The sequence below is a fragment of the Lacipirellula parvula genome (genome assembly GCF_009177095.1).
Classification (GTDB): domain Bacteria; phylum Planctomycetota; class Planctomycetia; order Pirellulales; family Lacipirellulaceae; genus Lacipirellula; species Lacipirellula parvula.
The window spans coordinates 6,624,264-6,681,934 of sequence record NZ_AP021861.1; the positions used below are offsets into that span (position 1 = coordinate 6,624,264).

Genomic DNA, 57,671 nt, shown 5'->3' on the forward strand with positions numbered 1-57,671 from the left:
AAACGCTTCGCGCTGCACGAACTCGCCCTTCGCCAAGAGGTCGGTGAAGTCGCGATTGATCTCCGCGAGCGTCTCCTCCGGCAGCTTGTGCTGCAAGCGGAACACTAGTTCCTTCCGCACGAACCGCATGCTGTGGAACACACGATAGAACTGCATAATCTCGCCGACAGTCTCCTCGACCGTGTCGAACACTTTGTACAAACGGAAGTCAACGTGCGAGATCATTCGCTCGCCCCACAGATGCTTGTCGACGAACGCGTGGAAGTCTTTCCAATAAGTGCCGCCCGGCTCGTCGAGCAAAATCACGGGCACCATGTCGCGTTTGCCTGTTTGCAACAGCGTGAGCACTTCGAGCCCTTCGTCGAGCGTGCCGAAGCCGCCCGGCAGGCAGACCACGGCGTCGCACTCTTTGACGAACATCAGCTTGCGCGTGAAGAAGTACTTCATGTTCACGAGCTTCGGATCGTCGCGAATGATTTCGTTCGACGACTGCTCGAAGGGCAACATAATGTTGAGCCCCATCGAGTTCTCGCGCCCCGCGCCGCGATGCCCCGCCTCCATGATGCCGCTGGCGGCGCCGGTGACGACCAACCACTGCCGGTCGGCCATCTCCTTGCCGAGCTCCATCGCCTGCACGTAGGCCGGCGCGTCGGCCGGCGTGCGGGCTGAGCCGAAGACGGTCACCTTCCGCTTCCCCCGATAGCCGGCGAAGACTTTGAACGCATACCGCAGTTCGCGGATCGTGCGGGCGAGGATCTTCAAGTCGCCGCGATCGATGCGATCGGCGTGCATCTTGTCGGTCGACTCGCGTAGCATCGCGATCAGATCGGAAATATCGTCAGGCTCCATCGGAAGCTGGGAATCAACGGTCGACATGCTCTTTCGCTCTCTCTAACAGTCAGCGCAACGCACAGGCCCTGGGACTGCGCTGGAACGCGGTTCGATTTTTTTGACAGGATAACAGGATGTCAGAGATCAACGGGATGAAATTCGTTCTTACCGAAATCCTGTCGATCCCCCTCATCCTGTAATCCTGTCCAGTCTTCAGTATTCTTAGCAACCAGACGCAACGAAAACAGCCCGGCGGGTGACGCCGGGCTGCTTCGAAGGTGTTCAAACTCGGTCGCGAGCGATCCCGCTCAGGCCGAGGGGCGACGGTAGTACTGGTAGGCCAGCAGCACTTCGTACAGGTCGGCCGAGAGGGTGATCTCGTCGTCCTCGAAGTCGCTCAGCCAAGTGCGACGGCTGTTCACGGCGTCGGCGAGCAGCGGCAACACCTCGCTCAGCGGGGCGGTGACGCAGGGCTTGCCGGCGGTCGACTTGGCCAGCGTCGGCGTGCTGACTTCTTCCGGACCGCGGTAAATTCTCAGGTAGCTAGCAGACATCTCGAGGGGTCCCTCCCATCGGTGACATGTCGTAACGCGATGACTCAGTTGCGTGCGACGCATCGGGCTCATCCATGAGCCGCTCACGCCATCAATGGCGCATGCGCCCCCTCACACGCATTGGGTGGTATCGTCTGGCGCGGTTTGGGACGTTGAGCCAATCGGAGGGGAAATCGGAAATGTGCCCAAAGCCGCTGCTAGCGGAGCTTGGCCTGCATATTCCGTCGACAGCAGGCGCAAACCCTCACTCGCGCGCGAAAATGCGCCGATAAAGTCGACATTGCCGCGACATTTCGCCGCCTGATCACGCCTCGGAGCCGCCGGCTGCTAGCATGCCGACCGCCTCTGCGGCCTCCGCTTCTGCCAAATCGCATGACGAGCCCAACCTCCACCAGCGTGCCCGGCGAACGCGCCGGACGCCGTTGGCGGGCTTGGTGGCGAGTCGTGCTACTGCTGCTGGCGCCCTGCCCGCTCGCCGCTCGCGCTGCGGAGCCGGTCGCGGAACTCGCCCCGCTGCCGCCGGTGCTCGAACAGCCGAGCGAGCTCGCCGCCGCGGAGTTCGAACACGCGACGCCCGTCTCGTTCGACGACGCCCTCCTGCAGTCAGCGCCGTCGCCAGCTCACCGCGTCTCGTTCTTCGCCGACCTGCTCATTTGGAACGTCCGCGAAGGCGCCGCCGACAACTGGGCTCAAGAGATTGCTCCCCCCAGCGGCCTCGCCAACAGCGGCACGGTCCAACTGATCGACGCCCCGTTCGACTGGAACGCCGGCCTCCGCGTCGGCATGGCGAAGCAACTAAACGATGGCTTCGACGTCGGCCTCGCTTACACGAACTTCTCCACCCAGGCGACCAACCAAGCCTCGGGCGCCGTCTACTCCGCCTTCCTCGGCAACTTCTACGTCGACAACACCGACGGCTCGTCGTTCGGCCCGCACTACGAGCAGGCCGCCGTCGATTGGGATTTTGACTTTCACGCGATCGACTTCGAAGTCGGCCGCACCTTCGTCGTCGACCATTCGCTCACGCTGCGCCCCTACGCCGGCTTGAAAGCGGCGATCATCGACCAAACGATTCACTCGCGTTGGCAGAACCCGATCAACGACGGTTCGCACGTTTATCTGTTCGATTCCGCGGTTGAGAACCTGCAGCAAGATTTTTGGGGCATCGGCCCCGCGATCGGCGTCACAGGGACCGCTCCGCTCCATACGTCGTCGAGCCGTTCGCTCCGCCTCGTTGCGTCGCCCTCGGCCGCGGTGATGTACGGCCACTGGAAGTTCAGCGACCGCTACCAAAACGACGGCCCCACGTCGACGACGATCGGGACGCCGACATCGATCGCGATCGATGCCAGCCCTATCGACGGCGCCGCGACGATGGCTCGCGGCTTCGTCGGCATTGAATGGACGCAACAGTTCGCCGGAACGACGGCGGCCATCAGCCTCGGCTACGAGGCACAGGTTTGGTTGAACCAGATGCAGTTTTACTCGTTCAACATGGGGCGATTGAATAACCTCACGTCGCTGCAGGGAGGGCTGATTGAGCTGAGCTTTGATTTTTGATGATTAATCCCCCTCCCTTGAAGGGAGGGGCTAGGGGAGGGATTAAAAAAGACCGCTGGCATCAAGCCAGCGGCTCGCCTGGAAGTTGGAGTTGATGCTTTAACTGATTCTGCATGCCGCGTCTTACGAACTACCTGCTGCTGCTCTTACTCGCCGCCGGCGCCTCGCGCGCCGTCGCCGCGGAACAGCTTGCGCCGTTCGCCGACGTGCTCGCCTGGCAAGCCTCCCAAGAGACCTCCTCCGTCTGGGCCAGCGTCATCAGTTCCGATCCCGCGACTTCCACCGACACATTCACCCCCGCGCAAGTCGACTTCGATTGGAACGCCGGCCTCCGCGCCGGGTTCGAGTTCACGCCCGACGAATCGCTCTGGAGCTCGCAGCTCTACTGGACCTACTTTCCTACCGAGCAAACCTCCTCGATCGCCGACGGCGCTCACCTCATCCTTCCCGAATCGTTCAGCGGTTTCACGAGCGGCCTCGACGCGTTCCTGTTCACCGCCGCGTCGATCAAGTGGCAACTCGATTACAACACAATCGATCTCGTCGCCGGCCGCGACATCCCGCTCACGGAAACGCTTTCCATCCGCCCCACGCTCGGGCTGAAGGCCGCGATCATCAACCAATCGATCCAAACCGATTGGCAAAACCCGCTCATCGGCCTCCACGCGACCGGCGACGTTCAGCACGACTACTGGGGTCTCGGCCCCGCGTTCGGCATCGACGGCCGTTGGGGCATGAAAGAGAGCGGCCTCAGTCTCGTCGGCTCGTTCTCCGGCGCCTTCATGAACGGCGTCTGGAACGTCACCGACCGCTTCCAACACGATCCGTTCCTCATCTACCCTGCGGAGAGCATCACCACTACCGTCAAAGACTCGGCCCTCGGCACGTTGATGCTCCGCTATTTCTTCGGCCTGCGGTGGAGCCGCCCCGGCCACGTGTCGACCGCGGTTCACCTCGGCTATGAACTCGAGTGGTGGGCCAACCAACAGCGACTGCCGACGTTCCAGCAACTACCCATGCATGGCGACCTCACATTACAGGGGGCGTCATGCGGCGTATCATTCTCCTTCTAACGCTCAGTTGGCAACTCCTCTGCCACAACGCGAGCGCGCATGCGCTCGAGTTCTTCGGCGACTTCCTCTACTGGAAGGCGACCGAGACCGTCGACTGGACGCTCGACCAGAACAGCAATCCCGCCAACCAGTTCGTCGCCTACCGCACCATCGAGTATGGCTTCGACCCCGGCTTCCGCGCGGGCGTCGCCCATGAAGGCGATCTCGACGCAAGGTTCTACTACACACGGTTCCACACGAGCACGTCCGACTCCGCGACCGGCCAACTGACCGGCGCCTTCATGGGCGCGAAGATGAACCAGCCGCCGGCGCCGACGAGCTACTTCGACGTCGGCCAGGTCGCCGCCGAGATCGACTACAACATGTTCGACTTCGATCTCGGCCGCCGCTTCCAGCCTAGCGAATCGCTGATGCTGCGGCCCGTCGTTGGCCTCCGCGCCGGTTGGATCAACCAGAACATCGACTCGCAGTTCGACGCCAACTACCTCGACAACGGCGCGCCGCTCCATCGCCAGGTGAACGAAGCGATGACCAACGACTTCTGGGGGATCGGCCCGAAGCTCGGCCTGGAAAATGCTCTGAACCTCCATCGCGGCGAAGCGTGCGAGTTCAACCTCGCAGCCAACTTCTACGCGGCGTACCTCATCGGCCACTGGGACGTCGACGACGTCACCCGCATCGCCAACACGCAGAACGGCAGCACGACGAACTCGAATTACGTCGTCGACGTCGACAGCCGCGACTTCGGCGCCCTCGCGTTCCAGGCGATCCTCGGCCTGAATATGAAATACGGCCGTTGGACCGGAACGGTCGGCTACGAACTAAACGACTGGCTCAACCAGGGCCAATTCTTCGACGACGCCACCGGCCCCCACGACAACGACCTGCTGCTCCAAGGCCTCACGGCGCGGCTCGGTTGTAGTTTTTGAGCGAGCGCCTAGGATAAATGCGGTAGCCGCTCCGCTACCCCCGGGCAGAGCCCGGGGCTAAATTCCCTCACGTTCCATCATCGCCCCTTCGCCCTTCCATGGACTTCCGCGAACGACTTCAACGCGCCACCCTCCGCGGCCAGCAGGCCCGCGACGCCGAGGCGCAGGCTCAAGCCGCCAAGGCCCTCAGCGAAGAGGAGTGCCGCCGGCTTCACGCGAGCTATCGAAACATCCTGAACGACCACATCGAAAGTTGTCTCAAGCAACTCGCCGAAAACTTCCCTGGCTTCAACTACGAACCGGTAATCAGCGACAAGGGTTGGGGCGGCGCCATCCGTCGCGACGACTTCGGCATGAGCCACGGCCGGCGAGAAAACTACTTCAGCCGTTTGGAGATTCTGGTCAGCCCCCACAACCAGTACCACGTCCTCGACGTGGTCGCGAAGGGCGCCGTCCGCAATAAGGAGAACTTCAGCCGGAATCACTACCACCTGCTGAAGGACGCCGATCTCGACGCGTTCAAGAATATGATCGAGCAGTGGACGTTAGACTACGCCGAACAATACGCGGCCAGCACGACGTAGCGTCCTAGCCCCTGGCTCCAAAAATAAACCCTGTGGTTCCCTCCCCTTGATGGGGAGGGTTAGGGAGGGGTGATTGAGGCGGGTACCAGGGTTCACTCCCCCCTCCCCAGCCCTCCCCTCAAGGGGGAGGGAGCCGCAACATTTCTCTTGGGGAACGTCCCCAACTGGGGCTAGAAGAAACAACACAATAAAAGAAGCCGCGGAGGTTTCGCTCCGCGGCTTTTCTGTTCCATCGCAACGTCAAACGTCACGCCGTCAGGCTAGAGGCCCGACCTACGCATCCATCGGTGCGAGCGTCAGCTGACGCAACGCATCGAGACACTCAATCACCGACTCCGGCGTCGTCTCGGCCCACTCCAAGCGACGCTGCGTGATGATCGCCAGCTTGAACTGCTCGAACGCATCGGCAATGTCGTCAGGCAGGTCGCCCACTTCGACGCTCAACCGGGTCCGCTCTTTCTTTTGGCTCTTCGGCGATTCGTCATCGTAGGACGACGAGCTCGACTCGCCACCTTCCGATTCCGCCTCTTCGTCCGACTCTTCTTTCGTCCGCTTGGCGGTCCCTTCGACCGACTTCACCTCGGCCGATTCGCCGGTGATCGCATCTTCGCGCGACGCCATTTCCGACTCGTCTTCGCCGAGCCATGGCGCCTCTTCATCGTCGCCCGCGGCTTCCTCGTCGTCAGCCGGCATCGTTTCGCCTGGCTTGCCGACTGTTTCCCAACGTTGGCCGCGCATCTGCGAGACCGACCAACCGTTGTGGATCGCCCCTTCGAGCCACATCTCGGCGTCTTCCCAATCAATCGCCGCTTGGAAGTGACTCCAGAACAAGCCTTGGTACTGATCGAACGCGTCGCCGAAGCGTTGGTAGACGCGACGCAACCGGCCGACGTGCTGGCTGGTGACGCGGCCGACGAGGTTCGACCACGCTTCATCGGAGTACTCGGTCACCGCGGCGCCGGAAGCGAGCAGCGCTTCGCGCCATTCGCAAATGATTCGCCCCTTTTCCCAGTTGGTCGTACTGACCAGGCGATTCCATTGTCCGACAAACCGTCCTGCAGCTTCGTCGGTCGACGACGCTCCTTCAGCAACAGCGGTGTCAGACTCGTTCTTTCCGGCGGCCATGCAGATCGCTCCTTGCAGCGTGAAATTCCCAGACGCCGACGAGACGCTCGCCTCGTCGGGGCCGCGGATTCTATCACGCTAGCGACGAGCAAAACCACAAGGCGCAAGGGGCGCTGGCGTGGAAAAGAGCGGAGTTCTCGCACGGCGCCACGGCAACACCGTTATTCGCCGCAATCTTCGCGAGTCCGGCGCCCCGCGCCGATCGCGCCAACCGCCAAACTTTCGCGCGCCGACGGGGGATAAGCTGTCGGCAGCCGCGGATCAACGATCCGCCGGAGCGACTTTCGAATGGGGAATGCCTCATTAATGGCGAATGCTGAATGGGGAATGTGGTAGCGCCGGCGCAGCGGCTGGGAGGCGCTGCTTCCCCCATTCCACATTCAGCATTCGACATTTGCGATCACCGCACCGGCCGGTCGTTGACCGGCGGCTACTCCAGCACGGGCACTTGTTCGTCGGAGACGAAGTCGCAGCCCTTGTGGGCGCCGTCGCAGAACGGCCGCTTCGCCGAGTGGCCGCAGCGGCAGAGCGCGTACGCCGGCTTCGCCGGATCAAGCTTGTACTCGCGCCCCTGGGAATCGAGCAACTTGAAAGGCCCTTCGACGAGGAAGGGGCCGTTGGGGCGCATGCGAATGGTCACGTCTGCCATGGGAAAACCCTGCGGTGCGGTGGCGTTGAGCCGGGCCAGCGGAGGCACGTCGACTGGAACTGAAGTGACACCAGTCTACCCGATTGCCGAGCGCGCTTGAAGCGAGCACGAGGTGCGCGATGATGCACGCGCGTTCCATCCCATCCCCAAAGAAAAACTAACCCGTGAGGTCCCCTCCCCTTGAGGGGGAGGGTTAGGGAGGGGTGACGGAAGCGGGTACCAGCGTTCCACCCCCTCCCCAGCCCTCCCCTCAAGGGGGAGGGAGCCACAACATTTGTTGTGGCAACAACACGCTTCAGCGGGCTTCGCCGCTCGTCGCTGGAGCAACCGTTGGAAGCGCCGCCGGAGCCGTCGGCGATGCCTCGATCAGCGGTGATTGCAAGACAAACAACACGCGCACCCGTGAATCCGCAGCGGCAGCTTCTTTCGGCGCCTCGCTGCTCGACACTGCCAAACCGCCCGTCAGCGGCGCCGCGTCCGCAGCCTGACCAACGCCGGCAACGCTCACTGTCGGCTTGCCTGTTTGCTGCGGCGCGACTGCATCGACCGCCGCAGCGCCGTCGACGCTCACCGCCGACACCATCGCTCCCGTCGCGCGACACGCAGCAAGCAGCTGCTCGATCTTCTGCGACGACGCTTCGACCCACACGACTTGTTGATCGCCGCCGTTCCGCGAGCGCAATTCCACACCCAGCGCCGGCGACGTTTGGCTGTAAAAGTAAAAACGATCGCCCGCCGCCCCGTTCTTTGCTTCGATCTTGCCATCAGCGAGTTCGGAACGATCAGCTTCATTGTCGAACGCTCCGCCAGTCGTGAGTTGGCGACTCGCGGCGTCTGCCTGCTCCGCTTTGTCGTGCGCGGCAATCGATCCCCCTCGGGCCTGCATGCCGCGCGCGAGCGGCCAGCCAAGCTCGTCCCCCTCGCCCTTCGACGGCGTCGACGCAGCGATGTCACTCTTTGCGAGCAACTCGCGGAACCACTCCGCGCCTTCCGGCTTGGCGAGTTCGAGCGTGACGGTCGTCGCTCCTTCCGCTTCGCTTGCTTTGAGCGTCTCTAGCGCCGCGCGCTGAGATTCGTCGGTCGCCACAGCGTCTTCGGCCTTCTTGCCGAGGCTCGGCACCCCTGCTCCGCCACCGCCTCCGCCAGCCATGCCAAACGCTTGCGGCGCCGCATCGCTCATTGGCTCCGCTGCCGCGAGCGCCGCATCAGCGGCCGGCGCCGCTTCTTTGAATTCCAGCGCCCTCGCGCCGCCCGTCCCGGACGACTCCATCGCCAAGGCATCGGCCGGCGCGCTCGCTGGTTCCGACATGGGAGCTGCTGGTGCGACAGTCGCCGGAGCAGCCGCCGCATCGACGGCGAGCGTCGTCGTCTCGCCCACGGGCGGAGACGGCGCCGCAGCGCTCATCTGCGCGCGAAACCCGGGCGGCACTTCATCAGCCTTCTGCTTTACAGCGGCGCGCGGCTCGTTCGACTGCTCCGCGAGCAAGCCGTCGTCCGCGCGACGCAGCTCAACGCCCCCTTCGCGTGCCAGCTGTTCGGCCTCCTCTTGCCGAGGCGCCGCCATCACGGGCGCCTTCTTCGCCTTCGCCACGTTCTCGCCCGCGTGCTTTTCTTCCGGCGGCTGGAAGATCGCGATCACGATCGTCGCAGCGATCGCCAATGCCGACCAAACCAGCCCGCGACGGATCCCCGCCCAGCGATCGATCGGCGGCTCAGGCAACGTCGCCGGGCCATGCGCGGCAAGATCGGCCCGAGCCTGATCAATCTCAGCCAACACGCTCGCACGCAAGTCGAGCCCCAGCGGCTCGCGCGGCAAGCGCTGAATCTCGTTCGACAGCGATCGCAGCTCATCGACAAGCGCCGCAGCCAGCGGATCGTTCCGCAGCCGCTCCTCAACGCGCGCACGCTCCGCCGCCGTCAGCTCCCCATCGACATAAGCGCTGAGGAGCTCGTCGTCGAATTCGTCGTTAGCGTTCTCGGCCGTCATGCTCTTAGTAAATACAAATACGATTCAACCACGAAAACGACGAAAGGTACGAAAACAAGGAAAGGCATTGGAACCGCAGATGAACGCCGATGGACGCAAATAGGAAAGCGGTCAACCGCTCGCTCAACTCTGTACTAGCAACTGACAACGGACCACTGACAACTGACTCTTGTTCAATCTGCGTTTATCCGCGGTTCCAAAACTCGAATTCCCATCTTTCGTTCTTTTCGTCAATTTCGTGGTTAAAAAATCCCCGCATTAAAAACCCTAACCCGCCTGCGGGGCTTCCTCGCCCCACATGCTCCGCAGCCGGTCGCGGAGTTGCAACCGGGCTCGGAACAACCGACTCCGTACGGTCCCGACCGGTAATTCTAGAATCTCCGCAATCGCCTCGTACGAACACCCTTCCATTTCCCGCAGCACCAGAATCTTCCGGTGCTGGTCACCCAGTTCCGCCAGGGCCGTGTGAACCTGCTCGGCCCGCTCGTCGACGAGCATCTGCTCGCCTGGCGCCGCTGTTTCATCCATCGGTTCCTCCCCGGCTCCCTCTTTGGCCGCGTCGATCGACGCCATCGGCCGCGCTCGCCGCCGGCGGGTTAGCGCCTGATTCATCGCAATGCGGTACAGCCACGTGAAAAACTGCGAGTCGCCCCGGAAGGCGTCGAGCTTCAGGTAAGCCTGCACAAACGCATCTTGCACGGCGTCCGCGGCGTCTTCGCGCGTGCCGGCAATCCGCAGCATCGTGTTGAAGAGCCGCTCCTGGTACCGCCCCACCAAATCGCCAAACGCAGCGCGATCGCCCGCGCGGGCGGCCTCGACTAGCTCGGCGTCGGTGGGGACCGTTGGATTCACGCTCTTCTCTGGAGAATGTAGATGCCTGGGCGGCGGAGAAAGTTCCCCGAAAAGGTTCCGGCGCGCATTCTTTCGCACCTGCCGCCCCCTGTCAAACCGCATGTTACGGGGCCGTTACAGGGGCCCGCTGTCACGCCAGCAGCCGCGGGTCAACGACCCGCCGGAGCGAAACAAGAACATGTATGATGTAGGATTTATGATTGCTGATCTGCCTGCCGGAGGCGCCCGTACCCTCCCCACATCAGAAATCATAAATCCTAAATCATAAATCCCTCTCTCCCCGCTCCGGCCGGTCGTTGACCGGCGGCTGCTTGCCTCGATTAGGCTCCATGGCTCCGCTTGATTGGATCGACGCTGAACTCGCAGGCCTACGCCAGCGTGATCTGCTGCGCGAACTGCCGGCGCCGTTCGACCTGCAAACCACGACGATCGAAGTCGCCGGTCGGCCGCTGATCAACTTCGCGTCGAACGACTATCTCGGCCTCGCCGCCGATCCCCGCCTTGCCGCCGCGGCGGCCGAGGCCTGCCATGCGACCGGCGTCGGTCGCGGCGCCAGCCCGCTCGTCTGCGGCCGTTCCACCATTCACGCCGAACTCGAACGCCGGCTCGCCGAGTTCGAGCACGCCGAGGCCGCCCTGCTCTTCCCCTCCGGCTTCGCGGCGAACGCCGGCATTGTCCCCGCCCTTGCCGACCGCGGCGATGCGATCTTTGCCGATGCGAAGAACCACGCCAGCCTCATCGACGGCTGCCGCCTCTCGCGGGCCGAGACGCACATCTACCGCCACAACGATGCCGCGCACCTCGCCGAGTTGCTTGCCACCCATGCACCGCAGGCCCGCCGTTCGCTGATCGCAACCGACACCCTGTTCAGCATGGATGGCGACGTGGCGCCGCTCGTCGAGATCGCCGCCCTCGCGCGCCGCTACGATGCGATGCTGCTGCTCGACGAAGCCCACGCCACCGGCGTCTTCGGCCCGCACGGCCGCGGGCTGGCCGAGGCCGCCAGCATCGAACCGGACGGCGCCATCCGCATCGGCACGATGAGCAAGGCCCTCGGCGTCGCGGGCGGGTTTGTCGTCGGGCCGCAGGCGCTCGTCGATTACCTCGCGAATCGGGCCCGCAGCTACGTTTTCTCGACCGCTCAGCCGGCGTCGACCGCCGCCGCAGCGATTGTCGCCCTCGACGTCGTCGTCGCCGAACCGCAGCGCCGAACGCAGCTACTCGCCACGGCCGCCGACCTTCGCGAACGTCTCCAAGCCGCCGGCTGGCGAACCGGCGACTCAGCCAGCCAGATCATCCCGATCGAGGTCGGCCCCGCAGCCGAAGCCGTCGCCCTCAGCCGCCGCCTCCGCGACGCCGGGTTCTGGGTCCCAGCGATCCGCCCCCCCTCGGTCCCCCCCGGCGAATCGCTGCTCCGCCTCAGCCTCACCGCCAATCACACCCCGGCGATGATCGGCGCCCTGCTCGCCGCCCTGGGAGCGAACCACCAAGACGCGAAGGCATGAAGAACGCACGAAGCACAAGCCCGCCTCTAGCCGGACCGCCACGCGGTCCGGGCGGCGCCACAAAACCGCTCGCCATTAAGCCACGGTGACTCCACCGCAGCCCGGAGGACAGTGGCCCTCCGGCTGGAAGCCATACTTCCCCTTCGTGACTTCCTTCGTGCCCTCCGAGCCTTCGTGGCTTGCCCGCAAAATCGCCCCGTTCCCCCCAAAACAATGGCCACCCGCCGTGACGCAAGTCGCAGCCCCGCAAAAACTTGACGCTGCCAACTAGGCCACTTAACATCAAAGCTGCACAATTTCCCCAATCCCCCAGGTCATCCATAGGGGGAGAGCGATCGACTTTCAGCTTTCAGCATTCAGCCAAACAAGCAGCCCGCCCGGGCGCCCTTTCCGGCTGACCGCTGACCGCTGACCGCCGACCGCTTCCAAAGCGGCCCGCAGCGCAGGAACAGATTCCCTTGGCCCTCATTCTGCAAATCGTCGTTCTCTTGGTGGTCCTGGTCGGTCTGATCACGATCATCATGAGCATCAAGAACTGGCACTGGGCCCAGATGCTCCTGCTGCTGAGCATCTTCTTTATGTCGCTCGCCACCTTCTACTTGGGGTTGGAAACTTTCCGCCTCAATCGCAACATTCGCAAGAACATCATCACCAAGGAAAAGCAGCTAGCCGACCTCCAAGCCGACGTGCGCGCGTTGCAGCGGGGAACGATCAGCAGCGATCCGGCCGTGATGCGCGTCTTCAACTCCGAAAAGTTTGCCGGCGAAGTGCCGTACGACGCCGAGGTCGAAGGCCGCATGCCGAGCCTCGCCGTCTGGACGACGCGGTTGCAAGATCTCGCCCGCGCTCGCGGCAAGGTCTGGCGCAACGCGACCCCCACCGCGATTCAGCAAACGGGCCAGGTGACCGTCACGATTGCTCCGGCGCAGCTGGCTCCGGCGGTCGATCCCGACATCGCTGACCCAAGCGCCGAGGCTCCTGCCGCCGCAGCTCCCGCGGCGCCGCAAGGTCACGGCCTCCCCGTCGGCGCCATCGTTTACGCCTTCGAGAACGGCGCCCCGAATCCTGCCGCTCCCGACCAAGGCGCCCAGTACATCGGCGAATTCAAAGTCGCCCAGGCCACCGAAAACGCGGTGGTGCTGGAACCAGTCCAAGCCATCACGCCGTTCATTGGCAATCGCATCCTCAAGTCGATCCAGACGAAGAAAACCTGGAGCCTGTACGAGCTGATGCCGGCAGACAACCACGCCCTCTTCGCCGGGCTCGATGAAGCCGCCCTCAAAGCGCTTCTGCCGGCGTCGACGGTCAACGAGTACATCCGCCAGGGAACGCCCGCGAAGCCCGACGACGACGAATACCACCGCGCCGCCTTCGACGCGGCCGCTCCCGAAGGGAATCAGATCGGTCCCGACGACGCGAAGGCAGACCCCTCGAAGGTCGTCGAATGGCGTTACGACCGCCCGCTGCGCGACTACAGCTACCTGTTCCCCGATATGATGCGCGAACGCTCCGTGATGGAAGCGGACATCGCGGAATTAAAGCAGCAGATTGCCGACCTCGACGCCGCGCAGGCCAGTGCGAAGAAGCTCGAAGCACTGCGTACGAAGGAGCGGACCGAGGTCAGCGCCGACCTGAAGAACATGGAACGCGACCTCGCGTTCATCAAGAACCTGCGGGCGAAAATCAACTCGCAGATCGCTAACGGCCGGGCGCAGATCGAAAACTTGCTCAAGCAAAACGCCGATGGCGCCCGCACGCTGATCGCAGAGAAACTGGCGGAACTGCAAGAAATCGACAGACAGTCCCCCGCCCCAGCGCCCAGATCCCTGCTCAATCTCCCTAACTAGCGAGCCGCGGGGTTCACCCCCGCGGTCTGCGTCCCCCCGCAGTTCTCTTTCTCGCCGCCAGCGACGACGATAAAATCGTCACATGCCCGTTCCGCGGAAAACAAAGCTCCCCGCCGCCGACGCCTGGATGCTGGCATTCATGGTCGTCGTTGAACTACTGGCGTGGGTCTCGCTCTAACCACGGGCGTCCGCCGTGCCATCGCCTGCCCCAAGCTCCCCGTAGGCCGCTGGCCTCCGGCTGCTTCGCGCGGAAAAGCCGCGACAGTCCCGCGAAGGTTCCGCCTTCCCCCCTCGTCTTTCTGCGGCTACCTTCCCCTCTGACGCCCTCGCCGGCCCCGCCGACGTACAATTCGGGGGCCCGCTCCGCATCCACTCCGCCGTTCGCGGCGAATTAGTAGTCAGCAGCCGCTATGGGACTTTACGACCGAGAATACGCCCGCGACGGCGAACCAGGCTTCCGCCTCAGCGCGCCGACTTCGGCGACGATGCAGTTGATCGTCATCACCGGCGTCGTGTACCTGGCGCAATTGTTCACCCCCGCAGTAGGCGACTATTTCTCGCTGAAGTGCGACTGGTTCTTGCGTCCCTGGACCTCCTACCAACTGGTCACGTACGGGTTCCTCCACTCGCAGCAAGACGTCGCGCATATTTTGATCAATATGCTCGTGCTGTTCATGTTCGGGCGCGAGGTGGAAGCCCGCTATGGAAAACGTGAGTTTATTCTCTTTTACTTGCTCGGCATCGTGGCGGCCGGCTTGGTTTGGTCGTTGAGCGAATATGCCGTCAACGTGAGCGACCCGGACTTCGCGGTGCTGCGGCAACTCGGGAAAGTGCCGACGGCCATCGGCGCCTCGGGCGCCCTCGCCGGCCTTGTGGTCCTCTTCGCCTTCAATTGGCCGCACCGGCAGGTACTGCTGTTCTTCCTGATTCCCGTCCCGATGTGGGTCGCCGCCGCACTTGGCATCCTCTTCGACGTTCGGGGGGCGATGGCGCGCAGCGGCGACATCGCGTTCACCTGCCATCTTGGCGGCGCCCTCTATGGTCTGGCGTACTACAAGCTCGGCTGGCAACTGAGCCGGTTTTGGCCGACGAACTTCACCATGCCCAAACTCCCTGGCAGCGGTCCTAAGCTCCGCGTTCACGATCCCGACGAAGACGATGCGGAAGACTCTCTCGCCCAGCAAGTCGACGTCATCCTCGAAAAGATCCAACGCAGCGGCAAAGACAGCCTCACGTGGAAAGAACGCCGCACGCTTGAACGGGCGAGCAAGGAGTACCAGGAGAAACGGCGTTAGGTAGGGTTCAGAAGTACGGGTCGATACGGGGAAACTTCGGAACGCTTTATGCAGGCACGTATCGCGTAACGGCGGCTTAATTGCCCACTGCCCACAAAACTCCAACCCCGCTCATCTCCATGTCATCGCTCGCCAATCAGCGCATTCTCATCACCGGCGCCAGCGGCCTCGTTGGGTCGCGACTCTCGGCTGAGCTCGCCAAACTCGGCGCCCAGCCAGTCGCCGCCGTCCGCCGGCCGGTGAGGGACGAAGCCCGTGAACTCTATTGGAATCCTGACCGCGGCGAGATCGATCGCGCGAAGCTCGAGGGGATCGACGCCGTCGTCCACCTCGCCGGCGAGAACATCGCCGAGGGTCGCTGGAGCGAGGAGTTCAAACGCAAGATTCTCGAAAGCCGCGTCAAAGGGACGCACCTCGTCGCCGACGCCCTCGCCCATTTGGAACGCAAGCCCCGCGTCTTCGTCTCCGCCTCGGCCATCGGTTACTATGGCAACCGCGGCGCCGACGTGATGACCGAGCAATCGTCGCCCGACGACGACTTCCTCGCCAAAGTCTGCCAACAGTGGGAAGCGGCCGCCCAGCCGGCCCGCGACGCCGGCATTCCGGTGACGAACATCCGCATTGGCGTCGTCCTCAGCGCCGACGGCGCCGCGCTGGCGAAGATGCTCACGCCGTTCAAGCTCGGCCTCGGCGGCAAGGTCGGCAGCGGCGAGCAGTTTATGAGTTGGATCACGATCGACGACCTCGTCGGCGCGATCATCTTCCTGCTCAGCCGCAGCGAGCCCGTCGTCGGCCCGGTGAACGTCGTCGCTCCCAATCCGTCGACGAACCTCAGCTTCACGAAAACCCTCGGCCGGGTCCTCGGCCGCCCGACGGTACTCCCCATGCCCGCGTTCGCAGTAAAGCTGCTGTTCGGCGAAATGGGCGACGCCCTGCTCCTCTCCAGCACCCGCGTCGCCCCCACGGCTCTGCAGTCGGCCGGCTACCAGTTCCAGTACCCCGAACTAGAACCCGCCCTCCGCCATCTTCTCAACAGATGACCAGCGAGCCGGAGGGTTCATCCCTCCGGTCCCCGCCCCGGTCCCCCGCCCCCAGATCCCGCCCCGCCAATCTGCGCAAAACCACCGCCCCCCTTCTGCGTAAAATAGGGAGTAGGAATTCGTTCCACGCACGGGGATACTGAATGCCCTGCCAACCGTTGGGCTTCCCGGCCAGCCCCGCCCAAAAACGTCCCGCCCCGCCGCTCCCCGCCCCGCATCATTAAGGTTCCGTCATCCCCGCCATCGCCCGTTCCCGCGGGTAACAGCCCGTTTCCCACCCCGGCGCCATGCCATTGTGAGAACCCCGCCCCCCGTTAAAATGATGGGTTCGCGAGGGTTAGATCAGCTAGGTTCAGTCGTCCATCGAGACGCGGCCGACGAGAGAAGGCCAACGAAAAGGAACTGAGGAGAGGTATGCATTCGCAAGTAGTCGTGCTCGGCGGTGGTCCCGGCGGTTATGCAGCAGCCTTCATGGCAGCCGACCTCGGGCTGGAAACTACGATCGTCGAAGCCGATCCTCGCCTGGGCGGCACCTGCCTCCTCCGCGGTTGCATCCCGTCGAAGGCCCTCCTCCACGTCGCCAAGGTCATCAGCGAAGCCCGCGAGATGGTCGAGTGGGGCGTCGAGTTTCCGCAGCCGAAATTCAGCATCGACAAAATTCGCGAACGCAAAGAGAAGGTGATCGCCACCCTCACCGGCGGTCTCGGCCAACTCGCCAAGCGTCGCAAGGTGAAGGTCGTCAACGCCCGCGGCATTTTCGTCGATTCGCAAACGCTGCAGCTTGAAGGGGGCGACCCCGCCACCTACGGCGGCGATGGACGCATTACCTTCGATCACTGCATCCTCGCCACCGGCTCGACTCCGGCGATGCCGAAGATGTTCCAGATCGGCTCAGACCGCGTGATGGATTCGACCGGCGCCCTCGCGCTCGCCGACATCCCCGAATCGCTGCTCGTCGTCGGCGGCGGTTACATCGGCCTCGAAATGGGTTCGGTCTACAGTGAACTCGGTTCGAAGGTCTCGGTCGTCGAACTTCTCGACGGTCTCCTCCCCGGCGCCGACCGCGATCTGGTGAAGCCGCTGGAGAAGCGCCTCCGCGAACACTTCCACTCGATCATGCTCAGCACGAAGGTGCTCGGCGTCACCGACGTCGGCGGCAAGGTCGAAGTCGAAATGGAAGGCCCCGACGGCGCGAAGTTCACGAACACTTACGACCGCGTGCTGATCTCGGTCGGCCGTCGTCCCAAGTCGGCCGGCTTCGGTATCGAGAACACGAAGGTCAAAGTCAACGAAAAGGGCTTCGTCGAAATCGACGACCAGCAACGCACCAGCGACCCGCACATCTTCGCCATCGGCGACGTGGCGGGCGAGCCGATGCTAGCCCACAAGGCCTCGCACGAAGGCAAAGTCGCGGCCGAAGTGATCGCCGGCGAACCGGCGGCCTTCGACAAGGCGGCCATCCCCGCCGTCGTCTTCACCGATCCCGAAATCGCCTGGGCCGGCCTCACCGCCGACCAAGCGCAGCGCGAAGGCCGCGAAGTTGAAGTCGCCCAGTACCCGTGGCAAGCCAGCGGTCGCGCGATCGCCAACGGTCGCACCGACGGCCTCACGAAGCTGATCGTCGACCCGGCCACCGAGCGCGTCCTCGGTTGCGGCATCGTCGGCGCCGGCGCCGGCGAGCTGATCGCCGAAGCCGTCCTCGCGATCGAAATGGGCTGCACGGCCCGCGACCTCGCCGAGTCGGTCCACCCCCACCCCACCCTCAGCGAAACGGTCGGCTTCAGCGCCGAAGCCCAACTCGGCTACGCCACCGAAATCTACCGCCCCAAGCGGAAGCAAACGCAAGAGAACTAACTCACCACAAAGACACAACGAGCACGACGAAGACTGGCTGACTGATTCGCTTCTTCCGTCGTGCCGTCGTGGTTCAATTCAGAAGATAAAAGAAGGACGATTGCCGGTATGGCAACAGGAAAAGCAACCGAAGTCCGCTCGCCGATTCCGAACGACGTCGATCCGGTCGAAACGAACGAGTGGCTCGAATCGCTCGACTACGTGCTGGAGCACAAAGGCTCCGAGCGCGCGCAAGAACTGCTGACCGCCCTCGACGAAGCCGCCCACCGCAACGGCGTCGAGCTGCCGTTCACGGCGACCACTCCGTACGTCAACACGATCCCCGCCGACAAGCAGGCGCCCTTCCCCGGCAATCGGGAACTGGAGCGCCGCATCAAAAGCTTCGTCCGCTGGAACGCGATGGCGATGGTCACCCGCGCCAACCGCGATAAGGCGAAGCCAGGCGGCCACATCAGCACGTTCGCTTCATCGGCAACGCTGTACGAAGTGGCGTGGAACCACTTCATCCGCGGCCGCGGCGAGAACGGCTACGACGGCGACCAAGTCTACTACCAAGGCCACGCGGCGCCCGGCATGTACGCTCGCGCGTTCCTTGAAGGTCGACTCACCGAGCAGAACCTCGTCAACTTCCGCCGCGAACTGGGCGAAGGGGGCGGCCTGTCTTCCTACCCGCATCCCTGGCTGATGCCCGACTTCTGGGAATTCCCCACGGTCTCGATGGGCCTCGGCCCGATCATGGCAATCTACCAAGCTCGCTTCAATCGCTACCTGACCGATCGCAAGATCAAGGACTTGTCGAAGAAGCACGTCTGGGCCTTCCTCGGCGACGGCGAATGCGACGAGCCCGAAACGCTCGGCGCCATCACGCTCGCTTCGCGTGAACAGCTCGACAATCTCACCTTCGTCATCAACTGCAACCTGCAGCGGCTCGACGGCCCGGTCCGCGGCAACGGCAAGATCATCCAAGAACTTGAAGGCGCCTTCCGCGGCGCCGGCTGGAACGTCATCAAGGTCGTCTGGGGCTCCGATTGGGACCCGCTGCTCGACGCCGACGATTCGGGCCTGCTCGCTCAGCGGATGATGGAAGTCATCGACGGTCAGTACCAGAAGTACGTCGTCTCCGGCGGCGATTACATTCGCGAGCATTTCTTCGGCAAGTACCCCGAGCTGCTCAAGCTCGTGAAGAAGTATTCGGACGAAAAACTCCGCACGCTGAAACGCGGCGGCCACGACCCCGAGAAAGTCTACGCCGCCTATCACGCCGCCCTCGAAACCAAGGGCCGCCCGACGGTCATCCTCGCCAAGACGATCAAAGGCTACGGCGTCGGCGAAGCGGGCGAAGGCCGCAACATCACGCACAACAACAAGGAACTGAACGAAGCCGAACTCACTGAGTTCCGCACTCGCTTCGGCATTCCGATTTCGGACGAGCGCGTCGCCGAGGCGCCCTTCTACCGTCCGCCGGAAAACAGCCCCGAAATGAAGTACATGCGCGAGCACCGCAAGGCGCTCGGCGGTTCGGTGCCCGCCCGCAACAACGCCCCCGTGACGCTGGAAGTCCCGCGGCTGGCCGACTACGCGAAGTCGCTGGAAAAGCTCGTCAGCAAAGGCCCCGGCAAGGAAATGTCGACGACGATGGGCTTCGTCCGTCTGCTCGGCGACTTGCTCCGCGACAAGAAGATCGGCAAGGCGATCGTCCCGATCGTCCCTGACGAATCGCGCACGTTCGGCATGGAAGGTCTCTTCCGCCAAGTTGGCATCTACGCCCACAGCGGCCAGCTCTACGAGCCGGTCGATAGCGATCAGCTTGCCTACTACAAGGAAGCCAAAGACGGCCAGCTGCTCGAAGAAGGCATTACCGAGTGCGGTTCGATGTCGTCGTTCATCGCCGCCGGCACGAGCTACTCGTCGCACGGCGTCGCGATGATCCCGATGTTCATCTACTACTCGATGTTCGGCTTCCAGCGGATCGGCGACTCGATCTGGGCCGCCGCCGACGCCCGCGCGAAGGGCTTCATGCTCGGCGGCACCGCCGGTCGCACGACGCTCAACGGCGAAGGCCTGCAGCATCAAGACGGCCACAGCCTGATCAACGCGATGGCGTTCCCGACCGTTCGCGCCTACGACCCCGCCTACGCCTACGAGACGGCAGTCATCGTCTTCGACGGCCTTAAGCGGATGTACGAGGACAACGAAACGGCGATCTACTACATCACGCTCGAGAACGAAAACTACGAGATGCCCGAGATGCCTGCCGGCTGCGAAGAAGGCATCATCCGCGGCATGTACCGAGTTGCAAACAACGAAGCCGAGGGCGGCTCGCTCCGCGTGCAGTTGTTCGGCAGCGGCCCGATTCTCCGCGAATCGCTCCGCGCGGCCGAGATCCTCAAGACGAAGTACAACGTCTCCAGCGACGTCTGGAGCGTCACGAGCTACAACCAGCTCCGTCGCGACGCCCAAGAGTGCGAACGCTGGAATATGCTCAATCCCGAGAAGCCGCGCCGCCACTCCTACCTGCAGGAGCAAATCGACGCGACCGAAGGGCCGATCATCGCCGCCAGCGACTACATGCGAATCCTGCCCGACCAACTCGGTCCGTGGCTCAAGGGTCGCTTGTTCTCGCTTGGCACCGACGGCATGGGGCGCAGCGAAAGCCGCGCCAACCTCCGCCGCCACTTCGAGGTCGACGCCGAGTCGATCGTCGTCGCCACGCTCTACAAGCTCTCGCTCGACGGCAAGTACGACGCCGCCGCGGTGGCGCAAGCGATTAAGGATCTCGGCATCAATCCAGAGAAGAAATCGGCCTTGTACGCTTAAACGCCCGGTTCTAAGTAACTCATTTCACCACCACGACACAACGATCACGACGTGAGGAAGTAGGCGGATTCATTCGGACCGCACGCTGCGATAGCGGGCGGCAAGCAATGCCTGGCGTTGCTTCTGATTTTTCGTCGTGTGCTTCGTGCCGTTGTGGTTAATCTTCTTACTCATTCGGAACACGATGGCCACGCAAATCACCCTTCCCTCGCTCGGCGAGAACATTGAATCTGGCGACGTTCTTTCGATCCTCGTGAGCGAAGGCGACGTCGTCACGAAGGACCAAGACCTCCTCGAGCTCGAGACCGACAAGGCCACCATGCCGGTCCCCAGCCCGCAAGCGGGCAAGATCGTCAAGGTCCTCGTCTCCGAAGGCGACACCGTACCAGTCGGCGGCGCCATCTTCGAGATTGAAGCCGCCGCCGGCGGCGCCAGCAACGGCGCAGCCGCTAAGAAGGAACCGGCCAAGGCGCCCGAGAAGAAGGAAGAGAAGCCGAAGGCCGCTCCCAAGAAGGAGGCGATCGTCGAAGAAGAGCAAGTCGACGAAGCGGTCGCCGACGAGCAAGAAGAGCCGGAAGCCCCCAAGCCGGCAAAGAAGCCCGCCGCGAAGCCAGCGGCCAAGATCGCCCCGGCCCCCGAGTCGACGCCAGTGATCGTCGAGTCCGATGAAAAGTCCGGCGACGGTCAGTCCTCCGCAGCCGCTGGCCCCGCCGTCCGCCGCCTCGCCCGCGAGCTCGGCGTCGACCTCCGCCGTGTCCGCACCACCGGCGACCGCATCACCGAAGAAGACGTCCGCAACCACGTTCGCCGTGCCCAAGCTGAATCGGAAGCGAAGGCCCCCAAGGGCGTCACGCCCCCCGGCTCGCCCGAGTCCGACAGCCAAGGCGCCGTCCGCCGCGAGAAGATGACTCGCATGCGGCAGACGATCGCCCGCAACATGCTGAACTCGCACCAGACGATTCCGCAGCTCACCAACTTCGACGACGTCGACGTTACCGACCTCGAGCGCATCCGCAAGGAAAGCCAAAAGGACTACGACTCGCAAGGCGTCAAGCTCACGACGCTGCCGTTCCTGGTGAAGGCCCTCGCGGTCGCGTTGAAGAACCACCCGATCATCAACGCCTCGGTCAGCGACGAAGGCACGGAGATCATCTACAAGGAATACGTGAACATCGGCATCGCCGTCGACACGGAGAAGGGGCTCATCGTCCCCGTCCTCCGCGACGCCGATCGCAAGAACATTCCGCAAATCGCTCGTGAGCTGGTGCAGATCGCCGACGCGGCCCGCAACGGCACGTTCAAGGTCGAAGACCTCCGCGGCGGCACGTTCACCATCAGCAATCTCGGCGCGATCGGCGGCACCTACTCGACGCCGATCATCAATCCGCCGGAAGTCGCGATCCTGCTCATCGGCCGCAGTCGCATGCTACCGCAATGGATCGACAATTCGTTCCAACCGCGATTGATGATGCCGCTGTCGATCAGCTACGACCACCGCATCGTCGACGGCGCCGCGGCTCAGCGGTTCCTTAACGACGTGAAGGGCTACCTCGCTCACCCAGGCCGGTTGCTGCTGGCCCCGTAAACAGGCTCGCTCATCGGCTGACCGCCTGCCTGGCGGAGGCTACTGACGCGATGGGCGAGCTTCGCCCATCGCGTTATTTTTTCCTCGTAACGAAAGCCGTCCTCCAATGCTTCGCTCGCTTGTCTTCGCCGCCGCCGCATCGCTCATCGCCGCCCCTGCCTTCGCTCAACGCGGCGGCTATCCGCCGAAGTTCGAAGAGGGCGTCACAGAGCACGTCTTCAAGCAAGCTGGCGACGTCGAGCTGAAGCTGTACGTCTTCGAGCCGGCCGATCACAAGCCGAGCGACAAAACCCCCGCCATCGTCTTCTTCTTCGGCGGCGGCTGGGTCGGCGGCTCGCCCGAGCAATTCGCGCCGCAGGCCCGCTACCTCGCCTCGCGCGGCATGGTCGCCATCGTCGCCGACTACCGCGTGAAAAATCGCCACGGCGTGATGGGCGTCGATTGCGTCCGCGACGCGAAGTCGGCGATCCGCTGGGTCCGCGCCCACGCCGAGGAGCTCGGCATCGATCCCAATCGCATCGCGGCCAGCGGCGGCTCGGCCGGCGGCCATCTCGCCGCCGCAACAGGCACGATCAAAGAATTCGACGAACCGAGCGAAGACGCCGCCGTCAGTTCCGTGCCGAACGCGATGATCCTCTACAACCCCGCCGCCTCATTCGATCCCGCGACGCTAATCCCCGGCGAAAAGCGCGGCGGCAACTACGGCGCGCGCATGGGCGTCGACCCGACCAAACTCTCGCCCGCCGACCACATCGACGCGAAGACCCCGCCAACGCTGATCATGATCGGCACCAACGACTATCTCATCGGCGGCTCCCACCAATTCACCGACCGCATGAAAGCCGCCGGCGCGCGCTGCGACCTCGACCTCTACGAAGGCCGCGGCCACGGCTTCTTCAACCTCCGCCCCAACAAGCCGAGCAAAGACTTCTACGCCACCACCAAATCGCTGGACAAGTTCCTCACGTCGCTCGGCTATCTCGAAGGCGAGCAGACGGTGAAGGAGTTTTTCAAGAAGAAGTAGCCGGTCAGCGCCGACTCTTGCGTTCACTCAAGCCTTCGAAAGACTGGACAGGATAACAGGATCTCGCGGATTGACAGGATCAGCGGCAACCGCAAGAAGATCCTGTCGATCTATGTAATCCTGTTATCCTGTCAAAAAATCAATCGGTGAAGCTGCTACTGCCGGAACCCCAGCAGCGGAAAGCACAGCACCGGAATCAGCAGCGACGCCAGCCCGATCGCCCACCGCACTGGCCCCAGCGGAACCGAATCATCCTGCGTCTTCGGGTGGTGAATCCCCAAGAAGATCACCAGCAGCAACATCGGCGTCCAGAGGATCGCTTCCTCAAGATTGATCACGACGTAAAAAATCGCGAACGAAATGAAGAATCGCGCGAACGTGTGGGCCTTGTCGAGAAAGAGCGCGTAAATCGTGTGACCGCCGTCGAGCTGGCTGATCGGCAGCATGTTGAGCCCCGTGATCAACATGCCGACCCACCCCGCCATGAAGTACGGGTTTAGCTCCGACAGCCCGACCCATTGCTCATGCGCCCACGGCTTGTCGGGATGAGCCCACTGCAGCATCCACTGCCCCACCAGCGGCAGGTAGAACTCAATCTCGCCCGGCTGTGGCGCCCGGCTCAAGTCGAGCGCCTTGATCCCTTGCCACAACACGGGGAACGCGACCGCCAGCCCCGCGAGCGGACCCGCGATGCCGATGTCAAAAATCTGCCGTCGATCCGCACGGCTGCCATCCATGCCGATGACGGCGCCCATCGTGCCGATTGAATTGAACGGCACCGGAATGCACAGCGGGTAGCTCGCCGGGATGCCGTACTTCACGGTCTGCAAGAAGTGCCCCATCTCGTGCGTCAGCAAAATTGCCAGCACGGCGCCCATGTAGGCGAGGCCGATATGCCAATTCTCTTGCACCACGGCGCCCACCTGCGGCCACGTGACGCTCACGCCGAACTGCATCGGATCCCAGCGCGTGGCGCCGACCCAGAAGGTCGAGATGCACGTCGCGATGAACAACATCGCCGGCACCAAAATTTGCCGCTGCGGCGGGATCTGCACGCCGCTTTCGATGTCCGACTTCATCAACTCCGGCAAGTGGGCCAGCGTTGAATCGTGGAACGAGTCCCCCTGCAGCGGCCGTTTCGCGATCGGCTGATCGACCGCGGCGACGCTCGTCGGGCGGCCGGCAGGAACCAGCGACTGCCCGCCGGACGTCGCGGGGGGCTGGTGTTCGGGGGCAGGATTTTCGCCGGTGCTCATTCGCCAATCATAGCAAACTGAGGGGCCTCGGACAGGCGGAGCCACCCGCGGTCGCTTCGAGGTTTTTCGGAAGACTGGACAGGATCACAAGATGGTACAGATCGACTAGATGAAGAATAAACCGAGCGATTCGCTACCTGTTCATCGCGGCCATCATTCCCCAATCCCGTCGATCCCCCTCAATCCTGTTATCCTGTCTATTATTCGTCAGAAGCAGCGAAAACTTGCCGCTACGAAACCTCGAGGCTCTTCACGCCGCCGGTTCGCAGCGCCGCCGTCAAGCAGCGGTCGGCCGTTTCGAGCAGGCTCACCGCGCGAAAGTTTTTCGCCGGCGTCGCCGCCCACGCCACGCCCGCGCCGGCAATCACCGGCGTCAACTGCTCGCGGCGAACGAGCGGCTCGACCAGCGCCCGCAACTCATCGTGCAGATGCCGGGCCGCCGTCACCGCTTCGTGCCGATCACGCCCAGGCAACATTACGACGCGACGCAACGGGCCCAGTCGCTCGACCGTGAGATGCGGGTCGGCCGCGCGGCACGCGCGATCGAGATAGCGCTCCAGGAGTCCCTCTTCGAGCGTGCTCAACAATTCCGATGGCTGGAACGCGACGATCGCCAGTCCCACCGGCCGCCGCAACGAACGGCAGCGCCCCACTTCCAGCGTGAGCCGCGTTTCCAAGTCGCTCGTCCCAGCCAACGCCGCTTGACTCGCTGCGGTGCGACTTGCCGCGACGGCGAATGGGTTGGAATCCTCGGCGCTCGCAGCAGCACTTGGAGCTTGAGCTTCCGCCGCGACAGCCGCCGTCGTCCCGCGATAAAAATCTTCAAACGACGCCCGCAGCTGCCGCGCCAACGCCATCGCTTGCGTCTCGCGGCAATCGCCTTCAATCGGATTGGCCGCTTCGTTCGCCAACCCGCGGCTCAGCGGCGCCGCCACCGACTCGGCCACGCGCGACATCTGTTCGTGCGCTTGCACGATGATCTGCAAGTAATCTTCGCCGCCGGCGAGCGGCAGCGACAACACGCCCGCCAGTTGCCGTACCTTCGGCTCGAGCGTGGCGATCAAGTCGTTCAGCTTTGATTTGTCGAGTTCGCAGTAAGCTTCGCCCGCGTCGAGCAGGTCGGGCAGCACGCTCAACCGTCGCTGGCCGATGAGCTGCGCGAACAGTTCCGCCAGATGGAGCACCCGCACCAGGTGGGCATGCTCCGCCTTGTTGTGAGCCCAGTACCGAATGTCTTGCTCAGCGCCGATCGCCGTGACGAGCAGCGGCGGCAAGTTCCACCGTTTCAATAATCCCGCCGTCAACTGGCGATGATCGAAGCCCAACGACTCGCGTTCCAGCGCAGCAAGATCCGACTGCGACGCAATCGCCTCGCTCAACAGCGCCGCGTACGGCTCGCGAAATTCGCTCAGCAGCACCAGCACGCCAATGTCTTGCAGCAACCCGGCGAGAAACGCATCATCGCCCGGCTTCCCAAATAACTGTTCGCTAATCTCGCGGGCCGACACGGCCCGCACAAGCGACGTCTTCCAATACCAATCAAGCTGGTCGCGAGCCGCCGACAGGAACAACCCCTCAGGCAAGCTGAACCCAAGCGCCAGCAACTTGAGCGGCTTGATCCCCAACAGCGCCAGCGCCTGGTTGAGATCGCTCACCTCGCGCGGCAGCCCGAACAGCGAGCTGTTCACCACCCGCAGAATCTTCACCGTCAGCGCCGGGTCACGCTCGATGCACTCCTTGAGAGCGTGCACGTCGACCCGCGGCGATTCCGTGAGCCGCAACACCTCGACCGCGACGGCCGGCAACGTAAACAGCGCTCCGGCGCGGCCGACAATTTGGTCGAGCGCGTCGGGGTACGTTGGCGTCACGGAGGCAGGTGTCGAGGCGGGCATACGGCGGGAGCGGGGACTAACGCGGCGGCGAAAACGCCATCGCGCGGCGGGGAATTCAGCAATGCGCAAGTGTAGCTCATAGTGGAGAACCGCCATGTCGCCGCCTGCCTTCGTCGGCACGCGCCTGCCGCTGCTAGCACGACCGCTACAACCGCCCCACGACGGCACGTCGCCCTGCTCCCCCTAGCCCCGGGCTCCGCCCGGGGGTCGCCAACCATTCCGGTAACCGTTGCCCCACGTAACGCTCCCCCCGGGCGAAGCCCGGGGCTAGAAGCGCCTCACACACACCGAGGTGCCCTAGGGCCCCTCTCCGACCCGCAGTACAATCACCCGCCGCCCTTCGCTCGCCTCAAGGATGACGCCAGCCATGCCCCCGTGCTCTCATCGCTCCCACTCGCTCCTCGCGCTGCTTCTAGCCGCTTGCGGCTTAGCGATCTCCCTCGCATTTGCGCCATCCATCGCCCACGCTCAAGCAACCTTCGCCGAAGAAGTCGCCCAAGCGAGCTACAGCGAGCCGATCGATAGCAAGCCGATTGTCGCGGGCGGCGAAGTCGACGCGGCCGCCGTCGCCAAGCAAGCCGAAGAGATCGAAATCATTCGCCAACTCGCCCGCCATCGCGGCGGCCAACCGGCCGCTCTCGCGCAACTCATCCAAATGGCGCGACCTTTCAGCGACGACGTCGCCGCTGAACTGATCGACGAACTCGCCACGGCCCACCTGCAAGCCGGCGAACTCAACCTCGCCGCCGAGACCCGCCGCGTCCTCTCCGAGCAATACCCCGGCACGCCGCGGGCGCAAGACGCCCTCCTCTGGTTGGTGCGTCTGTACGCGAGCAGCGAGATGGTTCACGCCCATCGCGAGCCTTCGCAAGCCGCGCAAGACATGCTGCAACAACTCCCCGCCAACGCCGACCTCGCGAACGCCCGCACTAACAACGCGATCGTCCCGAAGCAGCGCCGCAAGCCGAAGAACGTCGCGGATGCCGCCAGCCAACCCGCCGCGCCCTACGCGGTTCACTTGGCGTCGCAATCGATGGACCGCCATCCCGAACTCGCCGACAGCGCGCCCCTCGCCTACCAACGGGCCGTCGCTGCGCGTCTCGCGGGCGAACAGAAATCCGCGCACGCTTACCTATCGCCGCTGAAGCATCGCCGCCCCGGCGACCCCTGGGGCGACGCCGCCCGCATGGAGTCCTGGCTCGAAAGCGGCGCCAAAGATCGCGCGCCCAAGCCGACGGCCGCCGTTGCCTTCGCGGACAATCCGCCGAAGCTCGACGGCATCCTTGCCGAACCCTTCTGGCAGCTCGCCCTCCCCATGCCGCTGCAAGCGAACGACGCACCGGCCGCTCGCGATGAAGGAGTCGAACTCGCCGCTGCCGAACAGCCGCTCGCGCCGCAATCGCCCGCGACGCCCCTGCCCGCCAGCCAAGTGCAACTTGCCTACGACCGCGAATACCTCTACATCGCGATCGTCTGCGAGAAAGCCCCCACCGGCGACTACCCCGCGAGCGCCGGGCCGCGCCCGCGCGACGGAGCGATCGCCTCGGCCGACCACGTCTGCGTTCGCCTCGATCTCGACCGCGATTATGCGTCTTACTACGAGTTGCTGGTCGACGCCCGCGGCTGGACCGCCGAACGCTGCTGGGGCGATGCGGGTTGGAACCCAGAGTGGTACGTCGCCGCCGCCGAAGCGAACGCCGCCAGCTCGCGCTGGATTGTGGAGGCCGCGATCCCCTGGAGCGCACTCACGACGAAGCACCCGAAGAGCGGCCAAGCCTGGGCCTGCTCGCTCCACCGCATGACGCCGAACGCGACCGACGGCACTCCGACGCAGCAATCGTGGCAAGGCCCCGCGAACCAACCCGAAAGTCCCGCCCACTTCGGCGTGCTGCAGTTCGAGTAGCAACAACCGTCGCCGCAACGCACCTAGCCCCGGGCTCCGCCCGGGGGGGGTGAGCTTCCATTCCGTTTGGCGACGTCGCGCGCTGTGGTAACCGACCCCCAGGCGGAGCCCAGGGCTAGTAACTACTCCATCCAGCGAAGCGCAATCATCCGCGTTCGTTTCTCTTCGTGCCTCGGTCCGTATCTTCGCGCCTCAGTGGTTGCATCCCCCCGAACGCTGAGTTTGTGCTTCTGCCCCCCCACAAACTTTCTCCAAAATTCCGTCGACTCGCTTTATTCTAATTCGTTAGAATTAGCGCCAACACGCCGCCGACGGCCCAACGGCCGCCACCCAGGAGGACCAGCACGATGCCCCGCGCCCCCAGCCCCCACCCCACCGACGTCGAGCTTGAAATCCTCCAGGCCCTCTGGAATCACGGCCCCTGCTCGCTCAGCGTCGTGTGTGAAACGCTCCGCACCGAGCGTGAAGTCGCCGCTACCACCGTCGCCACGATGCTCCGCGTGATGAGCGACAAACAACTCGTTAAGCGAACCGGCAGCGGCCGCGGCGCCACGTGGAGCGCCGTCGTCACCCAACAACGGACCGAAGCCGGCATGGTCGGCGCCCTCGTCGACCGCCTCTTCGCCGGCGCCGCCGACCGCCTCGCCGCCCATCTCGTCGAAGGGGGACAGCTCAACCCCACGCAATTGGCCGAACTCCGCCAATTGATCGATCAGCAATCCAAAAGCACAACCACGAAGCCGCGAAAGCACAAAGAAAAATGACGAAGCCCGAATGACGAATGAAAGTCGCTTGCGTCCCTCATTCGTCATTCGGATTTCGTCATTCGTCATTAACTCCTCAAACGCCAGCTCACTCTTCCCCTACGGGACTGTCGCCATGAACGCCTCGCTCTGGCAACTCGCCGGTTGGACGATGATTCACTCGCTCTGGATCGGCGCCGCCGTCGCCCTCGCCGGCGGCATCGTGCGTCTCGCCGCCCGCCGCGCCGCACCGAGCACCCGCTACGCAATCAGCCTCGTGACGCTCGCGGCCCTCGCGATTTCCCCCCTCGCCGCCGCCACGTGGCTCAGCGTGAACGGCGTGCCCATGATTAACACTGTCCTGCTCCCTCCCCCTGGAGGGGAGGGCTGGGGAGGGGGGCAGCCAGCCGTTAATGGCATGCAGTTCGCCAAAGCGATAGAGAATGCTCAAGGTGCAGGGCAGTCCGCGTACCCGCTTCTTCACCCCTCCCTAACCCTCCCCCTCAAGGGGAGGGAACCAGAAGAAATTGAAAACGCTACCGAGCAATCTGGGGCGCCAACCTCTCTCGTCATCGACCTCGCCCACTCCGATCCCTCGCCCCCGTACTCCGGGGAGAGGTTAGGTGAGGGGCAGAACCTGCTAACGTCGATGCCTCCCGCCGCCGCAAGCGTCTTCCCCAACGCCACGGTCGAGAATCCCTCCCCTACCCCCTCCCTTCCAGGGAGGGGAACCCACTTCCCCACCGATCACCAGTCACCGCTCACCGAATACCTCTCCCGCCTCGCCGCCGCCATCCCCTACCTCCCCATCCTCTGGCTCGTCGGCGCCCCGCTCACCTTCACGCTCCTCGCCGCCGGCCTCGTCGGCTCCGAACGCCTTCGCCGCCGCGCGACGCCACTCGTCGCCGGCCCGGCCTTCGACGCCTGCCAGCGGATGCGCACCGCCCTCCGCATTTCGCGCCGCGTCGCGCTCGCCGCATGCGACGGCGTCGCCCAACCGGTCCTCGTCGGCGTCTTTCGCCCGCTCATCCTGCTGCCGACCGCCGCCCTCGCCGGTTGGACGCCCGAGCAACTCGACATGATCTTGCTCCACGAACTCGCCCACGTCCGCCGCTGGGACAACCTCGTCAACCTGCTGCAGCGAATTATCGAGTCGCTACTCTTCTATCACCCCGCCGTCTGGATCCTCAGCCGGCAAGTTCGCCACGACCGCGAAGAATGCTGCGACGCGACGGTGATTCGCCACACCGATCAGCCGCACCAATATGCCGAACTGCTCGTCTCGATCGCCGCCGCCCTACGAGGCGGCCCAGCCCCCTCGCTTGCCGTGGCCAGCGCGATGGCCAGCCACCCCCTCGCCGGCCGCATCCGCCGGATCCTCAACATCGAGGCCGAACCAATGCGCATCACCCGTCGCACGCTCGCCGCCACGCTCTTGCTCCCGCTCCTCCTCGCCGGCGCCATCCTCTACAGCGGCGCGAACGCGCAAAATCCCCCTCCCTCGCAGGGAGGGGCCAGGGGAGGGATTCCCGATGCTAGCCAACCGAGTACGCTCGCCAGTGACGAGCAAACGGACAAGAACATCGTCCCAACATCCAAGCTATCGTCCTTGGAAGCAAAAGCTCCCGCAGCGCTCACGCAGGCTCTCGCCGACGTCCAAAAAAACAAAGAGGCGTTACTCGCAGCGCAACAGCAATTACAGGCAGCTCAAGCCGACACAAAGTTAAGCAATGATGAAATGGTTGAGCGATTGCTTTTAAAAAGGTTGGATGAAGACGAAACGCACCAAATCCTCACGCAGCAATCTGCTGCGATCAAGTCCCAGCTAGAGAACTGGCTGGCGGCCGGCGTCTCCAGCGACGACGCGGGAGTGAAGCAACTCAAAGATTCCTTGGCAAAGGTCGATGCCGAAATCGCTGAGTGCCGGCAGTCGATTCGAGCGAAGGTCGAAGGCGGGATGTCCCTAGGAAATGACGATTATCGTAGAAACGTCCGAGAAGCGATTCGTAACGACGAAGCCAATCGCGCGCGGCAGCTCATCTTCGAACGCCAAAACGAGTTCCGCAATTCGCTCAGTCGGCTCGCTAACCTCACCGTCGCCGTGAACGCCAATGGCCCTGGTCCCTCAAGCCAGCCTGCCGCAGCCAACAACGCCCCCGCAACCGCCAGCGCCCCGTCCGCCGCCGCGCCGACCGCAACCGAAGATGCCCCCGTCTATCTGATGACACATCCCCTCGACAAATTCCCCGAGAACGTCGACATGCGGCGTTGGATGGAGATCGTTACTTCAGATCCACGCATCGAAATCCAATGGCAACCAGCGGAAAAACGATTCGTAGTTGCCGCCCCCAAGAGCGGCCATGAGCAATTCACGGCTCTACTTGCAGCCGCCCGCAAGTCGATGGCTGCCGGCGAAGAACCTTCTGCCAACGCAGAAGTCTCCCAACTCCAAACCGAAATCCGCAACATCGAAGCGGAAATTCGCAAAACGCAAGAAGATCTCACAAACCTCGAAGTCTTCAGGCAGCTGGCGGTTGAAGGCGCATCGTCACCGGCGCTGATTGAGCAAGCGATCGCCTTAGAACTTGAAAAGAACGAAACGCTGAAGAGCTTCAACAATCGTCTCCTCGACATCGATCGCTTCGTTGCGTCGGAGGAATCACAGCTGGCTGACGATGCGACCGACCAAGAGCGCGAGACGATTGCCAACCTCGGCGCCCTCCGCAAAACGACGGCCGCAAAACGCGACGCTTACCGAACCGAAGCGGCAAAGAAGCTGCGCGACCGCATCGCCAAAATGCCAAATGAAGCCCTCCGCTCCGCGACTATCGAGTACAACATCCGCCGTAAAGTCGTCGACCGCAAGCTCGCCGAGCATCAACAAGAACTGGATGCAGCCCGCCAGAGGCTCATGCAACTCGGCGTCGACAACCACATCCCTACCCTGCGAGACGAAATCCGCAACCTCGAAGTGCTCGCCGCCAGGGCTCAAGAGGAAGTGGTCAATCTCGAACTCTACAAGCAAATCGACGGCTACGGCCGTCACCCCGGCAGCGGCGAACTCGACCAAGCTATCGCCAAAGAAATGGAGCAAGACCCGACCGTCAACGAACTACGCCAAAAACTGTTCGAGCAACAAAGGCAACTTCAAACGCAACTCGCCGAATCGAAGAACCCCAACTCCTCGGCAATCAAAAAGCTGCGATCTGCCGTTCAACTGACCGAAGCCGAGCTAGCCAAGCACGTACAGCAACTCGAGAAGTCGCTACGCAAGAAGCTTGCCCACATCCCCGCTGATGCGAAAGCGCAGGCCGAAGCCGAGTACAACACCCGCTACCAAGCCGCGAAGGAGAATCTCGCCAAGCACCAGCAGAACCTAGCCGCAGCCAAGACGAAGCTGGCGGAACATGCATCGAGCGAGAATATCCCTAGCTCGCCGAACCAAGGCGCCGCCCCGCGAGATCCCGCGCTGCAGCCGCTCCTCACGCCGGAAGACGTTCTCAAAAAGACGCTCACAGACACCCGCCAACGACTCGCGGACCGACTCGCAACAGCCAAAGAACATGGCGCCGGCGGAGTCCCTGAATCTCAAGGTCTTGGCGAGCCCTCCCTCACTCTGCGGGAGAAGATTCCAGCCTGGAAAGCGATGAATGAAGCCCGTTTGAAAGCGGAAGACGGCCCCGCCCCCGATTCGCCGGCCCCAAACGCCGCCCACATCGAAAATCCCGCCAACAACGCCCAACCAACCGCCAACGCCCCCGACATCGCGTCAGCTCAAGCGCCAAATCCGTCCACCGATGCTTGGTCGGCCCCGCCAACCGCTGCATCACCGGCATGGAATACTCCCGCCCCTAGCCTCGCCCCCACCGACCCGGCAAGCAATCCATGGGGCCATGCTGCGCCGCAGTCCACCGATGCCTCCTCCCCTCCCGCAATCAACCCGCAAATCGTTCCGCAGTCCGCGAACCAGCCCGCGCGCGAATCTTCGGCATGGAACCAAAACACCACGGACCCGTACGCAGGCGTCGCCCAAACATCCCCCTTCGCGCCTCCCTACCACGCCAACTACGCCACCAACGGCGGCATCCCCGCGGACTTCAACGGCCTCGCCAACGCGGCCAAGAACAAACACGACGGATCCATCACTTGGGACGAGGCCTTCACCACCCTCCACGTCTACGGCCCGGCCAACCTCCACGCTCAAGTCCAACTCTATCTGCAGTGGCTCAGCACCAAAGACACGACAAATCCGCCATCCAACCTCGACCTCAAGGCGATCACGGGGCGACATCGAAAAACAAACTACGAACTCCGCAAAGGCTCGCGTCCGATCGTCGAAGCGTGGTTCGCCGAGCACCCCTCCCACGGCCTGAGCTACCACATTGCCGAGCCCAACGAAGCCCCGAGCCTCGTCGCCCGCGGCCCGCAAGAAGCGCACGAGCAGCTGATGGCCGCGCTCGTGAATCTGGGAATCCTGCGCTCGACGAGCGGCGAACCACCGCAACCTTCAGCGCCAACGGCCACACCGCCGCAATCGCCCTCCTTCCCCACCCTCGAACACCAAAAACTCGCCGACCGCGCGTACAAACTCCTCGGCCTCGAACTCGAACCGCTCAATCCGAAAGACCTGGAGCGAGTCAAGAAGCTCGGTTACACGGGCGGATTGAAAGTCACTCAATGCACGCCCCTGATCCGAAATTCCAACCCCGAACTCCGCGGCGGCTTGTTGGTCGGCCTCCATGTTTGGCCCGTCACCGACTTCGCGTCGCTCAATGAAGTTCTGCAACGCCCCGACTTGGCTGAACTTGAGCCGCTGAAATACTACGCGATCATCAAAAATGAATCGACGACTAGCAGCGCCGAGCAGCCCGACCTCTTGATCTCCGGCCGCCTGCCAATCGACGCCGCGATTCTCGATTCAATCAAACAGACGGCCGCGACAACGAATTCGACCGAACCAGATTCGCCGCGCGACCCAGCCCTCGCAATGAGCCCCGTCGGCGATCTCAGTCACTACTCGGATGTTGCGGGCGGCCCTGGTTCCGCAAACCAGGGTGGCGCAGCCCCAGGGAGCATCCCTGCCAACGCCATCATGTCCTCGAGCGACTTTGAGCCAATTTCCGTAATACAAGCGCCAACCACGCAGAAGACGGGGCTCACGGGCGAAACCACGACAACCGCCTACCTCAAAGTGGATTTCGACCGTCTCTCCGGCGCATCGGCCAGCGCTGGCGGGCGAACCACGCCGCAAGAAATCCAGCGCAACGCCATGAACTGCCTGACGTTTGTCAAAAGCCCAAATGTCCTGCGAGCGGCTCTGAATGCCGTCACGCCCAAAAACTTTACCATCACCTGGAGCGCCGACGCCGTCGAACAACTGCAAGAACGCTTGAGCGCCTCCTTCCCGGGCGATGGCGAGATTCTCGAGCTGAAACTAAAAGGCGATGAAAAAATCCCCGGCAACGAGATCCTCTTACAAGCAATCATCGACGCCTTTATCGCCGCGATGAAGACTCCGCCGGGAACCTCGGCCGACGCCAACGCAGCGCCCACCCCACCGACCGGCACGGCCAGCGAGCCCACTTTCCTCTACGACGGCAAAACCTTCGAACAGTGGCGCGATCTCTGGAAACTGGAGCTCAACCCCAAACGTCGCGTCGAGGCGATCAAGGCGCTCACCGCCTTCAACCGCGCCGGCCGCGGCCGCGAAGCCGCCGACGCCGTGTTTGAAGTCGCGAGCCAGTACGACTTCGGCAATTACGCCTCCAGCAACGACGACGATCAAGTGAAGTTAACCGTCATCAAACTTTGCACGGACAGCTACGGCAATCAACTTGCCACCACCGACTGGATTCCTGCGCTGGAGAAAGTCCTCAAGAAAGACCCCAAACAAAACAAAGGACTCGCCCTCTGGCTGCTATCGGAATTGCAGGACACCAGCGACGAAGCGAAAGCAGCATTGCAGACGCTGGCGACGAATGAGGATCCCGAAATTCGCGACGCAGCCGAAGCAGCGCGGACGTGGCCCGAGAAGCTGCTCGAAAAACTCATGAAAGCCGACGCCGACGGCGATCAGCAACTTAGTAACCAGGAAGTGATCGACGCCAAAATACTTAGTGCGCCCAACTTCAATTCGCTCGACAAGAGCGGCGATGGTCAACTTAGCGTCGAAGAGTTGCGAGCAAAGATTCCGCACCCCCTCGATCGTCAGGGTCGCTACCTCATGATGGGCGGAGGGGGCGGCATGGGCGGTGGAGCGGGCGGCGGCTTCTTCTAAACCGCCCCGCCCAGCGCAGCCCTCCACATCGCCACGCTCCTCCCCACTTCGGACTGGTCGCTTAAGCGACCAGTCCAATGCGGCCTCCATCCCGCGCTCCCACCGCCCTGCTCCTGCTGGGTGGCCGAGAATCGTTGTGGAAATCCCCGCCCCGAACCGTTAGGTTCGATCTACCGGCGCGCGGGAATCGCTGCGCGCCGTCGTCGCGCGATCTGCTCGTGGCTTAGCCGCTTAGCGGCTACTCACAGCAACGATCACAATCAGCGCCACACGACATAATGTCGCCTCAAATACGACACCAAGGACGCGACAAATCACCCTAACGCGTTACTGCAAAACAACTTAATCCCGCCAACTTAGTGTCGCCTAAAATCGCATTCACGACATGCGACCACTCGACGCGACACGACACGACATCAACTCAGCATCCACTCCGCCAGCACGGCCAACTCATGCCCATCCTCATCGGCGTCGACGAAGCCGGCTACGGACCGAACTACGGCCCGCTCGCCATCGCCGCCACCGCCTGGCGAGTGGCGGAGAGGCTAGAAGCCAGAGGTCAGAAGCCAGAGAAAAATAAAAAGCGAGCCGGGGGGTTCATCCCCCCGGTCTTGGCTCCATCCCTCCCCGCGATCGACCTCTACAAACTCCTAAAAAAATCGGTCGTCCGCTCCCCCCAAGAGTGCCCCAAGCGAATCGCCATCGCCGATTCCAAACAACTCTACAAACCAGGCCTCGGCATCCGCCATCTCGAACGCGGCGTCCTCGCAGCGCTCATCAATACGTCGCCGACGACACAACAAAAGTGCGTTGAGCGCGTTGAACAACTCCTCGCCGCGACGCTCGCCGATCCGCACTCGCGCCGCCACGAACTCGCCTGCCACGCCGGCGACGACCAACAGCTGCCGCTCGATGCCATCGCGGAAGAGATCTGCACCGCAGCCGCCCTCTTCCGCGAAGTCGCCGCCGCCAACGGCGTCGCGCTGCTGACGATCCGCGCGAAACTGATTTATCCCGCCGAGTTCAACGACCTCGTCGACAAGCACGGCACGAAGGGGGCGGTGCTGTCGCATCTCACGCTTGAGCTCGTGCGCGAGACGGTCGACGCGGCGCTGATGAACGGAGGGATAAACCCTCCGGCTCGCAATCAATCGAACCTTCCGGCTCGCCAGTCAGGCATCGCCTCCGCTCGCAAACAACCAAAATCACAAGCCACGCTCTTCCCCCCTGAACCCCGAACCCCGACCCCTACGACCTCCCGAACCCTGCGCCCCGAACCCTGCCACCTCACCTTAGACAAACACGGCGGCCGCAACCGCTACGCCGCGATCCTCCAGCACCACTTCCCCGACAGCTGGATCGAAACCCTCGACGAAGGCCGCGCGGCGAGCCGTTACCGTTGGACCCATCGCGACGCCCCGATCGAAGCGACCTTCCGCGTCGGCGGCGAAGAGCAACTCCCGACCGCGCTCGCCTCGATGACCGCCAAGTACCACCGCGAGTTGGCGATGCGAGCATTCAACGATTTTTGGACGACTCGTCTCCCCGGCCTCAAACCAACCGCCGGGTACCCAAACGACGCGAAAAGATTTCGCGCGGAGATCGAGCATCTGCAACGCGAATTGAAAATTGACGACCGACTTATTTGGCGGAATCGATAATGAATGCGTCAGTTGTCAGTGGTCCGTTGTCAGTTGCGAAATGCAGGAACCCGCGACCGAGCATCGAACCCGACAACAACTGACAACGGACCACTGACCACGGACAAAAAAGAAAAAATGCACCTCTACATCATCCGTCACGCCTGGGCCTACGAGCATGGCGACCCGCGCTGGCCCGACGATTCGCAGCGCCCGCTTGAAGATGCAGGCGTCGAGCGATTCGCGCACGTCGTCGAACTCCTCCGCGAGCGCGGTTTTGCGCCGCAAGCGATCGCCACGAGCCCCTACGTCCGCTGTCGGCAAACCGCAGAGATCGCCGCCGCACACTCCACGCAGTCGCCGCAAATTACCGAGCTCGACGCATTGCAGCCTGGCAGCGACTTCGCCGAGCTGATCGCGTGGACGCGCCAGCAGCAGGTCGATTCGATCGCTTGGGTCGGCCACGCCCCCGACGTCAGCCTGCTCACCGCCGCCCTCATCGGCGACGGCGACGCGCTCATTCGCTTCGCCAAAGGCTCGGTCGCCTCGCTCCGCATCGCCCCCCCGCTCGGCGCCGGCTGCGGCGAACTTGAATGGCACGCCACCGCGAAGTTGCTCGGCGTCTAGCCATCATGTCGACGGCGCGAGATAACCGATGCTAGGGAGACGCGATCATAGCGTGATTCACAGTCGTCTCTCACGAGACTGCTAGCAAGGAAGCGGTGTCGGCATGGCTCAGCATGGCAAGTTTGATTGCATCATCATCGGCGGCGGCCACAACGGCCTCGTCTGCGCCGCGTATCTCGCCAAAGCGGGACGCAGCGTGTGCGTCCTCGAACGCCGCCACGTCCTCGGCGGTTGCGCGACCACCGAAGAGCTGTGGCCCGGCTACAAAGTCTCGACCGCCGCGTATGTGATCAGCCTGTTCCAAATGGGCATCCTCCGCGAGCTGCGGCTGCCGCAGTACGGGCTCGAGATTTTGCCCCGCAACCCGTCGTCGTTCACGCCGCTCCCCGATGGCCGCAGCCTCACGCTCGGCCCCGACGCGGCGCTGGCCGAGCGCGAGATCAGCAAGTTCAGCATCCGCGACGCGACCGCCTACCCGCGCTACAACGCGCTGCTCGAACGGATCGCCGCGACGCTCGAACCAGCGCTCAACGAAACGGCTCCCGATCCGCTGCCGCTGCCCGAACACTGGCGCAAGATCGGCATGGGCAAGCGGCTCCGCGACGGCAAGAAGCTGTGGCAACTCCACGGCGCGCTCAAGGCCCTCGGCGCCGATCTCCCCGAAGCGGTCGAGATCCTCACCGGCGCCGCGCGGCCGATCCTCGAACGTTGGTTCGAAAGCGAAATCCTCAAAGCCACCCTCGCCACCGACGCGATCATCGGCGCCTTCACCGGCATCAGCTCGCCCGGCAGCGCGTACGTGCTGCTCCATCACGTGATGGGCGAAGCCGGCGGCGCCCGCGGCGTGTGGGGCTACGTTCGCGGCGGCATGGGCGGTCTCGCAACGGCCCTCGAAAAGGCCTGCCGCGATCTCGGCGTCGACGTCCGCCGCGAGTCGCCCGTCAACTCGATCCACACCGATCGCCACGGCGCCTGCGGCGTAGGACTCGAAGACGGCACGCAGCTCGAAGCTCGCGTCGTCGCGTCGAGCGCCGACGCTCATGTCACCTTCGAGAAGCTGCTCGATCCGCAGGTGCTGCCCGAGGAGTTCCGCACCGCCGTCTCGCGCATCGATTACGCGAGCGCGTCGGCGAAGATCAACGTCGCGCTCTCCGAGCCGCCGCAGTTCACCGCGCTGCCCGGCACCGGCGTCATGCCGCACCATCACGGCACGATGCACATCGGCCCGACGCTCGACTACCTCGACCGCGCCTACGACGAAGCGAAGTACGGCGAACCGAGCAGCAGCCCGATCCTGGAAATGACGATGGCCACCAGCGTCGACGAAACGCTCGCCCCGCCCGGCAAGCATATTTTGTCGATGTTCGTCCAATATGCCCCGTACAAGCTCGCGAGCGGCACGTGGGACGAACGCAAAGAAGCGTTCGCCGACCGCTGCATCGAGGTGCTGGCCCAGTACGCCCCGAACGTGCCGAAGGCGATCGAGCATCGGCAAGTGCTCAGCCCGCTCGACCTCGAACGGGTCTACGGCATCACCGGCGGCAACATCATGCAGGGGGCGATGTCTCCGCATCAGCTCTACTGCTTCCGCCCCGTGGCGGGTTGGGCGGATCACCGCACCCCGGTGCCGGGCCTCTACCTCTGCGGCGCCGCCAGCCACCCCGGCGGCGGCGTGATGGGCTCCTGCGGCAAAAACGCCGCGACGGAAATCCTCCGCGATAAAGCATGGTAGAAGGGTTCGGCGGTTAGGGTTCAGGGTTCAGCACAGCACTAACGCTCGCAAAACCAGCGAGCCGGGGCGTCCCCGCCCCCGGCCGTGCACCACGCCCCGGCCGCGCGAACCTAGCCCCTCAATTCCCCCCCTCTTATAATGAGGGATCGGCTTACGGCTGCGCGGTTCCAGCATTGGAACAAGCGCCGCCAAGACCGCGGGGACAAGCCCCGCGGCTCGCTCTCGATTACTAGCGCCTCGCGCCTTCCAACTAGCGCCTCACATGCCTTCCGAAGAAGAATTCTATCAGGAGCACATCCTCGACCATTACGAGGACCCGTTCCATCGCGGGCATCTCGCCGAGGCGACGCACGCTCACGAAGACAAGAACCCCCTCTGTGGCGACGTGGTGCGGATCGAGCTCGCCCTCGACGACGACGGCAAGATCAAGAACGTCTACTTCAACGGCGACGGCTGCGTCATCAGCCAAGCCTCGGCCTCGATGCTCATCGAAGAGATGTACGGCAAAACGGTCGACGACGTGAAGAATTTCACTGCCGAGGAAATGCTCAACCTCTACGGCCCGCGACTCACGCCGAACCGCCAAAAATGCTGCCTCCTCTCCTGGAAGGTGTTGCAATCCGCAGTCCACTCGCCACTGACAACTGACAACTAACGAATGCCAACCATGACTGCCGCGATCGATCGCACCGCCCTGCTGCCGGTCGCGCTGCGCAACGACTTCCCGATCCTCAGCGAAGAGGTCGGCCACCATCAGCCGCTCGCGTTTCTCGACAACGCGGCCAGCACGCAACGCCCGCGCCAAGTGATCGACGCCATCAGCGGCGTCTACGAGCGCACCTACGCCAACGTCCATCGCGGCATCCACACGCTGAGCGAGCTCAGCACCGAGCAGTACGAAACCGCCCGCCGCAGCGTCCAGCGGCTAATCAACGCCCGCGAGTTCCACGAAGTGATTTTCACCTCGGGGACCACCGCGTCGATCAACACGGTCGCCCGCAGTTGGGGCGACGCCAACCTCCGCACCGGCGACGAGATCATCCTCTCGGTGATGGAGCATCACTCGAACCTCGTCCCCTGGCAGCAACTCGCCCAGCGGACCGGCGCCGTACTGCGACACATTCCGCTCACCGAGGACGGACGGCTCGACATGCCGGCGTACGAGCAACTGCTGAACGAACGCACGAAGCTCGTGGCCGTCGCCGCCGTGTCGAACACGCTCGGCACGATCAATCCCGTGGCCGAGATCGTCGCCAAGGCCCACTCGGCCGGGGCGCTCGTGCTGATCGACGCGGCTCAAAGCGTGCCGCATCTCGCGGTCGACGTGCAGGCGCTCGACATCGACTTCCTCGCGTTCAGCGGCCACAAGATGCTCGGCCCGTCGGGCGTCGGCGTCCTCTACGGCAAAGAGTCGCTGCTCGACGCGATGCCCCCGTTCCTCGGCGGCGGCAGCATGATCAACGAAGTGAAGCTCGACAGCTTCACCCCTGCGGCGCTCCCCGCGAAGTTCGAAGCCGGCACGCCGCCGATCGTTCCCGCGATCGGCATGAGCGCGGCGATCGACTACCTCCAATCGATCGGCCTCGACGCGATCCATCGCCACGAGTTCGAACTCACCCGCTACGCCTACGACGCCCTCTCGCAAATCGAGGGACTGCGGATCCTCGGCCCGGCGCCGGAACATCGCGCAGGCTTGGTGAGCTTTGCGTTCGAGAAGGTGCATGCCCATGAGTTCGCCCAGGTGCTAAACGACCAGTTCGGCGTCGCCGTGCGAGCCGGCCACCACTGCACGCAACCGCTCCACGCCCACCTCGGCATCGCCGCCAGCACGCGAGCGAGTTTTTATCTGTACAACACACTGGAAGAAGTCGATCGACTGATCGAAGGCGTGCAAGCCGTGCAACGGATGTTCGCCCCGCAAGGCCGGCAACGCAAACGCCGCAAGCCTGACGAATGAGCGCGTTCTCGATCACTGCTCTGTGGGAGGGGTCTCCGACCCCGAAGCAGCGCGGCAAATCGATGACGGCGTGTGGTGGTAAACGGTTTCGGCGTCGGAGACGCCTCCCACAACAATCACCCAATCACTTCTTCTCGCTGTGCCCCAAATCGCGCTGCGGCGCAATTCGATCGCGCACCATCTGCTTCAGCTCCTTGATATCAGGAAACCCTTCCCGCTCCGCGCGATCCCAAACGAGCTCCTCATTCACACGAATCTGAAACACGCCCCCCGTCCCCGGCGCCAGCGCCACCTCGCCTAGTTCCTCAGCGAACGTCGAGAGCAACTCCTGCCCCATCCACGCAGCGCGCAGCAGCCAGCGGCATTGGGTGCAGTAGACGATCTCGACTCGCGGCGAACGATTCATAGCGGCTCCTGGTCACGCCGAATTTTCCTCAACTTCGGCCGCCTGCTATAGTACTACCGGCCACTTCTCTTGCAAAACCGCGGAACCGTCGCCATGCGATTGCCCAGCCCTTTTCCGTTTCCTCAGCAACGGTCGCGCAACTCCGGCGGACGCTCTCCATTCGGCGGTTCGTCAGACGGTCGGTCGAACGGCCTCAAGGCTCGGCTGCTCATTGCACTCGCCATCGTCGGGTTCGCCGTGCTGAGCTACTATCTCAAGCCAGGCGATGTCAATGAAGTCACCGGCGAAGTCGAGCGCGTCGCGCTGATCGATCCCGAGGAAGAGATCCAGCTCGGCCTGCAAGCGGCGCCCGAAATGGTCGACATGCATGGCGGGCAGTCCCGCGATCGCGGCGGGCAGCAGGCGGTGAACATTGTCGGCAACCAACTGCTCGATGCACTCGACCGCGACCTCAAACAACACGATCGCCACAACCCGTATCGCAACGCCTTCCGCTTCACGCTGCTCGCCGATCCGCAGACGGTGAACGCCTTCGCGCTGCCCGGCGGACCGGTCTTCATCACCCAGGCGCTGTATGATAAGTTCACGACGAAGGGCCAGCTCGCCGGCGTGCTCGGCCACGAGATCGGCCACGTCCTCTCGCGCCATGCTAACAAGCAGATGGCGCGGCAGGGTATGTTCCAAGGCATCGCCGGCGCCGTCGGCGTGCTCGGCGGAGACGTGAACAGCGCTCAAATGGGGCAGATGGTTTCGTCGGTCCTCAGCACGAGCTACGGCCGCGACGCTGAACTCGAAAGCGACAAGTGGGGCGTCCGCCTGATGGCGATGGCCGGCTACGACCCGCGGGCGATGATCGACGTGATGCAGATCCTCGACGAAGCAAGCGGCGGCGCGGGTGGCCCGCCGGAGTTCCTCAGCACGCATCCGAAGCCGGCGAACCGGGTGGAGTACATCAAGCGGGTGATTGCCGAGGAGTTCCCGAACGGCGTGCCAGATGGCTTAGAGAAGTAACCCGCAAGCTCGTCCGGACTTTAGCCCTGGACTCCGCCCGGGGCTAGTGCGATCAAAACAGAGGCAACTGCTCGCCGCTGATCCGCGGCGGGCGGAACGCTTTGTTGCTCAGCGGCGGTGACTTCCCATCGAGCCCGTACCGCTTCACAAACACGCGAAACGCCTGCTCGATCTGATCCGCCATCGGCCCGGTGCCGCGCATCCGCTGGCCGAACTCCGCCGTGTTGAGCTTTCCTTTGCGGGCCGCGCGGACGAACGATTCGACCTTCGCCGCGTGGTTCGGCCGTTGCCGCGCGATCCAGTCGAGGAAGACGTCCTTCACGGTCGAGGGCAGCCGCAGCAGCGTATGGTGGGCGCCGATCGCTCCCGCCTCGCTCGCCGCCTTCAAGATCGCCGGCGTCTCGCTGTCGGTTAGTCCGGGAATGATCGGGCCGACCATCACGTTCGTCGGTACGCCCGCCTTGGCCAGCGTTTCGATCGCTCTCAGTCGCGCCGTCGGGGCGCTGGTCCGCGGCTCCATCACGCGAGCGAGCGATTGGTCGAGCGTCGTCACGCTGATCGCCACCCGCACCGCCTGGTGGGCTGCTAGCTCCTGCAGTAGATCGACGTCACGCGTAATGAGCGCGTTCTTGGTGATCATCCCTGCCGGTTGCCGGCACTCGGCAAGCACCTCCAAACAGCCGCGCGTCAGCTTGAACTCCCGCTCCGCCGGCTGGTAGCAGTCGGTCACTCCGGAGAAGACGATCGTCTCGGCCGTCCACTTCGGCCGCGCAAGGAACTGCCGCAGTAGCTCGGGGGCGCGTCGTTTGACGAGGATCTTCGTTTCGAAGTCGATCCCCGCGCTCATACCGAGATATTCGTGCCCGGGACGAGCGTAGCAGTAGCTGCACCCGTGGCTGCAGCCGCGGTAGGGGTTCACGCTGTAGTTGAAGGAAACGTCTGGGCTGTCGTTCGTGGCGACGATCGACTGCGACTCATCGTCGAGATACTGCGTCGGCGGGCGATCGAGCGAATCGAGGTACTCGTCATCCTCGGCGACGTGCTCGAAGTCGTCGACCTGCCGGGTATGGAGATACGGATTGTCCGGCTGCACCCCCGCGGCCCGGCCGCGAATGTTCGGTCGTGAATTGGCGCCGCTCATGGATATGAACTCACGAAGCAGGTCTAACAGCGAACTAGGAGTCAGCCGCGGCCTCCATGTGGGAGGCGTCTCCGACGCCGATTCCGGTCACCGCTACCGGACGATATCGCCTTACCGCGCGACCTCGGGGTCGGAGACCCCTCCCACAAATCCTCGGCCCTCCGACGAGAATTGTGAACATATGTACATATTAAGTCAAGGCGAGTTACGGAACCGCCGTTTCCAAGGGGGGCGACTGGCGCGTACGATTGACTAGTCGCGGCGGGAGTTCGCTGCGGCACTGCACGCTTGAGGGCCAGCGTTACGCCGATGATACGTTCGCTACTGTTGTTCGCGTTTGGTTACATCATCCTGGAGATGATTTTGCTCATCTCGCTAGGGAGGGCGATTGGGTTGCTTCCGACGTTGCTACTAGTTCTGGGCGCCGGCTTCGTCGGTGCGTGGCTCGCGCGACGCGAGGGGCTGCGCTCCGCGATGAGAATGCGGAGCCAGATGGCGGCCGGCGCGATGCCCGCCGCGGAACTGACCGACGGCCTGCTGATCGGCCTCGCCGCGGTACTGCTAATCATCCCCGGCGTGCTCGGCGACGTCATTGGCATCGCCCTGCTGCTGCCGCCGGCGCGAGCGTTTATTCGCCGATCGCTAGCGGCGAAGTTCGACAAAGCGGCGACGTTTAGCCGCTTTACCGTTGATGAAGGCGGGCGGGCGATGCACACGCCGCGCGGGGATCAGATTATTGATGCCCGCGTCATCGAAACGCGCGTGGTTGAGGAGTAGAACGCCGACGCGATTCTAGCCCCGGGCTCCGCCCGGGGATCGGCCACCACATCGCGCGACGTTGCCGAACGGAATGGAAACTCACCCCCGGGCGGAGCCCGGGGCTAGGGAAGCTCACGCCGCTTTGGCTTCTGCTTTCTCTTCCTTCAGCTCCTCTTCCGCCTTCTCCTTTGCCACTTCGGCGTCGGGCAACAAGCGATCTTCTTCGACTTGCGGCAGCTCGCCCGTGAGACCTTCCTTCATAAAGGCGACAAGATCGGCCTTGTCCTGATCGCTCAGTTCTAGCTTCTTCACCTTCTCGCTCAGCCACGCGTTCGGGTGGCCCCCCTTGGCGTACCACTCAACGACCTCTTCGAGCGTCGCTTGCGAGCCGTCGTGCATGTACGGAGCGGTTTGCGCCACGTTGCGGCAAGTCGGGGTCTTGAAGGCCCCCTTGTCGATCTCCTCATTCGAGATCACGAAGCGGCCGAGATCGGGCTCCTTCGCATCCATGCCAACGCCGAGGTTGTGGTACTTCTCGTCAGTGAAGTTGGCGCCGAGATGGCACGCCGTGCAGCCTGCTTGCTCGCTGAAGAAAAGCTTGCCGCCGCGGATGGCGCTCTCGCTGATCGGGTGATCATCGGAAGCCTTCTTGAGAGCCATGTACTCGTTGTACAGCTCCTGGTCTTCTTCCTTTAGCGCGTCGAGGTCTTCGATGTCGGCGGCGAACTGCTGCTGGAAGGCGTCGAGTTCCGTATAGTAATCCCACGGCGCCGGGCCGGTGACGAGGGTCCGCTCGAACGACGCAATCGCCTTCGCGACGTTGTCGATCGTCAGGCCGTCTTCGAAAACCAGGTTGAATTGCTTCACGTATCCGGGAATGCCGCGGAGGCACTCGATGCAGGCTTCGTGGGTGTTTGACATCTCGATCGGATTGGCGATCGGGCCCTTCGCCTGCTCTTCGAGCGACGCCGCCCGACCATCCCAGAACTGGGCGCCGCTGAGGATGCGGTTGTACGCGGTGGGCGAGTTGCGATTCCCTTCCTGCCCCTCGACGCCGACGCCAAACTTCGTCGCCGCGGCGTAGCCGGTTTCTGACGCATGGCAGCTTGCGCAGCTCACCGACGCATCAGACGACAACCGTGGATCGAAGTAGAGTTGCCGACCGAGCTCAATCTTTGCGCGGGTGAGCGGGTTCTCGTCGAGGCCCTTCATCTCCGCTTCGCCCGCCTTCAGGCCGAGCGGCAGTTCCGGCTTCAGCACAACATGGTTCTTCGGCTCGGCGAGCCAGACTTCCATTTCCTCGAGCGTGATTTCGCCTTCGCCGGGGATGCCGGCCGTCAGCGAGGGGTCGCCGAGTTGGACCGTCTCAGCGGGGAGCATCTTGGTGATCTTCTCACCGGGAGCGGCGAGATCGGCTTCAGCGTCGAGCTTCGGTTCAACGCCCGGCTCTTGCTCCAAGTCGGTGTCGACGTCGGCCGAGGCGACGGCGTCGGCAGCGGCTTCTTCGCCCGCATCTTCCGCGGGGAACTTAGGAGCGGGGCCGCCCGCTTGAGCCTTCTTCGCGGCAGCGTCGGCGGCGAGCTCTTCGGCGTCTTCGCCAGCGTCGTCGGCTTTCTCATCAGCAGCCTTCGCATCGTCCTGCTTCGCGGCAGCCGCCTTCCCCTTCGCCGGCGGCGCGTCGCCGTCGCCAAACAGATACTTGTTCGCCAGCAAGGCGATCGCGACCAGAACGACAACAACGACGATGAACCGCGCCATGCGTCAACTCTCCGAGCTTGGGGTCAAAAGCTTGAGATAAAGAACCGGCCGCGGCGCCCTTCTGGCTGCCGCGGCCAGCTGGATCCTTCCGTGGCGTTAGCCTGCGGTTTGCAGGTTCGCCTTTTCGAAGTACTCGAGGCTCTTCTCGGGATCTGGCTTGATGGTGAGGCTGCCTTGCTTCCAGTTAGCCGGGCAGACTTCGCCGTTCTTTTCGAAGAACTGCAGGGCGTCGACCATGCGGAGGGCTTCGTCGACGCTGCGGCCGAGCGGCAGATCGTTGACGACTTGGTGACGAACGACGCCTTCCTTGTCCATCAGGAACAGACCACGGAGGGCGATGCCGTCGTCGGTGAGGACGCCATACTCTTCGCCGATCTTGCGGTTGAGGTCCGCGAGCATCGGGTACGCGATGTCACCGAGGCCCCCCTCCGAGCGGGCGCGTTGACGCCACGCGAGGTGGGTGAAGTGGCTATCGATCGAGCAGCTCAGCAGTTGCACGCCGCGCTTCGCGAACTCGGCGTTCGCATCCGAGAAGGCGATGATCTCGGTCGGGCAAACGAAGGTGAAGTCGAGCGGGTAGAAGAACAGCAGCACGTACTTGCCGCGGTAATCTTCAAGCTTCACTTCTTGGAACGTGCCGTCGGCCATGACGGCCTGACACGAGAACGAGGGAGCGGTCTTTTGCACGAGCGATGACATGGCGAATCTCTCAGTTAACGGTGGGTGGCGGCGGGAAAAACGAATTGTCCGGACGGGAATCGTTCCTTCGATTCATTTTTCAACCAAACCTTGGCGATGGCGGGGGCGTCGCTACGCGAGCGACTTCACGGCGGCGAGCGCGGGTTCGTAGTTCGGCTCGCTGGCGACTTCGGGGACGTATTCGACGTAAGCGACTTTGCCGGCGCCGTCGAGCACGAAGATCGCGCGGGATAGAATCTTCAGCTCTTCGATCAGCGTGCCGTAGCTGTTGCCGAAGTTGCGATCTTGGTAATCGCTGCCGACCCGCATGTTCGCGATCCCCTCGGCGCCGCAGAAGCGGGCTTGGGCGAACGGCAGGTCGAGGCTGACCGTCACGGCATTGATCTTGTCGCCGAGCGCGGCGACCGACTCGTTGAACTTCTTCGTCTGGATCGCACAAACCGGCGTATCGAGCGACGGGACGACGCTCAGCAGCGTCGGCTTGCCTTTCAGGTCGGCCAGCGTCAATTCCTTCAGGCCGTCCTTGTAGTAGTGAAGCTTGAAGTCGGGGGCTGCGTCGCCGACGGCGAGCGCCTTGCCGGCGAGCGTGAGCGGGGTTCCCTTGAACGTGACGGCGCCTGAGCGACCCATATCTTGACCTTTCAGCATGAAGGCAGTGAGCGTGATGCAGCCTGCATGGCGGGGCGCGCTGCAGGGACACTTATTGTCGGCTTTTGGCGAGCCAAGACAAGGGTTTCAGGGCGCCGCAACGGCCAGTATAGGGGAGGTCTATCGCAGGCAGAATTGCCGCCTATTTAGCAGCTGAAATTGCTCAGCCTTACGCCCCCGTCGCCGTGCGGTAGCAGTGGTCGAACAGGTGCTCCCACTCCAGCCGCTGAATCTCGCGGCACGCCAGATCGTCGCCGCTGCGAACCGCCGCTTCGCACGCATCGACGAACGCGTACGGATCGAACGCCCCGCCCGACGTCACGCGCTGCACCGCTTTGCTGTCGCCGAGCCCCAGCTGTGCGATCGCCGGCCCTAGCTCGCTAAAAACTTCATGCGGCCCCACGTGGCGGAACCAATACTTGGCGTTCGAGAAATCGCCCTCGCGACGATGCATCACGCCATGCCAGAAGCTGCCGCTCGGCGTTTCGATCTGCTGGCTAATCGAATGCGACTCGTCGAGAAAGTCGTGAAGCAGCCAGAGGCCCGCGAGACAGCAGCGGGCCATGTCGAGGTCGACGAGATGGGCGTCGCGAAACACCGTCGCCAGCGTCACCGCTTGCAGCGTGCGTCGTGCGTTCGCATCGCCGCGGCCACTCCCTAAAGTTCGGAGTCGATCGCCTGCCAACAGCGGCGCAAACGCCGGTCCATACGCCGCGGGGTCGAAGGTGTCCATCGCGTTGCCTCATTCCGAGTGGTGCGTCGCAGTGCGGGCTGCGACGTACCAGTCTCGGAGAGGCTGCGCTCACCGTCAACACGTGACGGCCTGGGTCAGAGCGTTTCTAGCCCCGGGCTTCGCCCCGGGGGTCGGCCACGACATCGCGAGACGTTGCCAAACGGAATGGAAACCTACCCCCGGGCGGAGCCCGGGGCTTCATTAACACGGAAAGCGATTAGCGGCGGCGAACGTTCGTTTCGCTGTTGGAACGGCGGGCGACGTTCGTTTGTGGGCGTGGATTCGCTGGGCGTCCTTGTTGTGCGGAGGACGAGCTGCGACGCTGTTCGGCGACAGTCGATTCGCTCATCCGCGGCTCCGGCGTGGTGAGTTCCACTTTGCCCAAAGCTTGCCCCATCGCCGTGAGGTTCCCCTGAGCGACGAGCGTGGCGTCGTTGGTCAAAATCCCTTCGCTCACGCCTTGCTCGATCAGTTCCAAGCCCGCTTCGGTCAGGTCGTACGCCTTTTCACGCAGCCCGATCTCCCAGTAGGAAACGCCCATGCTCACCAGGGCGTCGCCATGGTGGCCCGGCGTGGCGAGCGGCGTCATCGGCGCCGGCTTCAACAGCGGCTTGCAGGCTTTGTCGTACCACTTGCACGCCGTGCGATGGTCGTTGCGGTGGACGGCATGGACGGCGCCGAGCTGGAAGCAGACGCGACCCATCACGTAATCAGTGTCAGGATACTCCGCACGATTCGTCGCGGCCGCCGTGAGCAAGCTTTGCGCTTGTTCGCCGTACTTCACCGCCAGGTCCGACTCGCCGCGGCGATGCTGAATCTCCGCCGCGTGGAAGTAGGCGAGGCCGAGTTCCCAGTTCAGTTCTTTGCGAGCCGCTTCGTCGGTCAGCGTCGGCGTCAGTTCGGTCACCGCTTGTTCGGCTTCAGCGACCCACAGTTTCGGGTCAATCGGCGGCGAGAGACGACCGCCGGCCATCAAGGCGCTTTGAGCAACTTGCAAGCGAACGGAAACGTCGGCTTCGCCGGAAGCGATCATCTGCTCGGCAATGCCCGAGGCCCGCGTGATCCACTGCCCGACGAACTCATCCTTCTGCTGCCAATCGCCGGCGGAAATCCGTTCGGCGACAGCCAAGTGGGCGGCGAGCAACACCTCGTGAGCCGAAGCCTGCACCATCACGTCGTCGTCGGCCGCAAGCTTGTCGGCCAGTTCAATCGCTTTATTGTGGAGCGAGATGGCCCGCTCTTGGACTTCCTTCGAGCCGAGGCTCGCCAGCTGGCCCATCTCTTCGAGAGCGGCGGCGCGGACGATATCGGGTGCCGTCTTTCCTTCAAGAATGTGGCGAGTCTGCTCGACGGCGTCGTTGTAGCGGGCAAGTCGCGTGAGGCACTTGGCCCACTGCAGGCGATACTCGTCGTTCGTCGGATCGGCTTCAACGGCCGAAGCCGCCAGCTTCTCTGCTTCCGCCAGTTGGCCGACGTGCAACTTGGCCGACGAGAGATAATAGCGGCAGTCGGCGTTGGTCGGATCGAGTTGGAGAGCCGTCTCGAGATCGGCGATCTGGTGCGTGTAGTCTTTCTCAGGCGAACTGTGAGCACGGTCGACGAACGCCTCGGCGCCGACGGCGCGGATCACGATCTCGCAGACCGCGTCGACCGGGGTCGGTTCGATGTCGCTCTCAGCGCTGTCGTCGCTCGCCATCTCGCCCATGTTCGGGCTGTGATGGTACGTGACGCCGCGTTCGGGGTACGTCGTCGAGACGAGCGAACCCATATCGTCGAGCATCGTCGCCGAACGGAATTCGGTGAGACCAAGCTTGCCGCTAAGGTCTTCCGCGGCGATTACCTCAGCTAGTTCGACGCGGATCGAGGCGATGCGATCGCCGTCGAAATCAACGATCGTCTGCGGGAAGCCCTTCAAATCGAATGAGAGCGTTTGCGCGGATAGATCTTCGTCGAGCGGCTCGCCCCACAGCTTGATCAGCTGATCGCGGGTGGTGACGCCGGGAGTCGCGCCATTGAAGCTGGCGGTCTGCAGTTCCGTTTGGCTTTGTGTGGCGGCAGGCGCATCTTCGGCGAACGCCATCGGTTCGTCGGAGGGGAACTCGTCGATGACGGCTTCGTCGGTCGCGACCAAACCTTGGGAGTCGCCAGGCGGATCGGCCAGCGTCGGCTCGGCGCTGCCCGCGGCGGGTTCAGCCAAGTCTGGTTCGAACTGTGATTCGTATTCAGAGACGTCGGCGATTGGCTCGAGCGGCGCTTCGTCCGACTGATCGGTGGCGAGTTCGACGTCGGGATCAACCGTCGACAGCCGCGGCCCGGTGACGATGATCGAGCGTTCGCCTGGTCGCGGAGCACGGTCGGCCGCGACGGCGAAGGCAATGTCGAGCGACGACGTTTCCTCCGCGCAAGCAAGAACGGAACCGCCGAAGGCGGTCAGGAGGCCGGAGAATGAGAGTAGGGCCCACCGCCGCACAGAGCGCAGGCGTGGCCTGGCGAGATTCCCCCCTGACATTGCAACATCCTCCTGCGCTGTGGGCGCTGGGCCATCCTGGCCCCGGCTGCTTCAAGATGCGAAATCTTGAGCCTCGTGAGTCGGGTCTCGGCGAGACGGCAAGCCGGCCGTCTCTTGTCGCAAGCGCTGCGCGTCCAATCTCGCGCGGCGTCGCGTGTCCATGAGTAACTATCGGCCGACACGGTTAGTCGCGTTGCGGAAAATAGTCCGATTAGTCACAGAAACCGATGTAAGCAAACCCTTTAGCGGCAGTGCTGGCAAGTGAATTCGGAGCGTAAACTTGCCGGCTTGTAGGAGAGCATGCGCGTTCACCCTAGCCCCGGGCTCCGCCCGGGGGTCGGCCGCCCTATCGCGCGACATTGCCAAACGGAATGGAAACCTACCCCCGGGCGGAGCCCGGGGCTAAAGCGCGAGTTGCGCTAGCAGTGCCTGCGCTTCATCCGTGTGCGAGTGGTTCGCAGCATTCAGAGCGGAGTGAAGTAGTTCAACTTGCCGCACCGTGAATGGAATCGCTTCACGCTGCGGCGGGCTTGGCACAAGCCGTTTGGCAATTGCCGACAACAACGCCGGCAAACCGTCGCCGGTCAGCGCCGAAGTGTAACAAAATTCTACGCCGCCAGCGGCGCGTCGCCGGGCGTCGACTCGATCCGCTTTGTTCACCACGATCAGCACCCGGTCGATCTCGGCAACGCCGAGTTCTTCGCGCCACTCGCGTGCGGCGGCAATCTGCGGCGAGTCGGCGAGTGTGGCGCCATCAAGCACCCACAACACAAGGTCCGCCCGCTGCAGTTGCTGGCGTGCCCGCGCGACCCCCTCGGCTTCGAGCGGGTCATTCGTTTCGCGAATGCCAGCCGCATCGGCGAGCCGCACCGGCCAACCGTCGATTGCCGTCTCGGCGGTTAGCACGTCGCGCGTCGTTCCCGGCTGGTCGAAGACGATCGCCCGCTGGTAACCGACGATCGCGTTGATGAGGCTGCTCTTGCCGACGTTCGGCCGGCCCGCGATGGCGACAAGCCACGGTTCAATCAGATGGCGGCCCAACGGCGCTCGTTCCAGCAAGCGCGAGAGCTGGTCGCACGCCGCATCGAGCTGACCGGCGTTCAATAACTCACGGATAGCAGCGACGGCTTGCTGCAGAGCGCCATTCCGTTGATTCAACAACATTTCGGCGGTACGGCGGGTCGTCGCTTGCGCGAGCACGGCGTCAGCCTCTGATTCGATCAACGACGCCGAACGCTGCTTCGCCCAATCGGCCTGCGACTGAATGACGCAGCCTGCCGATTCAAGGGCCGCGAGAATTCGCTGGGCCGCGGCGACGCCGCCGTGGCAGTGGATCTCAAACGCTGCATCGCCGCTGCGGATGACGATCACTTCCTCGCGATGCTCGCCCGCGCCCCATTCGCCGAACGCGATGCGATCGAGCGGCTGCGCTGCCGCTGAGCGCCCGTTTGCCGCACGGAAGGCGGCGTCGATCGCGGCCGTTGCTCCAGCCCCTTCCGCCGCGATGACGGCGACGGCGCCCCGCCCGGTGGGCGTCAGCAGAGACGCACAGCTCGCACGCTCGTCGCTCATACGACGACAGACCGTTCGGCCGCCAAACGAATACCAGAAAGCACGAGATGCGGCAGATGGCGAGCCGGCTGGTCCCCCAGCCCGATCAACGGCGCGAACCCATCAGCTCCGCCCCCGGTAAGAAAAACCTGCGGAGGCGTCGCACACTGGCCGGCGAGTTGCTTCACCAGCTCGCGAATCGCTCCCACGGCCCCCCAATAGGCGCCCGAAGCCATCGCCTCAATCGTCGACTTGCCAACGACCGGCGGCGGCGAGGCGAGCACCTGCGCATCGAGCTGCGGCAACGACGCCGTCCCCGCGTGGAGGGCGGAAAGCGTCAGCGTCGGACCGGCAACAATTGCCCCCCCTTCGAACGCCCCGTCGGGCCCCACGAGATCGACCGTCGTCGCCGTGCCGATGTCGATCGCCACGGCCGGCGACTCAGGACGGCGCAGTTGATTGATCGCGAGCACGCCGAGGAGCCGGTCGATGCCGACCTTCTCCGGCTCGGCCACGCGGACAGTGAGCGCGAGATCGGCGGCACGCAAACTCGCCAGCCGCCGCCATGGACGAAGCTGCAAGCGCGTGAGCAGTTTCTCGGCAACGCCGCGGTGAACCGACGCGACGATGCACTCGATTTCTTCGCTCGGCGGCAATTCGCTCAGGCAAGCGTCGATGGCGGCGGTCCATTGCTCCGCCAGACGATCACGGTGATCGACGCGAAAGACTTCCGCAGGAGTCGCCAGCGGAGTGGCTGCGATGGGCAGCGACGCCGGCTTGTCGCTCGCACACGCCCCGGCCGCGGGAAACCAGCCGAGCTTGATGCAGCTGCTGCCGACGTCGATCGCCAGAATGTTCGTATCGTTCGCCATGTGATCTGAGCCGAGCGGCGGCGTCAGCGGTTAACTGTTCGATGCGGCCTGCTCGGCCTTGCGCGATTCAACCAGCGTCGCGTAGGTCCGCTGCATGAGTGCATTCAATCCTTCGCCGGTCACCGACGAGAAGAGAAACACCTCGCGTCCCGTTTCGGCCGCGAGCTTATCCCGTACTTCATGAGCGCCGGGGAGTTCCCCTTTGCTCACAGCGATCAATTCGGGGCGATCGGCGAGGTCGACGTCGTACTGTTCCAGCTCGCCGCGAATGGTCCGATAGTTTTCCAGCGGATCGGTCCCGTCGACGGGCGCCGGTTCGACGAGGTGGATCAGCACGCGGGTCCGCTCGACGTGGCGGAGGAACTCGTGCCCCAACCCGGCGCCGGCGTGGGCGCCTTCGATCAACCCCGGAATGTCGGCGATCACCATCGTCCGATCCATGTCGATCTGCACGATGCCGAGGTTAGGGATCTTCGTCGTGAACGGGTAGTCGGCGATCTCCGGACGAGCCCGCGAGACGCGGCTGAGCAGCGTGCTCTTGCCGGCGTTCGGTTTGCCGAGCAGGCCGACGTCGGCGATCACTTTCAGTTCGAAAGTGATCCGCCGCTTCTCGCCCAGACCACCGGCCGTGAACTCGCGCGGGGCCTGATTAGTGGCCGACTTGAACCGGGTGTTCCCCTTGCCGCCGGCGCCGCCGCGAGCGGCGTAGACCTCTGCGCCTGGCTCCGAAAGATCCTTCAGCACGAACTCGCCCTCGGCGTCGATCAAGACCGTGCCGGGCGGAACGCGGATGATCAGATCCTCGGCCTTACGACCGTGGCACTTCGAGCCTTGGCCGTGAGCGCCCGACTTCGCCCGCCAATGTTTCCGATGCACCAGTTCCGAGAGACTGTCGACGCCTGGCTCGGCAATCACGATGACGCTTCCGCCATCGCCGCCGTCGCCGCCGTCCGGTCCGCCGCGGGGGACGTACTTTTCACGACGGAAGCTCATGCAACCGTCGCCGCCGCGGCCCGCTTCAACATCGACAGTAACGCGATCAACGAACATGGAACGACTCAAAAAAAACAGGGATGCACCCACCGGCGCATCCCTGGCGAAATCTAATCAAACAACGCGACGCGTCAGCCGACTAGTTGACCGACGGTTCCGGAACGATGTTCACGCGGCGACCTTCTTGGTCGAACAACACGCGACCTTCGGTAAGCGCGAACAGCGTGTAGTCCTTGCCTTGACCGACGTTCTTGCCGGCGCGGAACTTCGAACCGAGCTGGCGAACGATAATGCTGCCAGCCGTCACGAGTTGACCGCCGAAGCGCTTGACGCCGCGACGTTGACCGTTCGAATCGCGACCGTTGCGGCTCGAACCTTGACCCTTCTTATGTGCCATTGCAGAAGACCTTCGACTGTAAACGTTAGGCTAAAGGAAAAATCGATGCCGCGGCGAGGTCGCTGACCTCCAGCCTACGGACGACTAGTCCACAGCCCGAGATTCCGAGTCCGGCGATTCTACCGGTAAACCCAGCGATAGGCAACGCCTTCGCCGGAGTCATAGAAATCGGCCCGCTGGGGGGCGGTTCCGAAGCGAACTTCCCGCTCATTCTGGCCGATATCGTCGCCAGGACGCCAAAAGTTAAGCTGGAGCGTCTTGTAGGTGAATTTCCGCCCGGTCCCCGGGGCATCCCCCTTTTTGAAGACCCCCTTGGGATCGGTCCAGGCAAGGCCGTTCGACAGCCCCCGGACGTAGATCGAGAAGAAATCGATCTGCGGGTCGACGTCTTCCCACATCGCCACGCCCCACATGCCTTCCTGGGTGCGGCCGGCTTCGACCTTCAGCAACTGGTTGGCCAGGTCGACGCTGTTGTAGAGCTTGCCTCGCGGCATCTCGCGCTGCTCAATCGGGCCGAGCGCCGTCGGCACGATCCGATCGAGGTAAGACTTCCGCACCCGCTGGCCGCCGGAGCGGTCGTTGCTCGTTAGCACGAGTTCGGGAATGAAGCGAATCTCGTCGGTGCTCTTCTCCACGGTCTCGAAGGTGCCGTCGGGGTTTGCCTTGCCGGTGAGCCCGGCGCCGGTGTTCCGCACACGGTAGACCATATACCAGATTTGCTTGCGCTGAACGCGGCCGCTCGGCTGCGGGACGTCGACCTCGATCATCCGCAGCGGTTTGAACGCGAATTCCAGGCACCAGACGTCGTTGATGAAGACCGCGTCTTTGGCCATCTCGTAGAGCGTGCGGCTCTTGGTGGTCGTCGACGCCGGTTCCCACTGCAAACTGGTCTCGGAGAGGATTTCCGGGATGTCGTGGTGGCTGATGACATCCGCGCGATCAACCGACGGAGGAATCGTCGTCAGCACGCCCGGGGCGAATTCGCCGGGAGCGGGCGCGACGTTGGCCGTCACTTGAGCAGGTTCTTGGGCGCTGACCGCGGCGGCTCCGCAAGCGAGCGACGCCAGCGCGCACATGAGTGCCAAAGAACGGGAAAGTCGATCGCTGCGCATGAGATGCTGTTCCGGGAAACTGACGTAACGTCCGTCGCCGCACGAGCCATCCTATGCAAGGCGAGAAGGATCCTGACTTTAGACGTCCCTGCAGTATAAATGCCCTGCCCCGCAGCAGCAAACTTCGCCCCGTCGCCCCAGCCTTCCCGCGGCCGTTTTTTCGTGGTTTTATCGGCGGAAACAGGCGAAGAGCCCCCGAGGCCGTACAACCGGCAAATCTGCCGACCGCTACTCGGCCTGTGGGAGGGGTCTCCGACCCCGACTCAGCGTCGCGCTACCGATTCCGCTCGGCGTGGCGAGTGAAATCGGCGTCGGAGACGCCTCCCACAAACACTGCTTCGGGCCGCCCCGCCCGAAAACGACGATGCCCCGTGGACGCCCAGCCAAGCCGGCAATCCACGGGGCAAACGCGGTGTCACTATCTTCGGCTTGGACCGCCCACCGGGGGCCGCCCAATTGGCCCCGATGGCGTCCAAGCGAGTTCGCCGTTACGCCGACTTTTCGTCAGCCGACTCGGCTTCCTTCTTTTCCTCTTTGTCGCCCTTCTTCTTGTCGGCCTTATCGGACTTGGCGTCGGCCTTTTCGGTCTTGCTCGAGGCGGCTTCTTCACGGTCGCCGCGACCACGGCCACGACGCTCACCCTCGCCACGCGGCGGACGACCTTCCGGGCCGCCAGGGCCGCCGGGACCACCGAAGCCACGCGGGCCGCGGGCGACGATCCGCTCGTGCAACGTCCGCATCAGCGTCTCGAACTCTTCGACGCTCAGTTGGTCGTTCTTGTCGGCGTCGAACTCCTTGAACAATTCAGCCGGCGGCGGACCCATCGGGCGGAAGCCGGGGCCAGGGCCGGGGCCTTCAGGACCACGCGGGCCGCGTCCGGGACCACCGGGGCCACCAGGACCGCCCGGTCCGCGACCTTCCCCACGACGACCGTCTGGCGGACCGCCGGGACCGGGACCATCTGGACCGCGTCCCTCAGGGCCACGTGCTCCAGGCCCGCGTCCTTCCGGTCCGCGCCCGCCAGGACCACGACCCTCGCGGGGGCCGCGTTCGCCAAATTGCTCGCGACGGAACTCGCGGGCCTTCTCGCGTTCGCTGTCGCTTAGTTCGCCATCGCCGTCTTCGTCGAAACGCTTGAGCATCCGCTCGCGCATCTCTTCGCGGCTCGGGCGGTCGGCGCCCTCGGACTTCGGCGGCTTATCGGCTGGCTTTTCTGTTTCGTCATCGGCTTGGGCAACGCTCGCTAGCGACGCCAACATCAACGTCGCGCAGCCGTATCGTAGGAATCTCATGGTTCACCTCACGCCTGGGATAAGGGGAGTCTTCTACTGTTCCTGCGGCCCGCAAGAAACGTGACCGCTAAGACAATTAACTCCATCCCGATGGAGAGGTTTCGAAGCGAAAAAGAAAGTTTTCTCGACCGAATTCGGTAAAGAAACCTGCCTCAAACGTGGCGAAGCGCAGGATCGGTCGCTAGGCGCCAACGGAGCGTCTCCGGCCGGCCGCCGGCTAGCAAATCCCGCGGCGAACCATAACGCTGCGCCGGGACAAGCAAAGCGTCTGCTTCGATCTCAATTGCGGCCACGTCGAAACGCCACGGCGCGGCATGCGCGACGCCCCGATCGGGCTGGTCAGCAACGGCAGCCCCCGCGCCCGAGAGCGCCATTTCGACGGGCGTGCCGCGGCCGGCGACATATGGCTCCTTCGCGTCCGAGCGTACCTCTCCGCCCGTCGGACAGCGGCAGCAGAACCAGAGGCTCGCCTCGTCGAAGCCCCACAGCCACTCCAGCGCTTCGTCGGCGACCGCGCGATCGCGAGCGTCGGGATCGTACGATTTCCATTCGGAGAACCACGCCTCGCGACGCGACGTGAGTTCAGCCAGCCACGCCTGGGCGCGCGGCTCGAACCGCGCGTGCTCGGAATGCTCAAGCAACCGGATGAAGT

Annotated in this window: 44 protein-coding genes (2 of these 44 cut by a window edge); 22 read left to right on the forward strand and 22 right to left on the reverse strand. The window is 63.7% G+C overall.

The genetic code is table 11. The features are described from left to right. On the reverse strand, positions 1-876 hold the 5' portion of the coding sequence (locus PLANPX_RS25840; RefSeq protein WP_152101510.1) for a TIGR00730 family Rossman fold protein. The gene continues 162 nt to the left of window position 1, outside the view; the window shows 876 of its 1,038 coding nt (coding positions 1-876); its start codon is at positions 874-876; its stop codon lies beyond the left edge, outside the window. A gap of 263 nt (positions 877-1,139) precedes the next feature. Beyond that, entirely contained in the window at positions 1,140-1,385 is a 246-nt protein-coding gene (locus PLANPX_RS25845) for a hypothetical protein (protein ID WP_152101511.1), read from the reverse strand. A 372-nt stretch (positions 1,386-1,757) separates the two neighbouring features. Between PLANPX_RS25845 and PLANPX_RS25850 the strand changes: the two genes are divergently transcribed. From PLANPX_RS25850 to PLANPX_RS25865, 4 genes are all read left to right on the forward strand, one after another. Beyond that, complete coding sequence (locus tag PLANPX_RS25850) at positions 1,758-2,945, forward strand: Lpg1974 family pore-forming outer membrane protein (protein WP_152101512.1); 1,188 nt, start codon at positions 1,758-1,760, stop codon at positions 2,943-2,945. Between the two features lie 113 nt (positions 2,946-3,058). Beyond that, positions 3,059-4,018 carry an Lpg1974 family pore-forming outer membrane protein gene (locus PLANPX_RS25855; RefSeq protein WP_152101513.1) on the forward strand — a complete coding sequence of 320 codons (960 nt, stop codon included), beginning with the start codon at positions 3,059-3,061 and terminating at the stop codon, positions 4,016-4,018. Next, entirely contained in the window at positions 3,994-4,947 is a 954-nt protein-coding gene (locus tag PLANPX_RS25860; RefSeq protein WP_152101514.1) for an Lpg1974 family pore-forming outer membrane protein, read from the forward strand. The genes PLANPX_RS25855 and PLANPX_RS25860 overlap by 25 nt, the downstream gene beginning before the upstream one ends. Before the next feature lie 98 nt (positions 4,948-5,045). Further along, a complete protein-coding gene (locus PLANPX_RS25865; RefSeq protein ID WP_152101515.1) occupies positions 5,046-5,531 on the forward strand; it encodes a hypothetical protein in 486 nt (161 codons plus the stop codon). Positions 5,532-5,804: 273 nt separating this feature from the next. Here PLANPX_RS25865 and PLANPX_RS25870 read toward each other — a convergent pair whose 3' ends face one another. The 4 genes from PLANPX_RS25870 to PLANPX_RS25885 all read right to left on the reverse strand — a co-directional run bounded on the left by PLANPX_RS25870 (position 5,805) and on the right by PLANPX_RS25885 (position 10,144). Then, complete coding sequence (locus tag PLANPX_RS25870) at positions 5,805-6,656, reverse strand: hypothetical protein (RefSeq protein WP_152101516.1); 852 nt, start codon at positions 6,654-6,656, stop codon at positions 5,805-5,807. A 430-nt stretch (positions 6,657-7,086) separates the two neighbouring features. After that, positions 7,087-7,305 (reverse strand): CDGSH iron-sulfur domain-containing protein, encoded by a 219-nt coding sequence (locus PLANPX_RS25875; protein ID WP_152101517.1) that lies wholly within the window; start codon positions 7,303-7,305, stop codon positions 7,087-7,089. Between the two features lie 295 nt (positions 7,306-7,600). Continuing rightward, the gene (locus PLANPX_RS25880; RefSeq protein WP_152101518.1) at positions 7,601-9,292 is read right to left on the reverse strand and encodes an anti-sigma factor family protein; all 1,692 of its coding nucleotides are present in this window, start codon (positions 9,290-9,292) and stop codon (positions 7,601-7,603) included. A 267-nt stretch (positions 9,293-9,559) separates the two neighbouring features. Then, positions 9,560-10,144 carry an RNA polymerase sigma factor gene (locus PLANPX_RS25885; protein WP_232536251.1) on the reverse strand — a complete coding sequence of 195 codons (585 nt, stop codon included), beginning with the start codon at positions 10,142-10,144 and terminating at the stop codon, positions 9,560-9,562. A gap of 329 nt (positions 10,145-10,473) precedes the next feature. On the opposite strand from PLANPX_RS25885, the gene bioF reads away from it, so the two are divergent. From bioF to PLANPX_RS25925, 8 genes are all read left to right on the forward strand, one after another. Further along, positions 10,474-11,649 (forward strand): 8-amino-7-oxononanoate synthase, encoded by a 1,176-nt coding sequence (gene bioF / locus PLANPX_RS25890; RefSeq protein WP_152101520.1) that lies wholly within the window; start codon positions 10,474-10,476, stop codon positions 11,647-11,649. A gap of 458 nt (positions 11,650-12,107) precedes the next feature. Further along, positions 12,108-13,496, forward strand: a complete 1,389-nt coding sequence (locus PLANPX_RS25895) for a hypothetical protein (RefSeq protein ID WP_152101521.1) — start codon at positions 12,108-12,110, stop codon at positions 13,494-13,496. A gap of 410 nt (positions 13,497-13,906) precedes the next feature. Continuing rightward, the gene (locus PLANPX_RS25900) at positions 13,907-14,791 is read left to right on the forward strand and encodes a rhomboid family intramembrane serine protease (RefSeq protein ID WP_152101522.1); all 885 of its coding nucleotides are present in this window, start codon (positions 13,907-13,909) and stop codon (positions 14,789-14,791) included. A 119-nt stretch (positions 14,792-14,910) separates the two neighbouring features. Next, positions 14,911-15,831 (forward strand): TIGR01777 family oxidoreductase, encoded by a 921-nt coding sequence (locus PLANPX_RS25905; protein WP_152101523.1) that lies wholly within the window; start codon positions 14,911-14,913, stop codon positions 15,829-15,831. 414 nt (positions 15,832-16,245) lie between these two features. Continuing rightward, positions 16,246-17,685, forward strand: coding sequence for a dihydrolipoyl dehydrogenase (lpdA, locus tag PLANPX_RS25910; protein WP_152101524.1), 1,440 nt, complete (start codon positions 16,246-16,248; stop codon positions 17,683-17,685). Between the two features lie 108 nt (positions 17,686-17,793). Continuing rightward, entirely contained in the window at positions 17,794-20,502 is a 2,709-nt protein-coding gene (gene aceE, locus PLANPX_RS25915) for a pyruvate dehydrogenase (acetyl-transferring), homodimeric type (RefSeq protein WP_152101525.1), read from the forward strand. A 184-nt stretch (positions 20,503-20,686) separates the two neighbouring features. Beyond that, entirely contained in the window at positions 20,687-22,087 is a 1,401-nt protein-coding gene (locus PLANPX_RS25920) for a 2-oxo acid dehydrogenase subunit E2 (protein WP_152101526.1), read from the forward strand. Positions 22,088-22,193: 106 nt separating this feature from the next. Then, positions 22,194-23,111 carry an alpha/beta hydrolase gene (locus tag PLANPX_RS25925; protein WP_152101527.1) on the forward strand — a complete coding sequence of 306 codons (918 nt, stop codon included), beginning with the start codon at positions 22,194-22,196 and terminating at the stop codon, positions 23,109-23,111. Positions 23,112-23,266: 155 nt separating this feature from the next. On the opposite strand, the gene PLANPX_RS25930 is transcribed toward PLANPX_RS25925, so the two are convergent. Both PLANPX_RS25930 and PLANPX_RS25935 read right to left on the reverse strand, forming a co-directional pair. Continuing rightward, positions 23,267-24,367, reverse strand: a complete 1,101-nt coding sequence (locus PLANPX_RS25930; protein WP_152101528.1) for a site-2 protease family protein — start codon at positions 24,365-24,367, stop codon at positions 23,267-23,269. 230 nt (positions 24,368-24,597) lie between these two features. After that, positions 24,598-26,259: an HDOD domain-containing protein gene (locus PLANPX_RS25935; RefSeq protein WP_172992341.1), complete on the reverse strand. Its 1,662-nt coding sequence runs from the start codon at positions 26,257-26,259 to the stop codon at positions 24,598-24,600. 367 nt (positions 26,260-26,626) lie between these two features. Here PLANPX_RS25935 and PLANPX_RS25940 point away from each other — a divergent pair, with 367 nt between their 5' ends. The 8 genes from PLANPX_RS25940 to PLANPX_RS25975 all read left to right on the forward strand — a co-directional run bounded on the left by PLANPX_RS25940 (position 26,627) and on the right by PLANPX_RS25975 (position 41,138). Beyond that, the gene (locus PLANPX_RS25940) at positions 26,627-28,162 is read left to right on the forward strand and encodes a hypothetical protein (protein ID WP_152101530.1); all 1,536 of its coding nucleotides are present in this window, start codon (positions 26,627-26,629) and stop codon (positions 28,160-28,162) included. A 347-nt stretch (positions 28,163-28,509) separates the two neighbouring features. After that, positions 28,510-28,926, forward strand: coding sequence for a BlaI/MecI/CopY family transcriptional regulator (locus PLANPX_RS25945; RefSeq protein ID WP_152101531.1), 417 nt, complete (start codon positions 28,510-28,512; stop codon positions 28,924-28,926). A 115-nt stretch (positions 28,927-29,041) separates the two neighbouring features. Further along, the gene (locus PLANPX_RS25950; RefSeq protein WP_172992342.1) at positions 29,042-35,182 is read left to right on the forward strand and encodes a M56 family metallopeptidase; all 6,141 of its coding nucleotides are present in this window, start codon (positions 29,042-29,044) and stop codon (positions 35,180-35,182) included. Positions 35,183-35,634: 452 nt separating this feature from the next. Then, positions 35,635-36,843, forward strand: a complete 1,209-nt coding sequence (locus PLANPX_RS25955; protein WP_152101533.1) for a hypothetical protein — start codon at positions 35,635-35,637, stop codon at positions 36,841-36,843. Between the two features lie 117 nt (positions 36,844-36,960). Continuing rightward, a complete protein-coding gene (locus PLANPX_RS25960) occupies positions 36,961-37,449 on the forward strand; it encodes a SixA phosphatase family protein (RefSeq protein WP_172992343.1) in 489 nt (162 codons plus the stop codon). A 103-nt stretch (positions 37,450-37,552) separates the two neighbouring features. Further along, positions 37,553-39,181, forward strand: a complete 1,629-nt coding sequence (locus PLANPX_RS25965; protein WP_152101535.1) for a phytoene desaturase family protein — start codon at positions 37,553-37,555, stop codon at positions 39,179-39,181. Between the two features lie 262 nt (positions 39,182-39,443). Further along, complete coding sequence (gene sufU / locus PLANPX_RS25970) at positions 39,444-39,836, forward strand: Fe-S cluster assembly sulfur transfer protein SufU (protein WP_152101536.1); 393 nt, start codon at positions 39,444-39,446, stop codon at positions 39,834-39,836. 12 nt (positions 39,837-39,848) lie between these two features. Then, positions 39,849-41,138, forward strand: coding sequence for an aminotransferase class V-fold PLP-dependent enzyme (locus PLANPX_RS25975; protein ID WP_152101537.1), 1,290 nt, complete (start codon positions 39,849-39,851; stop codon positions 41,136-41,138). Positions 41,139-41,262: 124 nt separating this feature from the next. Here the strand turns inward: PLANPX_RS25975 and PLANPX_RS25980 are convergent, their stop codons facing one another. Continuing rightward, a complete protein-coding gene (locus tag PLANPX_RS25980; protein WP_152101538.1) occupies positions 41,263-41,544 on the reverse strand; it encodes a SelT/SelW/SelH family protein in 282 nt (93 codons plus the stop codon). A gap of 93 nt (positions 41,545-41,637) precedes the next feature. Here PLANPX_RS25980 and PLANPX_RS25985 point away from each other — a divergent pair, with 93 nt between their 5' ends. Further along, positions 41,638-42,555, forward strand: a complete 918-nt coding sequence (locus PLANPX_RS25985) for a M48 family metallopeptidase (protein ID WP_152101539.1) — start codon at positions 41,638-41,640, stop codon at positions 42,553-42,555. A gap of 52 nt (positions 42,556-42,607) precedes the next feature. Here the strand turns inward: PLANPX_RS25985 and PLANPX_RS25990 are convergent, their stop codons facing one another. After that, on the reverse strand, positions 42,608-43,696 hold the full coding sequence (locus tag PLANPX_RS25990) for a PA0069 family radical SAM protein (protein ID WP_152101540.1): 1,089 nt from the start codon (positions 43,694-43,696) through the stop codon (positions 42,608-42,610). A 309-nt stretch (positions 43,697-44,005) separates the two neighbouring features. Between PLANPX_RS25990 and PLANPX_RS25995 the strand changes: the two genes are divergently transcribed. Continuing rightward, positions 44,006-44,473, forward strand: coding sequence for an FxsA family protein (locus PLANPX_RS25995; protein ID WP_152101541.1), 468 nt, complete (start codon positions 44,006-44,008; stop codon positions 44,471-44,473). A gap of 114 nt (positions 44,474-44,587) precedes the next feature. Here PLANPX_RS25995 and PLANPX_RS26000 read toward each other — a convergent pair whose 3' ends face one another. The 12 genes from PLANPX_RS26000 to PLANPX_RS26055 all read right to left on the reverse strand — a co-directional run. Beyond that, positions 44,588-46,213, reverse strand: a complete 1,626-nt coding sequence (locus PLANPX_RS26000; protein ID WP_232536253.1) for a cytochrome-c peroxidase — start codon at positions 46,211-46,213, stop codon at positions 44,588-44,590. 96 nt (positions 46,214-46,309) lie between these two features. Beyond that, positions 46,310-46,912: a peroxiredoxin gene (locus PLANPX_RS26005; RefSeq protein ID WP_152101542.1), complete on the reverse strand. Its 603-nt coding sequence runs from the start codon at positions 46,910-46,912 to the stop codon at positions 46,310-46,312. A 111-nt stretch (positions 46,913-47,023) separates the two neighbouring features. Beyond that, positions 47,024-47,542 carry a thiol peroxidase gene (gene tpx / locus PLANPX_RS26010; protein ID WP_152102007.1) on the reverse strand — a complete coding sequence of 173 codons (519 nt, stop codon included), beginning with the start codon at positions 47,540-47,542 and terminating at the stop codon, positions 47,024-47,026. Between the two features lie 187 nt (positions 47,543-47,729). After that, positions 47,730-48,293: a hypothetical protein gene (locus tag PLANPX_RS26015; protein ID WP_152101543.1), complete on the reverse strand. Its 564-nt coding sequence runs from the start codon at positions 48,291-48,293 to the stop codon at positions 47,730-47,732. Between the two features lie 217 nt (positions 48,294-48,510). Beyond that, entirely contained in the window at positions 48,511-50,802 is a 2,292-nt protein-coding gene (locus tag PLANPX_RS26020; RefSeq protein ID WP_152101544.1) for a tetratricopeptide repeat protein, read from the reverse strand. A gap of 402 nt (positions 50,803-51,204) precedes the next feature. Then, entirely contained in the window at positions 51,205-52,374 is a 1,170-nt protein-coding gene (locus tag PLANPX_RS26025) for a GTPase (protein ID WP_152101545.1), read from the reverse strand. Further along, complete coding sequence (locus tag PLANPX_RS26030) at positions 52,371-53,225, reverse strand: type III pantothenate kinase (RefSeq protein WP_152101546.1); 855 nt, start codon at positions 53,223-53,225, stop codon at positions 52,371-52,373. The genes PLANPX_RS26025 and PLANPX_RS26030 overlap by 4 nt, the downstream gene beginning before the upstream one ends. A 30-nt stretch (positions 53,226-53,255) precedes the next feature. After that, positions 53,256-54,275, reverse strand: a complete 1,020-nt coding sequence (gene obgE / locus PLANPX_RS26035) for a GTPase ObgE (protein WP_152101547.1) — start codon at positions 54,273-54,275, stop codon at positions 53,256-53,258. An 82-nt stretch (positions 54,276-54,357) separates the two neighbouring features. Beyond that, complete coding sequence (gene rpmA / locus PLANPX_RS26040; RefSeq protein WP_152101548.1) at positions 54,358-54,615, reverse strand: 50S ribosomal protein L27; 258 nt, start codon at positions 54,613-54,615, stop codon at positions 54,358-54,360. 119 nt (positions 54,616-54,734) lie between these two features. Then, positions 54,735-55,727: a hypothetical protein gene (locus PLANPX_RS26045; RefSeq protein WP_152101549.1), complete on the reverse strand. Its 993-nt coding sequence runs from the start codon at positions 55,725-55,727 to the stop codon at positions 54,735-54,737. A 488-nt stretch (positions 55,728-56,215) separates the two neighbouring features. Beyond that, positions 56,216-57,019: a hypothetical protein gene (locus PLANPX_RS26050; protein WP_152101550.1), complete on the reverse strand. Its 804-nt coding sequence runs from the start codon at positions 57,017-57,019 to the stop codon at positions 56,216-56,218. Between the two features lie 152 nt (positions 57,020-57,171). Beyond that, a protein-coding gene (locus PLANPX_RS26055; protein WP_152101551.1) for a DUF3891 family protein crosses the window boundary here: on the reverse strand, positions 57,172-57,671 show its 3' portion. It continues 337 nt past the right edge of the window; 500 of the gene's 837 nt are visible here — the last part of the coding sequence; its start codon lies beyond the right edge, outside the window; its stop codon occupies positions 57,172-57,174.

Bases quoted from the DNA above. Each gene is read 5' to 3' on its own strand.
- PLANPX_RS25845 (WP_152101511.1), bottom strand. From the start codon at position 1,385: ATGTCTGCTAGCTACCTGAGAATTTACCGCGGTCCGGAAGAAGTCAGC.
- PLANPX_RS25850 (WP_152101512.1), top strand. From the start codon at position 1,758: ATGACGAGCCCAACCTCCACCAGCGTGCCCGGCGAACGCGCCGGACGC.
- PLANPX_RS25855 (WP_152101513.1), top strand. From the start codon at position 3,059: ATGCCGCGTCTTACGAACTACCTGCTGCTGCTCTTACTCGCCGCCGGC.
- PLANPX_RS25860 (WP_152101514.1), top strand. From the start codon at position 3,994: ATGCGGCGTATCATTCTCCTTCTAACGCTCAGTTGGCAACTCCTCTGC.
- PLANPX_RS25865 (WP_152101515.1), top strand. From the start codon at position 5,046: ATGGACTTCCGCGAACGACTTCAACGCGCCACCCTCCGCGGCCAGCAG.
- PLANPX_RS25870 (WP_152101516.1), bottom strand. From the start codon at position 6,656: ATGGCCGCCGGAAAGAACGAGTCTGACACCGCTGTTGCTGAAGGAGCG.
- PLANPX_RS25875 (WP_152101517.1), bottom strand. From the start codon at position 7,305: ATGGCAGACGTGACCATTCGCATGCGCCCCAACGGCCCCTTCCTCGTC.
- PLANPX_RS25880 (WP_152101518.1), bottom strand. From the start codon at position 9,292: ATGACGGCCGAGAACGCTAACGACGAATTCGACGACGAGCTCCTCAGC.
- bioF (WP_152101520.1), top strand. From the start codon at position 10,474: ATGGCTCCGCTTGATTGGATCGACGCTGAACTCGCAGGCCTACGCCAG.
- PLANPX_RS25900 (WP_152101522.1), top strand. From the start codon at position 13,907: ATGGGACTTTACGACCGAGAATACGCCCGCGACGGCGAACCAGGCTTC.
- PLANPX_RS25905 (WP_152101523.1), top strand. From the start codon at position 14,911: ATGTCATCGCTCGCCAATCAGCGCATTCTCATCACCGGCGCCAGCGGC.
- lpdA (WP_152101524.1), top strand. From the start codon at position 16,246: ATGCATTCGCAAGTAGTCGTGCTCGGCGGTGGTCCCGGCGGTTATGCA.
- aceE (WP_152101525.1), top strand. From the start codon at position 17,794: ATGGCAACAGGAAAAGCAACCGAAGTCCGCTCGCCGATTCCGAACGAC.
- PLANPX_RS25920 (WP_152101526.1), top strand. From the start codon at position 20,687: ATGGCCACGCAAATCACCCTTCCCTCGCTCGGCGAGAACATTGAATCT.
- PLANPX_RS25925 (WP_152101527.1), top strand. From the start codon at position 22,194: ATGCTTCGCTCGCTTGTCTTCGCCGCCGCCGCATCGCTCATCGCCGCC.
- PLANPX_RS25930 (WP_152101528.1), bottom strand. From the start codon at position 24,367: ATGAGCACCGGCGAAAATCCTGCCCCCGAACACCAGCCCCCCGCGACG.
- PLANPX_RS25935 (WP_172992341.1), bottom strand. From the start codon at position 26,259: ATGCCCGCCTCGACACCTGCCTCCGTGACGCCAACGTACCCCGACGCG.
- PLANPX_RS25940 (WP_152101530.1), top strand. From the start codon at position 26,627: ATGCCCCCGTGCTCTCATCGCTCCCACTCGCTCCTCGCGCTGCTTCTA.
- PLANPX_RS25945 (WP_152101531.1), top strand. From the start codon at position 28,510: ATGCCCCGCGCCCCCAGCCCCCACCCCACCGACGTCGAGCTTGAAATC.
- PLANPX_RS25950 (WP_172992342.1), top strand. From the start codon at position 29,042: ATGAACGCCTCGCTCTGGCAACTCGCCGGTTGGACGATGATTCACTCG.
- PLANPX_RS25955 (WP_152101533.1), top strand. From the start codon at position 35,635: ATGCCCATCCTCATCGGCGTCGACGAAGCCGGCTACGGACCGAACTAC.
- PLANPX_RS25960 (WP_172992343.1), top strand. From the start codon at position 36,961: ATGCACCTCTACATCATCCGTCACGCCTGGGCCTACGAGCATGGCGAC.
- PLANPX_RS25965 (WP_152101535.1), top strand. From the start codon at position 37,553: ATGGCTCAGCATGGCAAGTTTGATTGCATCATCATCGGCGGCGGCCAC.
- sufU (WP_152101536.1), top strand. From the start codon at position 39,444: ATGCCTTCCGAAGAAGAATTCTATCAGGAGCACATCCTCGACCATTAC.
- PLANPX_RS25975 (WP_152101537.1), top strand. From the start codon at position 39,849: ATGACTGCCGCGATCGATCGCACCGCCCTGCTGCCGGTCGCGCTGCGC.
- PLANPX_RS25980 (WP_152101538.1), bottom strand. From the start codon at position 41,544: ATGAATCGTTCGCCGCGAGTCGAGATCGTCTACTGCACCCAATGCCGC.
- PLANPX_RS25985 (WP_152101539.1), top strand. From the start codon at position 41,638: ATGCGATTGCCCAGCCCTTTTCCGTTTCCTCAGCAACGGTCGCGCAAC.
- PLANPX_RS25990 (WP_152101540.1), bottom strand. From the start codon at position 43,696: ATGAGCGGCGCCAATTCACGACCGAACATTCGCGGCCGGGCCGCGGGG.
- PLANPX_RS25995 (WP_152101541.1), top strand. From the start codon at position 44,006: ATGATACGTTCGCTACTGTTGTTCGCGTTTGGTTACATCATCCTGGAG.
- PLANPX_RS26000 (WP_232536253.1), bottom strand. From the start codon at position 46,213: ATGGCGCGGTTCATCGTCGTTGTTGTCGTTCTGGTCGCGATCGCCTTG.
- PLANPX_RS26005 (WP_152101542.1), bottom strand. From the start codon at position 46,912: ATGTCATCGCTCGTGCAAAAGACCGCTCCCTCGTTCTCGTGTCAGGCC.
- tpx (WP_152102007.1), bottom strand. From the start codon at position 47,542: ATGGGTCGCTCAGGCGCCGTCACGTTCAAGGGAACCCCGCTCACGCTC.
- PLANPX_RS26015 (WP_152101543.1), bottom strand. From the start codon at position 48,293: ATGGACACCTTCGACCCCGCGGCGTATGGACCGGCGTTTGCGCCGCTG.
- PLANPX_RS26020 (WP_152101544.1), bottom strand. From the start codon at position 50,802: ATGTCAGGGGGGAATCTCGCCAGGCCACGCCTGCGCTCTGTGCGGCGG.
- PLANPX_RS26025 (WP_152101545.1), bottom strand. From the start codon at position 52,374: ATGAGCGACGAGCGTGCGAGCTGTGCGTCTCTGCTGACGCCCACCGGG.
- PLANPX_RS26030 (WP_152101546.1), bottom strand. From the start codon at position 53,225: ATGGCGAACGATACGAACATTCTGGCGATCGACGTCGGCAGCAGCTGC.
- obgE (WP_152101547.1), bottom strand. From the start codon at position 54,275: ATGTTCGTTGATCGCGTTACTGTCGATGTTGAAGCGGGCCGCGGCGGC.
- rpmA (WP_152101548.1), bottom strand. From the start codon at position 54,615: ATGGCACATAAGAAGGGTCAAGGTTCGAGCCGCAACGGTCGCGATTCG.
- PLANPX_RS26045 (WP_152101549.1), bottom strand. From the start codon at position 55,727: ATGCGCAGCGATCGACTTTCCCGTTCTTTGGCACTCATGTGCGCGCTG.
- PLANPX_RS26050 (WP_152101550.1), bottom strand. From the start codon at position 57,019: ATGAGATTCCTACGATACGGCTGCGCGACGTTGATGTTGGCGTCGCTA.